The organism is Gordonia sp. LMA167 (assembly GCF_058130025.1).
Window position 1 is genome coordinate 630,810 of record NZ_CM176708.1, and the last position, 57,671, is coordinate 688,480.

Sequence of the window (57,671 nt, forward strand, 5' to 3'; positions counted from 1 at the left end):
GCCGCCGCAATCTGAACCTGCGAGCGCCCGGCATGCCAATGCCGGAACAACTCCAACAACTGCATCATCGTCCACGTCCTCCGTGCCACCTCGGGCCCCTTCCCAAGACCCCAGGAGGAGGCCTTGGCAGGAGCGAACCTGTAGCAGCACCCCAACCCCCGCAGACACGCCCCAGGGTGGGGAATTACGTGACAGCAGGGTGGGGAATTACGTGACGGACAACCCCATCAACCTGGGGAATTTCATGACCGCTGACAGCCGAGCTGGAGGCTCGCCGACTTCACGAAGCCGGTGCGAAGTCGCTCAGCGAACGCGTGGAGCATGTCGCTGCCACACAGGGCGATGGATTGGGCTTCGACGTTCTGTCATTCGAGGCATCCGGCCGGGAGAAACTCATCGAGGTCAAGACGACCACGTTTGACAAGTTCACTCCCTTCTACGTGACGCGAAACGAGTTGGCGCGGTCCGAGAGAGATTCACCGATCTACCATCTGTATCGCGTCTTCGATTTTCGCCAGAGTCCTCGACTGTTCGAACTCTCTGGCACGATCAGCCAGAACTGCCATCTCGATGTCGCGACTTACATGGCCCGAGTCAATTGACAGGCCGCAAGCACTTGCAGAGACGACTCAGTTGCTCGACTGAAATCTCACATGAGCGTGCAACGCCGCGTTGAAGTCCGGACGGCGTCGTAGCGTGCTCGCTTCTAGTCGTCGGGTGAAGCCCGCCGTCGCGGCCAGGCTCAAAGGCTCAGCTCCGTACCGATCGAGGACCCCTTCGAGCGTGAGCTCGCACGGCTTCGACAATGGCCTTTCGGACAGCTCCCAGGCCTCAGCTTCTCCCCCGACGCAGGCCGCGGCCGTAGGCCAACGCGAGCCGACAACAATCGCTCGTCGGGGGACGTCGACGGTATCCGCCGGATCGACTAGCCGTTGGCCTAACCAGCTGGCCACCGGAACCGTCACCGCGTTGCCGACGAGTTTCCACCGCACACCCTGCTTTGCGACGCTGCTCGTCCAGCCGGCGCGGAATCCCTGCAATCTCTCCCCCGCCTCGATCGACGGCCTCGCGATAGCTTGGCCGACTTGCCCGCCAGGCCGCCAGACGGCCGGAGGAGAGGCGATCCCCAACTTCGATCCGCCCTTGAGTGTTGGAGTGACCCCCTCTCCCCAGCCCAGGCCGCGATTGCCCTCGGTCCAGTAAAAACCGTAGGCCCCATGGGTGCGCTTGACATCCTTGACGCCTGCCTCATCCGCAAAGAGGACAGTCCGTGGATCGTCGGTCTTCGACGCAACGAGGATCACACGTCGCCGACGTTGACGCACTCCGAAGTGCCTGGAATCGACCACACGGTAGGCCCAATTCCACTCGTACTCTTGAAGCCAATCAGTGACTGCACGGATAGGTGCTCCACCATGGAGCGTGAGCATGTTCGGAACGTTCTCCAGCACGAGCCAGGTCGGAGCACTCTTCGCTATCAACCGAAAAACGTGGCGAATGAGGCCTGACTCGTCCCCGTCGATCCCGGCCGTCCGACCCACCTGACTGAGGTCAGTGCACGGGAAACCAGCAGTCACTACGTCGACGGCTGGCAGGCCACTGAGCTGCGTGATGTCGCCGACTTGCTCAGCGTCGAACCGAGCCGACAGAACGCCGATAGCGGGGTCCCAGTTCTCGCACAGTAGATCCGTACTGATTCCTGCTCTACTCAACCCGAGTTCGAACCCACCGATCCCAGAGAACAACCCCACCGCACGCATGTATCCATCCTCGAGGATTTCGACAGGTTTGGCCAGCTCGACGCTTCGACAAGGCCAAACGTCTGCACGCTCAATCGCCAGTCGGCCCCATAGTTCCTTCCCGCTACGACACTCCGGATGCGGGACAATCAAGACGGCCACGTTTCGGCCGACCATGTCGGGGCAGATGACTACAGTTTGCTCCGTGGGTCATGCGCAGACGACGATCGAGACGAACAACCCCGCGAGTGTTCCGGAGGTGGGTCAGCTCGTATCTGTACGAGGCGCTAACTGGGCGGTAGCCGATGTGCAGCAACAAGGTCTTGGTCGAAGCGCAGCAGATGACGCGACTGCTCAACTTCAGCACGCAGTCACACTGCAATGCGTCGACGAGGACCGTCTCGGACATGAAATGCGCGTCGTCTGGGAAATCGAGCTCGGACACAGCGCCCACGCTCATCGAGGGCTACCCGAGCAGGTAGACCCGGAGCGATTCGACGACCCGAACAAACTGGCGGCATGTGTCGACGCACTCCGGTGGGGCGCGATCACCAGCGCCGACGACGGCACGGTCCAGGCTCCGTTCCGTAGCGGAGCCAACGTCGAGCCGTACCAGCTCACTCCCCTCAAGCGAGCCCTCGCGAGCCCGCGAGCCAATCTCCTCCTCGCGGACGACGTCGGACTCGGGAAGACGATCGAAGCCGGCCTGGTCATTCAGGAACTACTCCTGCGTCATCGCGCACGCACTGTGGTCGTGGTCTGCCCGGCGGGTCTCGTCTTCAAGTGGCAGGACGAGATGCAGGAGAAGTTCGGCCTCGACTTCACGGTCGTCAATTCCGACACGATGAAGGACGTCCGGCGTTCCCACGGCGTGCACGCGAACCCATTCACACTGTTCCCCCGGATCATCGTGTCGATGGCGTGGCTACCTGGGCAGCGGGCACAACGCCAATTGCGGGACGCATTCGGCTCCAGCACGCGCTTTGCCTTCGACATTCTTGTTGTTGACGAAGCCCACCATGTCGCGCCGAGCAGCCCGGTCCGGACGAACAAGGTCGGACTCGAGCGTCGCGGCTACGCCGTCGATTCACATAGAACACGTGCCGTCCGCGAACTCGCGGAACGCTCCGAGCATCGCCTCTTCCTTAGTGCGACGCCGCACAACGGATACACAGAGTCTTTCACCGCGTTGTTGGAGATGATCGACCCCCAGCGGTTCGTCCGTGGGAACAAGATCGATCCGGTTGCGCTCGATGAGGTGGCAGTTCGACGCCTGAAGCGCGATCTGAAAGAAGCGAAGGGCTTTCTCGATCGTCAAGTCACTCCTATGGCGTACACGCCGAGCGACGGGGAGTCCGAGGCTTACGACCGGTTACTCGCCTTCACCAAACGACGCGACGCGTCGGTGTCTACGTCGGGTTCGGGTCGTTCGGCGAAAGACATGGCAACGCTGCTGCTGAAGAAGCGCTTCTTTTCCTCCCCCGTCGCCTTCGCGCAGACCGTTGACGTCTACATCGACACCAGAACCAGAGGACTCGACGTCGACTTCGACCTCGACTACGACGAGATCTTCGGCCCGGACGCCGACGAACTCGAGGAGGGCAAGGTCGATCAGCCCGAGCTCGAGGCACTGCGCGACGCCAAGAGCTCACTTCCCGCGCTGGCGGCCGAGGACATCGACGATCTTGGGTGGTTGAGCAGTTGGGGGCACGGTTACGCGGGTAGATCCGACTCCCGACTCAGCGTCCTCGTCAACTACATCGAGGGTGTCCTGCGCTCTCACGGTGACTGGAACAACGAACGTCTGGTGATCTTCACCGAGTATGTCGACACCCTGCGGTGGATTCGAGAGATCCTGCGGCAGCAAGGCTACGACGACGACCGTATCGACGTCATCGAAGGATCTACCGATGCACATGAGCGCGAACTCATCCGCGCCCGGTTCAATGAAAGCCCCACCAAGGCACCGATTCGGATTCTGCTCGCCACCGACGCCGCAGGCGAGGGCATCGATCTCCAGAACCATTGTCATCGCCTGGTCAATTTCGATATACCGTTCAACCCCAACCGGCTGGAGCAGCGCATCGGCCGCGTCGATCGGTATGGCCAGCAGCATTCACCGGACATCCGGCACTTCGTGCCAGTCGAGGGCAGCGGAACGGCATTGGGTAAGGACGTCGACCTTCTCGCCCGAGTCGCGAACAAGATCAACCAGATCATGCAGGATCTCGGCTCCGCCAACGAGATCATCGCCCCCGACATTCAACGACAGTTCGGTGGGCAGGTCATCGAGCGCCCCAAGGCCAAGGCCGAAAAGGACCCGATCGCCGGCATGATGCGCGGCGAGAAGGTCCTCAACGCCGAACTGGCGCAGCTCGAAACGGACCTCGCCAACAGCCGGGAGCGACTGCACCTCCGCCCCGAGAACCTGCAGCGCGTCGTCGAGACCGCCTTCGAGCTCAACCAGCTCCCGCCGCTGAAGCTCGTCGGTTCCCAGGACACCGATGCGCCGGTGTTCGTACTGCCGAATCTCGATTCCTCCTGGGAGCAGGTCACCCGCGGGCTCTACACGCGCTTGGACCCGGACAATGCCCGCCCGATCGCCTTCGATCCCACGGTTCTCAAGCCCAGGGAGCAGGGCGGCGACCCCGACGTCGTGTACATGCATCTGGGGTCACCGCTGCTTCAGCGCTCGACCCGACGGCTGCGGGCAGCGCTGTGGGGCGGCGATCGGTCACTTCAGCGTGTGACCGCGACAGTCGTCCCGGGTCTCGACGAGTCGTACGCCGTCGCGGTGACGCGCCTTGTTCTGGTCGGCCGCGCCGGACTTCGGCTCCACGAGGAAGTCTTCCTCGCCGGCACCCGCCTCGGCCGTCGCCAGGCCGTCGGCGAGCAGCGTGCCGAGGAGATACTCGAATCGACGCTCGACCGCACCGACCTCGACCTGGTTCCGTCAGACATCGCGAACCAGCTTGCCGCCGCGTGGAACTCCTCCGACGAGAGCGGTGTGCGTGCGCGGGTCGAGCAGGCGATCGCCGACCGTGCCGAGCGACGCAGGCGAGCCGTCGATGGGCAGCTCGCCGAACGAAAGCAGGCCGATCGAGCTCGGGTCGATGAGATCTTCGGTCGATTCGGCCAGACGCTTCGTGATGCTCTCGCCGAGGCGGAGGCGATGGACGATTCCCAGTTAGCGTTGTTCGACGACGAGCGTCGTCAATCCGAACGCGACCTGCGCGAGATCAGGCGCAGGATCGACGCGCTGGAGGACGAACGTGATCGTGAGCTTGAGGCTGTTGACACCCGCTACGACGAGATCCGCGCCTGGGAGTTCCCGGCAGCGGTGATTTTCGCAATCGCTCCCAAGGACATCGAGAATGGATTGGCACTGCGATGAAGAAGGCGATCTCACGCAAGCAGGACTTCCACTCCGACTGGCTCAACCAGGTCGATATCGAGGGACCGTTCCTCGCACTGCCCGTCCTGAAAGACATTTGGAAGGACGGCGTCGACCGTCTCGGCGACGCTGACGACCGACTTCTCACCTTCAAGCAGGCGTTCACTCGATGGCAGCGCGCTCTCGACAAGTTCGCCGCCGAGCCGCGTTCCCCGGAGTCCAAGGCCGCCTATGCCGAGGTGAACCACGCGTGGATCTACACAGTCCTTGATCAGATCGCCGAATGGGACGAACTCCGAACGGATGTCGACGTCAGCATCCAGTCACCGGGCGAACAAGTCACCGTCGCTGCAACCGCAGGCCTCGAGGGCCGTGACGGCAATGCCGCAGCGCTGCTGCTGATCTGCGATCCGACGACGGGTGGTTTGCGTGAAACGGGGCTGGACGGCTGGCCGGCAACAGAAGTCGACCGACTGGCAATGCTGCTCCGCAAAGCCAAGGTCGAGGTCGGCATCGTCACCGACGGCCAATGGTGGTCACTGGTTTCAGCCAGGGACGAAAAGCCCACCGGCTCAGGTATGTTCAATGCCCTTACTTGGGCAGAGGAACCGCTCCTCCGGGACGCGTTCTTCGCCCTCATCAACCAGCGTCGGTTCCGCACACACGACATCGAGCAGCGCCTCACCAGGCTGTTCGAGCGGAGCGAGCTCGAAGCCGAGGCGATCACCGAAGCCCTCGGCACCCAGGTCCGCAGGTCCGTCGAGCTCCTCGTTCAGGCGTTCTCCGAGGAACGATTGAAGGCCGCTAAGAACGGCGAGCCCGATCCGCTCACCGAGAACCCCGATGACGTCTACCAGGCAGCTGTCACTGTCATGATGCGGATCGTGTTCCTCCTCTTCGCGGAGGAACGCGACATGCTGCCCACCGAGAAGCTCTACTGGGACTCGTACGCGATCAAGGATCTCCTCACCGATCTCCAGGCGCAGGCCGCTGGCGGCGAGGAGCATCTCGACGAGACCTACGATGCCTGGCATCGACTTCTCGCGGTCAGCAAGGCCCTGCACGGCGGCGTCAACTACGACGAGATGCGGATGCCTGCCTACGGTGGCTCCCTTCTCGACCCTGACCGATTCCCCTGGCTGCACGGCATGGACGACCACGGGCTGCGCCTGAAGGTGTCCGACAGGGTCATGATGCACGCGCTCGAGTCGGTGCAGACTGTGGTCACCGGAGGTGAGCGTCGCCGAATCTCATTCCAGGAGATCGATGTCGAGCAGATCGGCTACATCTACGAGGGTCTGCTCGGCTACTCCTGCGGCAATGTCACAGACGACATCGTCGTCGGCCTGGTAGGTAAGGACGGTGACGAGCCGGAGATCCCGCTCGGCACTCTCAACGACCTGTGGAACGACAATGGCTGCGATCCGAAGAAGGTCGCCGCGGCCCTCGTTGCGTGGACTAAGGAAAACCAGCCAGCCGCCACGAGCAAGACTGCAGCCGCGCTCACCAGACTGATCGCGAAGGAACCCACGCCGGACGAACGGGCAGAGTTAGTCCGGCTCCTGACTCCGATCGCGGGCAGCGATACCAACCTCCTGGAGACACTCGTCGGTTGGGGCAACCTGATCCGCCGAGACCTGCGGAACATCCCCCTCGTCTTCCCTGTCGGCGGTCTCGTCGTCGTCGAAACACCGTCACGGAAGAATGCCGGCGCCCACTACACGCCGCGGTCGCTCGCGGAAGAGGTTGTGCTGTACGCGCTCCAGCCACTCGTCTACGAACCAGGTCCGCTGCAGACCAAAGACGAAAAGGAGTGGAAGCTCAAGTCTGCGAAGGCGATCCTTGACCTCAAAGTCGCGGACATCGCTGCCGGGTCCGGGGCATTCTTGGTTGCCGCGGCACGCTACCTCTCCGAGCGCGTCGTCGAGGCGTGGACACGCGAGCACTATTTGAGCGATGCGGACCTCGCTGACCCAGATGACGTCAAACGTCGCGCGCTGCGCGAGGTGATCGCCCGCTGCCTATACGGCGCTGACATCAACCCGATGGCAGTCGAGATGTGCAAGCTCTCCCTGTGGCTGGTGTCTATGGACAAGACCAAGCCCTTCTCGTTCGTCGACGACAAGATCTTCTGCGGGAACTCACTGCTCGGCCTCACAGATTTGAATCAGCTTCGCTACCTCCATATTTATCCGCGATCGGCGCAGACTCAGCTGTCAATGCTCCTTGACGTCGATTCCAAGATTCAGACAGCCATCAGACTGCGTCGCGAACTCGCCAACACAGTCATAGAGCACGACCCGATGCGGTCCACGCGCGGGAAGAATCGATTGCTAGAACAGGCCCATAAGACCACTTGCGAGCTTCGGTTGATAGCAGATGGAGTCGTCGCGACTGCACTTCACCTAGGCGCAAAACCTGGGCGCAACCTCAATGCTGCCTTCGATACATTGTCGCGGGAGGTTGGTGACGCCTTTCCCCCAGACGGCACCAAGGAAAACAGTGACAATTTGACTAGTCGGATCCAGTCAGGGTTGACCCCTACAGTCGATACAGATTATGAACGGTGGGTCCCGCTTCACTGGGCCATTGAGGCACCAGACGTAATCCTCGATCACGGGGGCTTCGACGCCGTCATCGGCAATCCTCCCTTCCTGGGCGGCAAGAAGATCACTGGCGCACTGGGAACCAATATCCGGGACTGGTTCCTACATGTGCTAGCGGCGAGCCGGCGTGGAAATGCAGACCTAGTCGCATATTTCTTTCTCAGATCGCTTTCGCTGGCGAACCCCAACGGCGGACTCGGCCTAATCGCCACCAACACGGTTGCGCAGGGTGACACACGTGAAGTAGGACTAGATGCGATGGTTGGTGACGGCTTCACCCTCACTCGATCAATTCGTTCACGTCGTTGGCCAGCCTCTGGCGCCAATCTTGAATACGCAGCCATCTGGGGAACAAAGAGGGCAGTTTCCAATACAGTCAAGCGCATTTGCGATGGCTGGCCCGTCTCGCAAATCTCCACCCTTCTTGAGCCCGCAGGACGGGTAAATGGAGCCCCCATGCAGCTCCAATGTAATTCAGGGGTGACGTTCATCGGCTGCTATGTTTTAGGAAAGGGATTCCTAGTAGATGCCGAGGACGCAAGTTCATGGATCGCGGAGAGTCCAGCGAACGCGGATGTTCTCTACCCATTCCTCAACGGGGAAGATCTGAATCGACGCCCTGATAGTTCAGCCAGCCGGTGGGCAATCGACTTTAACGACCGAAGCGAGGACGAATCAGCGACTTATTCCGAACCATTTGCACGGGTGGAGCGGGATGTCAAACCCGAACGGCAACGACGCGCAGAGAATGGCGATTACGCGCTTCGCAGGCCACTACCTCAGCGCTGGTGGCAATACGCAGACAAACGGCCCGCTCTGCGACGCGCAAAAAAACTCTTTGATGAGGTAATCGTCATTGCACAAACAAGCAGTGCATTGATTCCCGTGCGGGTTTCAAGTCGCCAGGTTCTTAGTCATATGCTTGTCGTCTTCGCGACCGACGACTTCGCAGATCAAGCAGTGCTGTCCTCATCTCTTCACCAATTGTGGGCAATAATGTACGGTTCAACGTTGGAGACACGACTTCGATACATACCTTCGGATGTATTTGAGACCTTCCCCAGGCCAAGTCGAACAGATCAATTACATGCGGCAGGTCATTTACTCGACGAGCAGCGCCGAGAGATCATGCTGCGCCGACAGATTGGTTTAACTTCCCTGTACAATCTCGTCAACGACCACACTATTTTAGATGATGACGACGTTAGTCGATTACGCGAGATCCATACTGTGGTCGATGAGGCGACAATGATGGCGTACGGGTGGAATGACGTTCCGCTCGGGCACGGATTCCACACTTATCGCCAGATGGAGCGTTGGACGGTGTCGCCCGCTGCCCGAGTCGAGATCCTCGACCGACTCCTGGAACTGAACCACGAACGTGCTCGGGCTGAAGGGCAGGACGTGCCGGAGCAGCGTACGTCAGACCGAGAGGACACAGTCTTCTCATGACCGCCAGCGAATCCACCGCCGTCCGGGCCGATCTCCTCGGCCTGATCGAGAAGGAACTCCTCGGACCACGCAACGGCCCCGAGGAGGAGATCAAGGGCTCCCCGCGAGCGGCATACATGGTTGGTGCCCTCGCGCCGGTGACGATCGACCCCTCAGTCGGCGGAGTCACCGATGCCGATTTGGGCGCCGACCCCGCGGAGACCGGTCAGGCGATCAGCGACCTCGACCCGACAACGAACGGGCAGTCTGGCGTCCCGGTCCCGACCGACGAAGACATGGCTTCCTCCGACGACGGTGAAGACCGAGACGACGGCGCGAAAGGTGCGCTCACGCACCCGTCGTCGATGGGTTTGCGGTTCCAGGTTCCCAGCGACTGCGGGATTCTGACCGTCACCTCCTTGTGGGGTCGGTACGAGACCTTCCGTCGTGAGAACGAAGACGGCCGCAAGGTCCAGTGGGCGCGTCGCACCCCAGTATCGAAGTCTGCGGAGTTCGACGTCCGCGGTCAACGTGGTCACACCACCCTCGCGCCAATCACACTCGATGCCGACGTGACACTGCGAGTCGAGCTGTTCCCCAACGGTGATCGCACGATCGTCGAGCTCGCCTTGTCCAACGATCGAGTCACCGGGATGGACGCACCGCCCGGAGACTGGCTGTTCCAGACCAAAATTCAGGTCGAAGCCAACAGTGGAGCGCCGGTGTTCCTGCCGTCGCGCGATGTGCTCGACGCGGATTACTCCGAAACCGACGACGAACGACGACGGCTCGACCTGCACTACCGGCACCGTTTAGAGTTCGCCATCGGGCGGACGGCGTCCGTCACCTGGACCGAAACCGACGACGAGTCCCGCCGCGCGACCTCGGTGGAGACGACGTGGCTCCCCACTGCCGAGGTGCCGCAAACCGTTGCAGGTGAAGCCGGCGCTGCAATCACCTCGATGCGCCTCCTGATGGATCTCACCCCCGAAGGGGTGGACGAGGCGTTCCTTCCGCTTGTCGACGGCTACCGGACGTGGCTCGACGAGCAAGTGACGCTGGCCGCCAAGCTGCCCGCGCACCTCAAAGAGGTGGCCGACGAGGCTATCGCCGAAGCGGGGCTCGTCGTCACTCGACTCGAAAATGGACTACGACTGCTGAAGACCAGTCCCGACGCGCTAGACGCGTTCCGCTTCATGAACCGCGCAATGCGGGATCAGCGAATGCGGTCGCAGGTCGCCGCGGCACGGTCGGAACGCAGCGATCTTTCCATCAAAGACGCTCTCGGCGAAGTCGAGGCTAAGGGTGATGGTGCCGCGTCCTGGAGGCCGTTCCAGCTGGCTTTCATCCTCCTCCAACTCCCCGCACTGACCGATCCGACAAGCGAATCCCGCAGCGGCGCAGCCGCAAACGTCGAACTCCTCTTCTTCCCCACCGGTGGTGGCAAGACTGAGGCGTACCTCGGCCTCGCCGCGTTCACGTTCGCGATTCGCCGTTTACAAGGCGTCATCGACACCGACGACGGTCCGCTCGACGGCGGTGATGGGGTCGCCGTACTGATGCGCTACACACTTCGACTGCTTACCTCGCAGCAGTTCCAGCGCGCTGCCGCCCTCGTCTGCGCCGCCGAGCTCATCCGCCAGTCGGACGTGGCGAAGTGGGGAGGCCGACCGTTCAGTATCGGGCTCTGGGTCGGGTCAGCGGTCAGCCCCAAGCGTTACACCGAAGCCAAGGAACAGGTCAGGACAGCTCGCGAGGACACCGGCAAGACCCACGGTTTGACGGTGTTGCAGCTCCAGCGCTGCCCGTGGTGCGGGTCGGTGATCGACCCCAAACGGGACCTCCAGACGGTGGGGGCCACCGAGCGGATCGAGGTTCACTGCGGCGACCGCAAAGGCATCTGCCCGTTCTCGATCGACGGCGGCTCCGGCGCCCTACCGATCACCACCGTCGACGACGAGCTGTACCGCAATCCGCCCACCTTCCTGCTCGCGACCGTCGACAAGTTCGCCCGGCTCGCCCGCGAAGGCGAGGCCGCAAGCCTCTTCGGATACGTGTCAGCTCGTTGCCCTCGGCACGGGTACCGGCACCCCGACTCCCGGGGCAGCTGCAACGGAAAGTCCCACAACCGCAAGAACGAAGGTGGCGTCACCTACCCTGCCGTCCAGATCGCGACGGTGCCTCGCCTGCGGCCACCAGATCTGATCATTCAGGACGAGTTGCACCTGATCACCGGTGCCCTGGGGACCGCGGTCGGTGTGTTCGAGAACGCCGTCGACGTGCTCTCGTCGTACGACCAGAACGGAACGACGGTCCGCCCGCTGGTCGTCGCCTCCACCGCTACGGTTCGCAACGCACTGAACCAGGTGACCGCCCTCTACGGACGCGGTGTGGCGGTCTTCCCGCCTCAGGTCCTCGACGTTCGCGACACCTTCTTCTCACGCGAAAAGAAGCTGTCCGACGGAGACCCCGGCCGCAAGTACATCGGCGTCTGCGCCCACGGAATCCGGCTCACCCTTGCGGAAATTCGGATGTCCGAGGTCCTACTCCTCGCCGGACAGAAGCTCCTCGATGAGCACCACGACGCCGCGGACCCCTACATGACGACAGTCGGGTACTTCTCCGCTACTCGCGAGCTTGCCGGCATGCGGCGTTACCTCGACGACGACGTGACCACCCGCGTGGCCGGCAACACCGAACCGTTCCCGCGCCGCACCACCGACTGGACCCGGCTCGAGATCGGCGAACTGACGGCACGCATATCCTCCGAGGAGATTGCTCGCACCCTCGATCGGCTCGCATTACCGTTCACGTCGACCTGGACCCCCGCCGCGGGTGGGTCGGCGCTGCCGCGCTGGACCACTCGCGGGAAGGCGGCGTACGGCAAGGCGCTTGCCGAAGCCCACAACGCGAAAAAGGAACCGCCCAAGCCGGTTCCCCGCCCCTACGACGTCGTGCTCGCGACGTCGATGCTGCAGGTCGGTGTCGACGTCCCCCGGCTCGGCTTGATGCTCGTTGTTGGCCAACCGAAGAACACGGCGGAGTACATCCAGGCCTCGTCCCGCGTGGGCCGCGATGCTCGCAAGCCGGGTTTGGTTGTGTCACTGGCAAATTGGTCCCGGCCCCGCGACATGTCACACTTCGAGTCGTTCCGCCATTATCACGAGACCTTCTACGCACAGGTCGAAGCGCTCAGCGTCACGCCCTACTCTGACACTGCCCTCGAACGCGGCCTTACCGGCATGCTCGTCAGCGCCATCCGCGTCATCGACGAACGAGATGCAGACTCGCTATCGCCCGAGCCAGGCGCCAGAGAAATCCTCAGCAAACTACCGACGGCTCATGCTCTGGTCGATCGGATCATCGCACGTGCGACCCCCGCTGCTCCTGACTCAGGGACTGTAACCCACATGCGTCAGAAGCTCCTCCATCGCATCGACCGCTGGTACGCCAAAGCGCAAGAGAACTCCGGTGCACTCGTCTACGAGCGGAAACGTCAGGACCACATCGAGTTTCCACTTCTCATCAGCCCTGAAACCACAGTTACCTCGACTGCGGACCGCATCTTTGTGGTGGCTAACTCAATGCGCGAGGTGCAACCCGAGTTCAACCTGCTGGTGAGTCCTGGCCGCGACAACCTCGCCTTCAAAGAGCGGACCGGCGCCCCGTCATGGCAGTTCCCCGAGGAAGGCAGCGAATGACCGAGACCACGCCCGCAGAACTCGACGGCGGCGATATCCAACCGGTCAGTGTCGGTGCGACGGAACTCAATCCGATTGCCGACATCGAAGCCAAGATCACGAAGAACCGCAGCAAGGTCGGATCACTCCGGCCGTCCGCGCTGCTCTACACATCCGGTATCGGTGCAACCGTCGACCTCCCGCGCCTGTCCGTCATGCCCAGCGGCCTCGACAGCTGGCAGCGCTACTACGACCGACGGGCCGGCGGGGCGGACGTCATCATCGAACCGCGACTCCTCGAGCTCGTCCGGGCTTACCTGGGTAACCAGGTCGACCAACTTCGGAAGGCTCCGTGGGCACCGGAGTTGCCGGGTGGAGCCGGCGATGACGCCATCGACCTCGGAATCCCAGCACGGGTGTTCCCCCAATGGCTTCGCTGCACCGGCTGCAACCAGCTCGCGCCCGTGAACCACCAGGTGTTCGAGTTCAAGAATGTACTGAGATACCGACCGGATCAGGCGCAGTTCGTCCACAAGAACTGCAAAGGGTGGGATTCCGGTTCCAGGGGCACCACGGGACGGAAGGGTAAGGAACAGGCAGCGGTGCCTGCCCGATACCTGATCGCGTGTGTCAACGGTCACCTCGACGAGTTTCCTTATGCTGCTTGGGTTCACCGAGGACAGTCGTGCCCGAATGCGCCGATCCCATCGCTTCGTATGCGGGAATGGAAGAGCAACATCGGTCCGGATGTCCAGATCGTCTGCCTCTCGTGCGACGCGCAACGCGGCATGCTCGAGGCGACCGGCCTCAAGGCCGCGGAGAAGCTCCCCCGGTGCCGCGGCCGGCATCCTCACCTGGACGCCTTCTACAAGTGCGACCAGCCGGGCAAGCTGATGATGCTCGGTGCCGCCAACCAATGGTTCGCATCCACAGTCGGTCTCCTGGCATTGCCTCGCGAAGAGTCCGCCTCCTCAGAGGACCTGCTTCCGCACCTGGAGGGCCTGCCCCCCAACATCATCGCGACGGCCACGAGCAGGGACTCACTCACCGCTTTCCGCATGCTGGTCACGACTCTCGCGCAGACCGACGTCTTCGAGAAGACCACCGACGACGCCCTCTGGGACGCCCTGCAACTGCTGAAGTCCGGGAAGTCGTCTAGCTCCTCCAGTTCGTCTGCCAGCACGGACCCGACCGACATCCTCCTGCCGGAGTGGCTTGTGCTGACCGACGAGGCGAAGTACACAAAGCACAGCGGTGCGGCTGATTTCCGCGCCATTCGACAGGACGTCCCCGACACGCTGCGGCCGCTCGTCACAGAGGTCGTTGCGGTCGAGAAGCTCAAGAAGGTCAATGCCTTCGTCGGCTTCACCCGCATCGACGCCCTCGACCGCATCGACGACAGCAAGAGCCGCGTCGCCCCGCTGGTTCAAAAGGGTCGACCATCCTGGGTGCCCGCCACAGAGGATCGTGGCGAGGGCTTCTTCCTACAGTTCGACGAGACAGCCGTTCTGGCGTGGGAGGAGAAGGTCCTCGACCTGCCGATCTGGGAGACGTTCCGCAACGCGCACGCGCTGAACTTTCGGCGCCGGACCAGTAAGACCTCCGACAGCACCATCGATCCCGACACCCGATTCCCCGCGCCTCGATACTGGGCAATCCACACGCTGTCGCACCTCCTCATCCGTGAGGCAGCAATGTCGAGCGGATACGGGTCTGCGAGCCTGACCGAGCGGATCTACGCCTGGCGGGAGGACGGCGGCCGGCCGGCCGCGGCGGGCCTGCTCATCACCACGACAGCGTCCGACAGCGAGGGAACCCTCGGCGGGCTCGTCGACCTCTCCCGGCCGGAACGGCTGGGGCCGTTGGTACATGGAGCAGTCCGCCGGAGCGACCGCTGTTCCAGCGATCCGGTCTGCTCCCATCGCCGACCGCGCGGCAAGGAGGACTTCCTCCACGGGGCAGCCTGCCACTTCTGCCTCTTCGTCAGCGAGACGAGCTGTGAGCGGACCAATCGATTCCTCGACCGACGCATCCTCCTCGGTCTCCTGGTCGACAAGGACATCTCGACGCCCGGTCTGCTGACCCCGATCCTCGGTAGGTGACGCCGTGACGACGGCCGCCCGCCTGGGTGCCTTGTTGGCACCCGAGGAGGCAGGCGCGGTGGCCGCGACGCTACGTCAGTGTGGACTGCCGCACCTCGCGGCGCGGCGTGCGTTTCCCGCCAACCGCATCGAGGTAAAGGCCCTGCTGTCCGAGCTAGTCGCAGCGATGGGCGGGGCCGAGTTGGCCGCAGCTGTCCTCGACGGGATCGCCGCCGTACCGCGCAGCGTCGGCCCCGAGCCGGTGTGGACCGCCCCGAACGTCCCCGGATTGGAGGGACGCACGACTCTGGCCGTCGCCGACCTGATCAATAAGGCAACGACGACCGTCTACGCGGCCACGTACTCTGCCGGACCGGGTGCCGAGTACATCCAGGCTCTCGCGAACGCGATCGAGAGGGGCGTCACCGTCACTGTGATCCTCGATCGCGGCATGCAGGCCACGAGTGCCGGTGCCGTACCCAAGGCGCTGACAGGTGCACGGGTGTGGACGTACGCGCCTGATCCGGTCGACGAATGGACCCCGCTACAACACGCCAAACTCGTCGTCGTCGACCGCAATTCTGCCCTGGTGACGAGCGCAAACTTCTCGAACGCCGCAGCGCGCTCGAACCTCGAGTGCGGACTCCTTTGCCGCGATCCCGTACTCGCCGGAGCTCTCGTCAGGCAGCTGGAGAAGCTCTATCAGTACGGCGCATTGGTGGATCTTTGATGGCTCAGCAGCCAGCGCACCCGGTCGAATTCATGGTCAGCGCATGAGTTCGCCGAAACCGCTCAACTCTGTCGTTCGACGCCGAATGCAAAACCAACGGCGGCGGGACGCTTCGGTCGAGCTGTCGGTCCGGCGTCTACTCCACGCTGACGGGTTCCGCTATCGGGTTGATTTTCGTCCCAGCGCGACGTTGCGGTGTCGAGGTGACATTGTCTTCACCCGCGCAAAAGTGGTGGTCTTCATCGACGGCTGCTTCTGGCACGGATGCCCTCGGCACGCAACTCAGCCGAAGAACAACGCCCAGTGGTGGCGCGAAAAGCTCGACGCCAACATCGCTCGTGACAGTCGCAACACGGCGGCACTGACCGATCTGGGCTGGCGGGTGTTGAGATTCTGGGAGCATGAGTCTCCCATCGACATAGTCGACCGCATCCGAAAAACTGTCCATGGCCGACCATCCGCGCACCGAGTCCTCGCGCAGGACGTCTGACTCGGCTACGTGAAGATCGCTGGGTACGTCTGGGTGTTCAAATCTAATTTCCGAATGCGAATTACTCGGATATCAACCCTCGGCATACTCCCTCAGCAACGCGATCATCTGCCTCATCCGGTTGATCGTGTGCGGCGGAACTGCATCCCGATTGAAGTGCATCACGTCGTTGCGGACCTCACGCATATCGGACAGGCTCTTGAGGAAGATCCGGCGGTCGAACGGCCATCCCAACGTTGCCCACACGTCTTCGTTCTGGAGGATGGTTTCGTAGTCACCCATTGTCAGCCGCGTGAAGTCGTCGATCTGCCGTTCCTCATGACGATGACAAAGCGGTTTCACTGTGTCGATGTCTACAGTGTTCGCCAACACCCGCCGCAGAATCTGATCGAGCTCGCCTATCAGCAGAAATGGCGTGGCAAGAGCGCCGTAGGCGTCGACCACATCCGCAGCCGTAACAATGCCCGCGATCTCATTCTTGGGGCCACGCACCAACACGAAGTCGCTCTTGTAAAGATCGGGGAGCACCTCAATTAATTCGGTGTCGTATTGATGTTCTTTGGCATCCACAATTGCATCCCGTAGAGTCGCGCCGATATTCCGGTGGCGAGCACGCGCGATTGACTTCCACGTTACGGCTCCCTCGACTTTTCGCTTCCCAGCGATTACCGGCAACTGCGAGAAATCGTGCAAGTACATCTCAGTTATCGCCTCCTCCAGCGTGGAGGTCGGATTGACTGATACCACAACAGCACTGGCAGAACTGATGTTGCCCAGGGTCACCCCGATCTCGTCGAGCCCTAGAACATCGACTTCTCGGTCATCAGGTTTCAGCTCGTCGCCTGCTCGGCGCTTGCGCAGACGTATCCGGTCGCCTGTGCCCACTTTCAGATAGTTGGGTGTTGTGAGAAGGTCATGGTTCGCCAGATCGGCATGGATCTCATCGGTAACGGCCTGGGACCTCGACGTAGCACCCCACAGTTTCAGGAGCTCCTGCACCGCCATGTCCCTGCCGTTCTCGTCAACCGTCGCAAGGAACTCTTGTCTTCTTCGCAGCCCCTGCTCCTCCTTCGTGTCGGCGAGGTCGCGAGTTTGCTGTTCCAAAAGCTGTTCCCTCAGGTTGTGAAGGTAGGGTCCGTCTTCCCCGACCTGCCATGCATGCCATCCGTCCAGGGAAATGTCCGCTACCGCTCGTGCTGCGCTGGACGGACTCGTGTATCGATGCCCGTCGATCAACAGTGTCCCGTCTTTCTCGACGGTCGCTTCAAACCGGTGCCCCAAGCGGCGCCGCGAGAACACCAGCAACTGACCAGGTTTCAGTAGCTCAGATCCGATGAGGTCGGCGACCCGTATACGCCGACCGCCAATGAGCAAGTTCCTCTTTCGTTTCGACTCAGCCATCAGTCTCCCTCGACGTCTGTCGACCGCCATTACGTCTCGGCGCCACCCGTTTCGCGGCCTTCTTCGGCCTCACCATCCGAGTCGAGCCGATCACCTGCTTGGCAGCGTCCATCCACGCTGGTTCATCAACACCGCCTCGGTCGTCCGTGGTGAACAACACTCCTGACGGACCTCCTTCGGGTGTGATTCCTTGTGCCGCATACCAGGCGCGTTTTCGTTTCCAGTTCGCAGCGTAGTCCGGGTCGTCGAGCATTCCGAGGTGCTCCCAGTACACAGTGCGGCCATCTGCCGTGGTCACCGTGAAGTCAGGAACCTTGCTGGACCCATCCGTTGCGACCACGCGTCGCTCGTACAGCCAGGCGCCGGGGGCGATCTCGTCCAGAATTCCGGCGATGATCACTTCGTTCTTGCTGCGCACGAGAACGCCACTTCTCGTTACATGGACGAGTCCCGAATCGAGAAAGGTCTCGTTGCCTCCGTCGACCGCTACGGCGACGGGGTCCGGTGGAAGTGTCAAGTCCGTCATGCGCCGACCTGTATCGGAGCCCGAAGCACGGGTGAGATTCAACAGTTCGTCGATCGGCCCTTCATGGCAGATGACCACACGATCCGTTTGGCGAGTGAGCGCCGTGTACAAGAGTTCACGAGACACCCGACGTGCGGCGCCCGGGAGCATGATGATGACGAGGCCGAACTCGGACCCCTGGGATTTGTGCACAGTAAGCGCCCAGGCGAGTTCCACCGGCGTATCCCCGTCGTCGCCGCCTCCGTAGCAATCGAATCGACGGCCTATCTGGCTCGAATACTCCACCTGGGTCTTCCATGGGGCTTTGGCCATTCTGGCGGACTTCACCTGGCCGACCACGACGCCGATCTCACCGTTGGCCAAGTACCCAGAGGACGCTCCCTCATCACGCGACCAGAAGCGCGCGTTACGTTGGTTGGCGGTATTGACCACCTTGTCGCCCAGCACGATCCGTTCCGGCCCCAACGGCCTGGGTACCTTCCGATCCCACTGCTGAACCAACGCTTTGCGCAACTCGAACTCGCGATAGCGCTCCTTCAGGTGGCGGTTGAGCCTGGTCGTGCCGTAGGCGTGGGTGCGGAACGGAGACAGCACCTGCCACTTCTCGATGGCATTGGCCGCATCACCATAGTTGACGTACGGCTCCACAGCGGCACCGTACGAGGCTGCGAACGAGCGTCCATCGTCGTCAGTTCGCACCGAGAGCTCGTCCGCCAAAACGTCCTCCAGTACACGTTCAGGCGCCCGCCCATCCCACGCCACTGCTCGCAGCGACCCCATCCGCGTTCCTGCACGCAAGCGTTCCCAGATGTCGTCGAATCCTGGTGGAACTTCGTCGCCAGAGAACCATTTCGCGAGCATGAGGTCATCTCGCACCCGACCCTTCTGTCGGCGCAGGACAGTCAGGGCCGCCCATCCAGGTGCGACTTGCGGCCAGCTCCCATTGTGCTGCTGACGGGCTGCACGTTCGAGATCCACGAATGGACGGCCGGCTCCGATCGGCGGAAGCTGGCGCGGATCTCCGACGAGAATCAGTCGTTGCGGTAGGAGTAGCGCGTCGAACAACGCGGCGAGCATTCCCTCTGTCAGCATTGACGCCTCATCGACAACGACCAGGCCGAACTGCTCACGATTCGATGCATCCCCGGTGACCATGTAGCGACCGGCCTCACCGTCGTATCGCTTGGATCTGGTGAGGAATTGTGCGAGTGTCACGGCGTCGTATCCGGCCTTCTTGGCGAGCTGAACGCGCGCCTTCCCGGTCGGTGCTATTAGGAGCACGCCTCCAGCCTGGATCTCGGGACGACTCACCAGGGCCTTCACCAAGGTCGTCTTGCCAGTGCCCGCGGCTCCGTTCAGCACGGTGAATCTTGCTGCATACATCTCGGCCAACGATGCGCTCTTCTCTAGCCTCGCGCGCTCTTCTTGCAACCGGTCGTCGGCGGCGAGAGATGACAATGGTTCGAAGTCGTCGAACAGGTGCGCATCGAGCCCTCCGGGAACTGAGTGCCGGGGCTGTCCGCCCAGCGATTCGGTCATCTCGCGTATGACGTCCCGGACGAAGGCGAGCGTGCGCAGCTTGTACGCGGCGGCACCGTCAGCGAGCTCGGTCCGGGCGATCACCGGCCAGTTCGTGCCAGTGTCGTCATCGAAAGTGTCCGCGTCGAGATCCAATCCACGCAAAACTTGTGTCGTCAATGTCATCGGGCGGACAAGAGGCCGGGTCTCGACACGCTTCAGCATCTGCTCGACGGACACCACAGTGTGACCTTCAAGCGCCGCATCTGCGAGTTCCGAGGCCAGCATCGCCTCGACGCGGCGAGCGTCGACCGAATCATCGAAAGGGTCGGTCACCGGGAGTGGATGTGCGGCCAGGAGCTCAGGTGATCCAAAGCACCCTCGGTCGACGACATCGAACAGGATGGGTTCACCGTCATCCAACGTGCATGTGACCAGGTGATACGGATTCTGAAGAAGTTCGTCGATCTCGATCTCGACCGCAGTTCCACCGTCTAGAACGGAGTCCACTTGATCCGGCAGAAGATCGAACCGTGACAGCAGGTGCAGTGCGTCTCGCTCCGCCGCGGGAGTCTTGCCCCAGATCTTCTGCCTGGTCTTCGTGAACAGAGGTGCTGCCGACGCGGCGGATGGATGACCCTCCAGACCCGCCGTGACGGCACGCCAAGGATCGTCGTCATCGGCGGTTGTGGCAGTGATGAGCCGCGCAGCATAAGTGGGATAGTCGAAACCGAGCCTGCCCAGTACTGCAGGAAGACCGGGTGCGACCCCGCGTCTCAGCCAGGCCGTATGCAGCTGCGCATCGAGCCAGTCAGTGGATGTATTCGACACCGCGCACCCCAGGTCGACCGCGGCGTCCGCTGCGCGGCGCAACTCCATCAACGCTGCGACGGCGACGTCAGCCGGAACATGCTCGGTCACGTAGGAGAACTCGCACACACGTTCCGGCGCGGCGGCAAGCGCGGCCGAGACGTCTGTACCGTCTTCCGCCAGACTTGCCAGCTGTTGCAGGGGTAGGAGGATCCCACCGCTGCCGTCGGCACGTAGCGTGTGGCGCAATGTGGTCTCCCACATATGATTTGGAAACGCAGTTGATCCTTCAGTGGACCAACGACCGGGCAGGCTCACAGATTCCACCAATGCGGCGCCGGCGAGGATCTTTCCCGCGTCCTCGAATGGAGAGCTCCGCAGATAGAAGAAGATCAACGACTGGTCATCACAAACGTTCTGGAAGAAGGCCTCGATCAGGGCCTTTTGGTTGTCGCCGTGCAGCACCCACGAGTTCTTCTTGGCGTCGAAGTTCAGCGCTTTGGTGGCAATCTCTTCCAGCTCGTAATCGAACTCCAACGGTTCCTGTTGAGCAATCTCCGCAACGTGCTCGACCCGCATCCAGTAGTACGGCGTCGCATGCACCGACCATGCGGGGAGACCTAGCGCACTGCTGCGAATGTTCTTGAGGGCCGTGGTCCAGGCGTATGGGTGCTTCTTGGGAACAACCAAATCGTGTGGACTCATGAAAGTGGCGCGCTCCGCGACACATGGCGGCAGCGCGCCATGTAGCTCTCCGAACAGTTCGCCCGCGTGCGCTCGCTCGAAGTCGTCGTCGCGGTTCGCTCCGATGTTCGGGCAGCATCACACACGAGGAGTTTCGCTCCGGGGATCGGCACACGGTTCCGTTCCACTCGTTGTCGTGCCATGGCACGCGAACTGACAGGTGCTGGACGAATCCCGGCAACAGATTCTCCCTCCTCGCTGTTGACCGCTAATGTAGGCCGTTCGAACGGTCGCCGCCTGCGGTTTCCTACGCTGAGTTTCAGCAGCCGCCGGGATTCAAGAGCCAGTTCCCCTCTCCGGTCAGCTACCTGAAGATAGACTCGCATCCACTGCACATACCGCAAGTGAGACGCTGAGTATTCGAGATGAGAGATATCGCTGTACACGCCGGTTTCCTGAAGGATTTCGCGGCACTCGAGCCATCTCTCCAGAAGCAGGTCGGTCACTCGCTCATCAAGTTCCGACACGATTCGCTCCCGGGGTCGCACTTGGAGAAGATCAATGCCGCGGCGAATCCTCGCTTCAGGTCGCTGAGGGTCACGAGATCTGTTCGGGCAGTTGTGCTTGCTCCACGGAATGGGCGGCGATACGCGCTACTAAAGGTCTTACCCCACGACGACGCGTACGAATGGGCCCGACGAACCCGATTGAACATCTCGGCGTCCGGAAAGTTGGAGCTCTTCGATCCAATCAAGCTACTTGACGTGAAGTCACCGACTCACGACCTAAAGGCTGACCAACCACGGCTCTTCGAGAGTGTGGGTGACACTGAGCTCGAAGCCCTGGGCATCTCTTCGGAAGTCATAACCTTTGCCCGCCAGGTGCGATCTGTTGAGGAGATTGATTCCGCCCGCAGTTCCATCCCGGATGAGCAATGGGATGCCCTCTTCGGCCTCGCGGTGGGGATGACACCAGAGGAGATTGCTGCCGACCTGGGGCTCGTCGCCGAGACACCACCATCCTCAGCAGACGAGTTGCCCCTCGATATCGAGGAGGATGATCTTCTCGACCTTGCGATGACCAGATCGTCAGAACAGCTTCACGACGTTGTTGATGACGCTGATCTCGAGCGTATTCTCGAGCGGCCATTCGATGCCTGGCGGATATACCTTCACCCTTCCCAACGTGAAGTGGTGAACAGCGATTTCGCCGGACCAGCTCGGATCACGGGTGGCCCAGGAACCGGCAAGACTGTGGTCTGCGTGCACCGAGCAAAGCGCCTCGCGGCACGCAATAACGGGCGAGTCTTGTTGACGACCTACACCAACTCGCTGAAGATCGCGACCGAACGCGCACTTGACCTCCTCATCACCGATCCAGACGTTCGCAACCGCATCGATGTCGTGACGATCGACAAGCTTGCCCGGGACATCTTTGAGGACGACCATGGGGCCTTCAGGGATGGCCCACACAGGATGCCAGATCACCCGGAAAATTTATGGCGCATCACCATTCGTGATCAGGCGCTTCCGTTCAACGATAGATTCCTGGAAGACGAGCTCGTCTACGTCGTTTTCGCTCAAGACATCAGATCTGAGGCCGAGTACCTCTCCGCTAGACGCGTCGGCAGAGGACGGCGTCTGGGACCAGACCAACGAAAGCAGGTCTGGGCGGCAATGCAGAGTTACACAGAGACAATGCGCACCAAGAATCAGTGGACCTTCGCCACAATATTACGGGAAGCCGCACGCTTGGCCGCCCATATCCCTGACGCCGACAAGTCCTACCGATACGCGATAGTGGATGAAGCACAAGATCTCAGCCCTGACCATTGGCGACTCCTCCGCAACGTGATTCCATTGAAAACAGAGAACAGTCTGTTCATCGCGGGCGATGCTCGTCAGCGCATCTATAAGAATGTCGTCAGCCTCCGACAGCTGGGCATCACCGTCGCGGGACGCTCGCGCAACCTGAGCCTCAACCACCGCACCTCCGCCGAAGTCCTGTCGTGGGCTACGCAGATTCTGGCGCCTCCCGTGGCGGATGACATCGATCCAGGCGATTCGTCGCTGAGGACCTATCGATCATCCCTCCATTCGCGGGAACCACTGCTGAAGCAGATTGCGAATGCCGCGGAAGAACTCGACTACGTTGCGGAGACGATCGAGCTGTGGAACGAAACTGGTGTGCCTCTTGGGGAAATCGGTGTGGCGGTCAGAGAACGGAAGTATGTTCCCGGAATAGTGGCTGCGCTCAAGCGACACGGCATCGTGTCAAGAACTCTGAAAGAGCCGCCCGGCGATGTGGTGTCGGTGGGGCCGATGCACAGCATGAAAGGTTTGGAGTTCAGATGCGTCGCCGTCACGGGCGCCAGCGCTGATCGCCTTCCGCGTCCGGGATTTGTCACGTCTGCCGATGTCGATCGTTCGACCCACGACCTCGACATGGAGCGTGAGCGCCAACTCCTGTTCGTCGCGTGCACGCGAGCTAGGGATGAACTGATCATCACCTGGGTGGGGGAACCAAGTGAACTCCTGCCCATCAGGCAGCCGGACTGACAGCACGGAGCCGTCGCGTGGTGGGAACGCCAGCGGCTCGTCGTCGCGAGCCGGAAGTTCATTCCGCGCCGAGCCCGCGAAGAGTCAACCGCATTGGCGCAACCAACGGCGATGACCTCTTCACCGCAACCGCAAGCCGGCGAGCCTGCTCGACAACAGTCATGTCCTGCTCACTCAGCGATCCCTCGAACCGCTCATCCAGCAACCACGGAGCATCACTCGCGGCCAAAGCAGCCACAGCGTCGAGGAAGACCTCCATCCGTCGGACCCGCTCCGACGTCGTCGGACCGCCGCAAACGAACCAGTTGAACTGCCTGGTCCACAGGTGCTTTCGCTCCTCACTCCGGACATGTGTCAGCGGACATGAAAAACTGCCCATGGGCGGTCACGAAAGTGCCCGCTGACGGCCAATAAGGACTGCCCACTGGCGGTCACGAAATTGCCCGTTGGCGGACACGATTTTGCCCGCACCTGTCTCATCCGACGGCGCGTCTGCGCTGTGCGGGCCTCTCCCGTTGGTTTCGATGGCGATGCCTAGTCGTATCGAACTCACGCACGGGAGAGACCCTTCTTGAAGTCTGACGGAGAACTCATGGACATACTCAATGCCTACGACCTGACGGGGTCGTATCGGGCTGCTGCGCAGTTGTGCGGGTGCAGCCATCACACGGTCAAGCGGGCGGTGGACGATCGTGCTGCTGGGCTGGCGCCGGCGGTGCGTCGCGCCCGGTTGATCGACGATTTCCTGCCGCATATCGAGGGGTGGGTGCAGGACACGAACGGAAAGATCCGCGCCGACAAGGCGCACGAAAAGCTTGTCACTCTGGGCTATAGCGGCACTGAACGTACCACACGTCGTGCGGTGGCAGAAGTGAAAGCTTCATGGCGACTGGGTAATACGCGGGTACACCGTCCGTGGATCACCGAACCCGGGTTGTGGCTGCAGTACGACTTCGGTGACGGGCCGGTTGTTGATGGCCGCAAGGTCGTGTTGTTGGTGGCGTGGCTGGCGTGGTGCCGCTACCGGGTGGTCATCGCGCTGCGAGACCGCACCGCGCCGAGTGTGTTCGCCGGCCTGGACCGGGCGTTCCGCATCATCGGTGGCGCACCGACCTATGTGTTGACCGACAACGAGAAGACCGTCACCACCGGCCATATCGCCGGGGTCCCGGTCCGCAACCGCGACGCGGTGTCGTTCAGCCGCTACTACGGCACCACCGTGCTCACCTGCGAGCCGGCGGACCCGGCGACCAAGGGCGGGGTGGAAAACGCGGTCAAGCTGGCCAAGGCCGATATCGTGCCGACCGACACCAATCTGCTCGAGGCCTACGACTCGTTCGCCCAGGTCGTGGCGGCGTGTGAGCAGTTCATGGTCGAGGTCAACGACCGCGAGCACCGCACCACCGGTCGGCGGCCGGTGGAGATGCTCGCCGCCGAACGGATGCGGTTGCATCCGATTCCGCAACTGCCGCATACCGCCGGGTTGGGGGTGACCCGTCAGGTTCCCAAGAACACGCCGATAATCGCCTTCGAACATTGCCAATACTCTGTTCCGGCAACACTGTTGGGTCAATCGGTGTGGGTGCGTCATCATCCGACCACCGACGAGGTGATCGTGTGTGCTCTCGATGCCGGCGGCCCGGTCGAGGTCGCCCGGCATGCCCGCGCCACTCGCGGGACCCCCGCGATCGACGACGCACATTTCCCCGGACATCAGCCGAAAACACCAGGCGACTATCGGATTCGGGCCCGCACCGCCGAAGAACAGGCATTCCTGGCGATCGGCGAGGGCGCCGGGTTGTGGCTGAAAGAAGCCGCCTCCGTCGGTACCGAACGGATGCGGGAGAAGATGCGCCACGCCGTCTCCCTGGCCGCGCTGCACGGGGCGGCAGATGTGGACTGGGCACTGGGCAATGCCGCGGTGCATGGCCGCTTCGCCACCGGTGACCTCGACTCGGTCCTCGCCGCCAAAGGGCTCGACCAGACGCGGCATCACGCCTCAGAAACCACGTCCCTGGCCCAGGGAACGAAGGGATGGAACATGTTGGGCACCAACACTATCGATGAGAATGAGGCCACCGAGGAGGAAACACGATGACCGCCGCCACAACCGCACCCCACACCGTGCTGCCCCCAGAGGTCGAGGCATTGATGCGGCAACTGCGGCTCCCGCACGCCCGCGCCATCGCCGGCGATGTGCTCGCCACCGCCCGCTCTCAGCGCTGGGACCCCGCCGAAGTCGTCAAAGCATTGCTCGCCGAGGAATCGGCCGGCCGGGCCCGCTCCATGCTCGCCTCACGGCGCAAATCGGCGAACTTCCCCACCGGCAAGACCTTCGACGTGTGGGACGAGACCGCCTCATCGATCCCGGTACCCACCCAGCACGCCCTGCAAACCCTCGAATGGGTCCAGCGACGGGAGAACCTCGTCGTCTGCGGGCCCGCCGGCACCGGCAAAACATTTTTCCTCGAAGCGCTCGGGCAGAAAGTGATCGAAGCCGGCATGCCCGTGGCGTGGTTCAGCCTCGAGCAACTCGGCACCCTGGTGCGCGCGCACCGCGCCGACGACACCCTGGGCAAGGCCATCGCCAAGATCGTGCGTGCCGAGCTCGTCGTAATTGATGACGTTGGCCTGCTCCCCGTGGGTAGCGATGCTGCCGAGGGCCTGTATCGGGTCGTAGAAGCCGCCTACGAACGTAAATCCGTGGCGGTGTCCTCCAACCTGCACCCGTCGGGTTTTGACGAGCTGATGCCCAAAACCCTGGCGACCGCCACAGTGGATCGGCTGCTGCACCATGCTCACTTGTGCCAGACCAGTGGTGACTCCGTGCGCCTGGCCCAAGCACTCGCCGGGCAGGGGGTCACCGCCCTGAACTGACCATCCCCGGTGGCGGATCTGTGGGCAGATTCGTGTCCGCCACCGGGCACCCCTTCATGACCGTCTACGGGCAGTTTCCATGTCCACCTATGGGCACTTCCCGATGTCCCTTGACAGACATGTCGTTGAAGGTTCCCTGTTCGGCCTGGACGTCGCTCTGTTGGAGATACTCGTCGACCTCCATCGCCAATCTGACTACATTGTCGTCGGCAAGCGAGGCTCCGACGATCAGCACGTGTTTGGTCAGCAGCAACGCCTGAAGCAGCGAACCCGCGGGACGAGACTGGGCGTCGAAGAGCACGCAGTCGCGGCGGATGAGCACGATGCTGGGCGACCGGTCGATGTCGCCGTGGAGCTTGAGTCGCCACGGTCGACGTTCGTCGATGACTTGCCACGGCAAAATCGTCGGCCGCGGCCGACGCGCCGCTTCGACGGCAAGTTCGTAGAGGTCGTCGTAGTTGGTGGTCACCGCCTCCCGGCAACCCGGCCAGCAAAGCATGCGCAAGCGAGACCCTCTGTCGCTTCCCGATGATCTCGCTGACCGCGTCGTTGAGCCGCTCGGGGCCAAACGTGGCCGCCAGGTACTGCGCCTGATCGAGGCTGCCGAGATCGCCGAAGTGATCGGGCAGGTTCGCCCACCTCGGCACCCAGTTGATCGAGAAGTTGACTCGAACTCGGCAGCACCCGCGGCAGGACTCGCGTGTTCGGTGCTGGAAGATCGGCCGCGGCGATGTCGCGCAACGTGTCGTGCACTCGGCCCACGCGGTCCTCGTCGGCCAGGAGTTGCCCGTCAGCAACGCTGATGAACCACACCGCATCCCTCGTCCCGCTGCTGGCGAAGTCCATAGGCCAGTCCGCCGGACGTGCGCACTTGAGGTCTCCAGTTGCGGAGTCGAGCCAGGACGACGTCACATCGAAGCGGTGATCGGTCGGCACGATGACCGCGTCGTAGTCGAAGTTCTCGATCCGGCCGTGCAGAACAAAGAGATCACCGGCGGGCGTCAGGTACCGGCACGACAGAACAGTAGAATGCGACCGCCAATCTGCAGGCTACGGGACACCGGCATCCATCCGAATTGTCGGACACTCCTCGTACGGTTGGGCCAGCTCAAGGCCGGACGCACTTCTGGACGGTCGGGATACCGAAGGAACAGACATGGCGAAGAAGAAGCAAGGCGACGACACCGCGATCGTCGTGTGCGGGCTCATCATCATGGGGTTGATCTGGTTCGTCGTGACGTTCTGGTACGTCTTCGCCACCATCGGTGCGGTCGCGCTGCTCGTCGTCATCGTGGCCAAGCTGGTCAATGCCCGTGACGCCAAGCAGGCACGCTTGCAGGCGCAGCGCGAGGCACTCCTCGCTCGGTGCGAGAAACAGAACCGGGCGTACAACGCCGACCCGATTGCATACCTCGCACAGCTCGAACGCGCGTACCGCGACGTCGGCAACGAGGCTGCAGGTGTGTGAAACATCCACGTGAAACACCGTGCACCGACCAATCGATACGATCCACGACGAGACGGCCGCGATGACCACCGCGGGACAGATCCGCAGGATGCAGGGGAAGATACATTCATGACAACAGAGCAGGACAATGTCGTGCCGATTTGGACGCTGGCCACCCAGGAGGTTGACGTCCCGCAGATCTCGAACGAAACAGTCCTCACCCCGCAGCGGGTGACCGAGTTGCGGTCGGTTCTGGCGGCGCTGGCCGATGCCCCGATCGCCACCCTGGAAGCGCATCCGTTGCCGAGCAAGGTCGACAAATCGCGCGGGATATCACTGGAGAGTGCCAGCCCGCTGGCTCAGCAGTTGTCGCAGCTCATCAGCCAGACGACCAAGTCCGCGTCGTCCAACGTTGCCGTGAGCTCGGGTGAGGCGCTCTACCGCATGGTGGTGCCGGCGAAGGTCGCCGCCCAGGTCGGTAGCGGTCTGGTGTCACCGATGAGCTCAAAAGCCGCGGCGAACGGAATCCATAGCGCCCTGATGGGATCGGGTGGAATTGCCGCCCACGCCACCTTCGTCCCGGTGGCCGGCAAGGCGGCCGCCGCGGGCGCAGCCGGTGGATCGGCCGCAACCGCCGGCGTCGCCGCGGCCGGCGCGACTGCGTTGACGGTCGCTGCACCTCTCGTGCTCATGGCGGTTGCGGTGGGCGTCAGCGCGCACGCCGATCAGAAGCGGCAGGCGGCCATAGAACGGATCACCAAACTCCTCGAACAGCTGCACGAGGACAAGCTAGACGAAGAGCGCAACCAGCTCGACGCGTGCCGTAACGCCATCGACAAGGCGACCGCCATCCTGCTTGATCAGGGCCGCATCGGGGCCTCCCTCGGTCTGGACACCGCGGTGCACACGATCGACAAAGCGATGGCTGCCGCCAACCGCCGCCTGACCAAGTGGCAGAAGGAACTCGAGAAGTTCCCCGATGGCCGGGTGGAGTTGGCCGTCGTCCGACAAGCATTCCCCGGCATCGACGAACCGTCCGGGACCTTCGCGGCACATCTGGAGTTGGCCGAGTTGGCGATCGCACTCAAACGCCGCGTCGTGGTCCTTCAGGCCGTCGAGCACGCCCAGTTGAACAAGGGTAATCCGTTCGAGAGCTTCGTCCGGACGTTGCAGGCAGATCAGAAGAACGTCGACAAACTCGACAACGACATCGCCCATGTTCTCCGCCGACTCTCCACGCTGGAGATCGACCGTTCACACGGAGTGCGGGACTTCGCATTCCGGGCATCTGAGGTCGACAAGCTCCTACAGACCTCCTACCGGCTCCGGAACTTCGGTGGCCGGGTCGTTGACGCGGGTCACGCGTCCGATGTCGCCATCGAGATTGCGCGGGAGTCCGACGGGTCGATCGTGGTGTTTCCCGCAATCGCGTCGTAGGCCAGTATGGCGCACTCAGCTTCTGACCCCCTCGAACTGGGCCAGAAGCTCGTCGCCCTCCTCGAGGGCGGACGCCGCACCGCCACCTACAAACTCGCGGTCCTCATGGCGTTGCTCGATCTCAGCGTCGAGTCCGTCCCCGGCGATCCCTACGCTGCCGTCGACATCGACCTCGATCAGCTGACCACCCGGATCATTGAGCTGTATTGGCGTCAGCTCCGACCACTCGACGGCCATCGGCTGCGGCAATCCACCGACGGTCGAGGCGTCATCTTCACCACCGTCGCCGACCTGCGTGACGAACTCACCCGCACTCATCGCACCCCGACAATCGACCTGGTGGTCGCCGAGGGGTCCGTTGCATACGTCGCCGCGCACACGACTGTGAAGCGCACGCTCGTCCGGTATCCGCTCAAGCTCCTGCAGAACGTCACCACCGGCACCGAATCCGAGCGCTTCCTCTACGACGACTCCTGGATGGGCACCGCGTCGGAGCGAGCCATCGCCGATCACGGCAACAAGCTGCAGCTGTTCCCCGGTGTCTGCACGGCCCTGGCTCGGCTCGCGCCATTGTTGAAGCCCGCTTTCCAGCTGGCCTGGGTCGACGACGTGCGCCGCATGAACAAGACGCTGCTGGCCGAGGGTCCCGACATCGCCGACCATCTCTTCGGTGCCGACCGCGTCTCGCTACTCAAGGCCGGCGACATCCTGGCGAGCGCGTTCGGACCGCACTGCTTCTACTGTGCCGCGCGACTGACCACCGCCCGACACGTCGATCACGTGCTGCCGTGGTCGCGGGTCGGCATCGACGAACTGGCCAACCTCGTGCTGGCCTGCCAGTCCTGCAACTCCAACAAGTCCGACCTGCTGCCCTCCCCCGCGCATGTCGACCGGGCGCTCGATCGTGGCCGGTCGGTCCTCGACGCGCTTGCCGCCGATATCGACTGGCCCAGCCAGTTCGACCGGGTGGTCTCCGCGACGCACGGGCTCTTTGCGACCCAACCGGAAGGCACGCCAGTCTGGTTGGGTCGCAGAGACATCGGCGTGCTGGGACGTGTCGACTTCGATTGGCATACACGCTGACAGCTTTCCCGCCGGGTTCGCAGCCCGCTGGCAACAAGCCGTAGCTGTCAGTCGCCGCACGACGGACATGTGCCGCGAGCCGAGTGTTCGACGCTCGGTTACCGTGCGACACTGACTGACGACGGGACTCATCCGCTTCTCGATCGTCCGCTGGAGCCGAGTTCTGAGCTAAGCGGCCGCGCGCTGACACGTTCACGGTGACGACACCTGGGCCCGCTCAAGCCGGGATGGGAATCGGCGCCGGCGGATCAATCCAGCAGTCGATCGCCACACCCATCGACCGCCACACAACGCTGATGAGTATCAGACGCATGGGTTTCCGTGGCTCGAGTGGTCCGACTCCATGGCCGGTGCCCAGGTGAGAGCGCCCAACGCGGTGGAGACTGTCCACCAGGTCAGCACCGGAACCTTCACCGACCCGCTGCCCGACAACACGACCTTCACCCGCCCCACCCCACGTCGTTGGCGGTGTCTGAATGGCCGTAGCTTCTGCCGATATAGCCCCGCCGCCGACGGAACCCTGAACTCCGCAGATCAATCGGTCCGCCTCCCAGCGCCTCCCTGATGGACTCCAGCGGCGCCAACAACCCGTTCGCGTCGCTGGGAACTTCGTCCAGGGCATCCCTCACCCGCTCGACAATGCGCCGCTCATCCCGACTAAGCAGCCCCGCGAAGCGGTCGTCGAGCGACAACGATGCGTCGGTGGCTGCGTAGGCCGCAACCACATCGAGGAAGATCTCCATCTGCCGAACCCGGTCCTTGGTCTCGGCCCCGGCACAGATGAACCAGTCGAATTGCCGGGTCCACAACTGTTGTCTGGCTGCGTATCCCGACACATCGATGAACGTCCCCTGCAGAGCCTCGGTCCCGTTGGAGCGCAGGTAGTCGTCGACCTCCATCGCCAGGCGGATGACGTTGGCGTCGGCCAAGGAGGGCCCGACGATCAGCAGGTGCTTGGTCATCAACGTGGCCTGCAGGAGCGATCCGGCCGGCCGGGACCGGGCGTCGAAGAGCACGAAGTCGCGTCGGGTGAGCACGATGCTCTCGGGCTTGCGAAGGTCGCCGTGCAGTTTGAGGAGCCACGGCCGTCCCACTTCGACGGGTTCCCACGGCAACACCGACAGGGCTCAACGGCCCGTCTGCGCCACCGCACGCTCGAACAGCCCGCCGTAAATGGCGGTAATCGCCTCCTACGCACCCAGTCCCGCCAGAAGACCATGTGCAAGAGCGATTTTCGTCGGTGTTCCGCTATCTCGGCGACCACCTCGCCGAGTACCTGCGGCTCGACTGCGTGCTTGAGGAGTTCTGCAGTGTCGAGGCTCCCGAGCTTCTTCATCGGTTCGAGGTGCACGCCGGCGCGGTCCGTGATCATCGCCAGCAGCCGATCCCACGACGGCAACCCTGCGGCCATGCTGACGCCGGCGCCGAGGAACAGCGCCAGATGTCCGTCACGGGCGAGCCGGCCGAGTCGTCTGGTTTCGTCGAGCGCGTCGTCGGGCAGCACCCACGGCAGCGGCATGCCACCCGTATCCGCCATCGACCGCCCCGATCACTGACATCAGTGATGCCATCACTTCTATCACTGATCCCGTCACTCATATGAGTGATGCCGTCAGTGATATACACTGATCGATCAGTGACAGGCGTCAGAAGGAGTCGGCGTATGCGACCAGCGGATCTGCAGGACATTGTCGACGCCGTACGGACCGCGGGGACCGATACCGCGACGGTCGAGGTCAAGTCCGGCGGTGGTGGCGCCGGAAAGAGTCTCTGGCCGACGATCAGCGCATTCAGCAACACGCACGGTGGGGTTGCGATTCTGGGGCTCGACGAGGCGACCGGGTTCACACCCGCCCCCGGTTTCGATGCACGAAAAGTTATGAATCAGATGGCCGATGTGGCACGGCCCCGAAATGGAAGCGAACCGGCGGGCCCGCTGACACCCACCCCTGCGATGAGTGTCGATCAGATGGAGGTCGACGGAGTGTCGGTTGTGGTAGCCGAGGTCGAAGAGCTTCCCGCGGTCGAGAAGCCTTGCTTTGTCACCGCGCAGGGCAAAGAACGCGGCACCTACATGCGCGTCGGGGATGGCGACCACAGGCTCGACACTTACTCGGTCTTCCAATTGTCGGTGCTGACTGTCCCCAGCAACGCCGACCGTGAGCCCGTGGTGCAGGCACGGATCGACGATCTGGACTCGAGCCTCATCGCCAGAACCGTCGCACGGTTGCGGGCCAGCCGACCCAGGGCACTGGACGGAACCTCCTCGGAACGAGATGTATTGGAGCGGGTGGGCGTTGTCGACCGGGACACGGGGGTACCGACCCTGGGAGGGCTCCTTGCACTCGGGCGTTTCCCCCAACAGTTCTTTCCCCAACTAATGATCAGCTTCGCCTCCTACCCGGGCGGCAGTAAGGACGTGATCGTCGGTGACGAACGAATGGACGACCGCGCGGTCCTCGAGGGATCGATACCGGACATGATCGACGACGCGGTTTCCGTGGTCGTGCGCAATCTGCGTGTTCGACGTGTGTCCAAAGGCGCTGGTGCCCAGAATGTCCCAGAGATTCCCATCGATGCGATTCGAGAGGCGATTGCCAACGCAGTCATGCATCGCGACTACAGCGAGATGGCGCGCGGCGATCAAGTCCGCGTGGAGTTGTATCCGGATCGTCTGGAGGTTCACAGTCCTGGCGGACTGTGGGGAGGTCGTGACGTCGAGTCGATCTTCGACGGACAATCGCGCTCGCGGAATCAATTGCTGGCGAGGCTGCTGACCGAGGTCCCGTTCGCCGACCGTGACGAAACTGTCGGTGAGAACGCGGGCTCCGGCATTCCCCGAATGCTGGGAGAGATGACGCAAAATGGTTTGCCTGCACCGCGTTTCCAGAGCACGCCGGCATCGTTTGTGACAGTGCTCGACAGGTTCGGACTCCTCAACCCGGAAACCCGTGAGTGGCTCGATTCGATCGGCGGCCGCCAACGCACCACTATCGGCGACAGCGCGCTTGCACTGATCCACCACCTGGGATCGGTGACGGTGGACGACCTCAGACGCCAGCTTGCGATCGACACGACGGTGGCGCAGGCGGCATTGGCCGATCTCGTCAGCGAAGGAATCGTCCGCAACGAGCGCGGCATGTTCGAATTGACTCCCGAAGCGGAATCGGGAACCGGACTCACCCCGACCCAGCGCAGGATCGTCGATGCACTGTCGCACGGCGGCACCATGACCGTGCATGAGTTGGCCGAGTCCCTCCACACACCCGTGAGCACTCTCAGACCCGCACTTCGAACACTGGTCAGCGCTGGCAAAGTCCACGCCACCGCGCCACCGACGAGCAAGAATCGCGCGTACCGAATCTGAGGATTCACGTTCCCCCGCTCGACTCCCAGCGATGTCACTGCCCCGGCGTAGCGTGCCCTCCATCAGTGTTGCCCGGACCGTCCTCAGTCCGGGCAAGGAGCATCAGGGGGACACACCAATGCCATTCGACCACTTCGACGATGACGACGAGCCGGAGCCCTGGCTCGACTTCACCGAGGACCTCGCGGCCCGACTCGGCGACCTGAAGACCGGCGTGTTCGAGTTCATCGAGTTGGAGGTTCCCGAGCGGGGCTGGCACGGGCACTTGCTCACCTACACCGCCACCAGTTCCGGTCGGGTGCGGTGCGTCGTCCCCAATAGCGCACTGTCACACCGCAGCCGGGAGGAGTGGACGCCGTTCCACCAGCAGTTCGTCGCCGCCGGGTGGCGCTATCAGCCCCGAAAACACCAGCACATCCGAGACGTCGGACGGCGCGCTCACCACGAGGTGGCACGGCAAAGTGTCGCTTTCCTGCGTGAGTGGTGGAGTGTGCCGTATCCGTGGTCGCTGACGTTGCGGGACCCGCACGGGTCGGTCCATCCGCTGGAACCTCCCGCCAGAACAGTGCCGACCATTCCCTCGGCGAACCCCGGTCCCCTGCCGGCCCGACCGCGACGACACCTGACCATCGTGCCCGGTCTGCCCGACGCGGACTGATGGCCACCGGGTCGGGTCCCCTTATCCTCGACCCATGACCGACACCCCGTCCGACGGTGCGCGCCCCCGGTTCGAGTGATCCTCGGTGGCCTCCACCCGTCCCAGGCCGGCGTGGATGCGGTTCCGGAACCACCGCAGCGAGGACATTTCCGGAAGCCACAGCTGCCTGACCCCGCGGTGTTCCGGGTCCGCATCGACCTCGACGACTCGGTACCGCCGATCTGGCGCACCATCGAGCTGCGATCGGAGATGACGCTGGACCTCGTGCACCGCGCGATCCAGGGTGCATTCGGCTGGTTGGACTATCACCTCTACCGCTTCGCGTTGGGCGGCGACCCATTCGCTGCGACGAGCGAGCTGTTTCTGTGCGACCACGACTACGTCGAAGGGGACGACGGCGAACCGGCGGCCCGATGGCACGGAAGTGACACGCGAAGAGCTGCACGCGATTGCGGCAGCTCACGGACTGCGACCGGTTGATTCGGTCACGGCGAAGGGATGCCAGTTGCTGGTGGCCGTGGATGCAGCCACGTTGTCCGGTAAAGCCAAGTCGGCGGACAAGTTTCGTATCCCCATCGCCACGGTCGACGACTTCCTCGCCGCGACGGCCACCGGCCGGTCACTGCCGGTCGGGGTACTTGACCATCACGGTGTGGCATGCGTGTGCGAGCGGTGTGGGGATTCGTGGACTGCGAGTCGTCGGGGACGTGTCTGCCGGGAATGTCGGCGCAGCCCTGCAGGTGCTGCGACACAGCGCGCGAAGTCAACGCCGGTCCCCACGTCAGAGTCCAGCGTCGACACGTTGGTCTGCACGGAATGCGCTCGGATGTGGCACCGCGAACGGACCCGCGGCCGTCGGCCGCACCGCTGTCCGGAGTGCGTGGGTGCCGCCTGATAGGCGCTCACGATTGCAGGCCCGAACCGATCTCCTCAGGACCGCGACACATCGCCAGTCCGACAGCCGAACTCACGATCACGTCGATCAGGCGCCACCCGATCGCGCAACCGCGAGGCAAACCGGGCCGCGAAGGTTTGCAGCGAGCGACGGCTACGAGGCAGGAACCGGCACAGTGATCTGAATGTTGTGACCCGTCTCGACTCCGTCAGGCGCGGCCACAGTCAGCATGGCCGCGATCTCGGCCGGCGCTGTGTAGAAGCCGTCGGTGTGCCACGCCTGAAGCTGTTCGATTGTCGACATGAGGCTGTTGAAATCGAGGTGATACGGCCGGGCCAGCAACCGGCTCTCTTGCCGTGCCTCTTGGTGGATGGTCGTAAAAATCGCTGCCGGGATGACTGTTCGATGAAGCGAAGTCGTCGCGGTTGCAGCTGGCGTTCGGTCATCACGAATCGTCTCTCAACATTTCCTGTAGCTGGCCAGGTCGTCCATCGAGTACGGCCCGATCGGCGCTTTCCGCCCAGTCTTGAACCGGGGTGACCGCCAGTTGAATCACCACAGCCTTCCCCTCACCCACGGGATAGGCGATGGTGTGCGCGTTCGACACCAGCGGCCGAAAGCCGAACACGGTCGCTCGATCCGGTGCCCCACCGGTCGATGTCCGCCATGCATAGTTTGCGCATTTACCCCCCGTAACAGGCCTTTTCCTCGCAAACATGCTGCCATGGCCGCCTGCCCGAGCACGCCTCAGGACGTTCATGGGGCATGTGCTGAGCGGTACACGCCGCACCGGAAGCAGTACGCTGACGCCGCACCACTGGGGGTCGACAAGGAGCTAACCCATGGGGGATCACGTCGAAGTTGACATCACCGAACTGCATCGCGCCGGGCATCAGATCGCCAACTGGCATGTCGTCACCGAACGCGCATTCACCAACGACCACGACCACCAGGCCATCGAACAGTCGGTGGCCTCCGGCCGGGTCGGCAGATCGCCGACGCGATGAACCAGCGACTGCAGTCGATGCGTGCGGACGGCACGGCGATCGCGGCGGGCCTCAACGGACACTCCGCGCACATGTCGTCGGCCGCCATTCGGTACTCCCAGAGCGAGCAGACGTCCGCCCGAACACTACAGCACCTCACACGGTCCGACGACGATAAACCGATGGCCGACCTCTGACAGAGCTGCGCCGAGCGGCTGTCGCCAGTTGAGTTGACGTACCGGTGCCTCAGCTGTGACGGATCACCGCTTGCGGCCCCGTCATTCACTCGGAAGGTGCGCGAAGAAATCGTCGACGTCGAAGACGTAGCGCCAGGCCGCATCGGTGTCGACATCGCTGATCCAGTTGCAGATCTCGTGACCGTTGCCCCCTCGCCCGAGCAGCAGGCGCGGCACCCCGTCCATACCGGGCGCGCCGATCGCGAAATTGTGGCGTCGGTTGTACTGATAGAGAGCTTCCGAAGCCAGGTCGATGACGTCCATGGGCAGGTCGTCCGAGACCACGTTGTAGGCGCGTGCCAACGTCTGTCCGATGGTTTCACCGACAAGTTGCGCGATGGGTGGAATCTGCTCACGTATGGCAGACTCCGACTCTTCTAGCCACTCCAGAACGGGGCCCAATTCCCAATTCCCAATTCCCTTTGAACAAAACGATTTCTGGTCCATCGAGCAACTGCGCCGCAAGTGTCAGGTCCTCGTACCAGTCCGGGCGACTGCCCTCGCCCGTGCGTCGCGGACCACGCGGCTCAAGTCGCAACGCAGCCTGAGCTGGCTTACCCGTCACTCGCCCTTCTTCCATGTGTCGCAATCAGAATTGTTGATGTCCGACCACTCTCGCAACCTTCGAATCGCCGCTGGTTGGCGCGCATCCGCTGCCGGGCGCGATCCTGCCCGGCGCCTTCAGCCCTCATTCTGCATCGGCGCCGAGAGCACACTGCTCCCGATGGCTCCGTCACAGGGCAGGTAGGTGTGCAAAGAAATCATCAACATCCACAACGTGGCGCCACGGATGGTCCTCCGCAGCATTGTCGATCCAGTTGCAGACCTCGACACCGTGCTCACCGCGACCAATCAGGACTCGCGGAATATCCATCCCGGGTGCACCGAAACCAAAGTTGTGATGGGAGTTGTAATGATAGAGCGACTTATATACCAACAACGCAACATCGACGTCCATGTTGTCGTCGATCAGGTCGTACGCACGAGCCAGAGTCACTCCCACCGTCTCCCCTGATTGCTGGGTGATCGCCGGAGGATCATCACGTATCGCCGCTTCACTATCCCGGAGCCACTCAAGCATCGGTTCAAGGAGAAGATCGGCCTGAAACAAGACCTCGCGCGGGTGTTCAGAGGTTTCCAGGAGAACCAAAGCGAGCTCCGGACACATCGTTCCGAATCGTGAATCCTGCCGCCGGGATGACTCTTCGACGAAGCGCAGGTGTCGCGGGCGCAGGTCATTCTCAGTGGTCATCAATAGTCGCCTCTCAACATCTTCTTGAGTTGTGCGGTCGTGATGTCGCCGTGATCTCAAAGCCGCTGCAACGCCTCGCCAGGCACGTCTCGGGGGCTCGTCGCGGGATAACCGTGATAGCCACCGGAGCCATCTGGCTGAAACACATACACTTTCCCATCCCGCACCCCATATCGTTGCTTACCCGACGCTACCGAGTTGTCGAGGACCTCCTGCGCCTCTTCGTCGCTGAGGTCCATCGGAGTACCTTGCCGGCCATGATGGGGCATGCTGGTGTCGTGCTTGGGACTCGGCACGTACTTGGGGGCATCGTCTGACTCGTCTATCGTCTCAGCGGTCAGCATCGCGAGGTGCTCCAAGGCGCCTGTTGCCGTGAGACCGTGAGCTCCGGCAAACGCTCCCGCCCCGGCAGCACCCGCGCCGGCGAGCACGACGAGCACGACGAGCAGGCGACTGCCGGTGATCATCCCCCGCAGCGCGGTTGCCGCTTCGGCGATCATCGCGGCCCCCGACGCTGTTCCGGCGGCTGCGCCGGCTTCGTCTGCGCCGGCGAGAGCCAACCCGCCGGAGAAACACGGTGAGCAGGACCAGCCCGACCACCACCGTCGCGGCCAGCGCACCAAGTGCCATCAGCAGTTCGTGCGAACGACCACTCATCGAAGTCCGCAGGTCGCCGAGCGCGCTGCGATGGCTGCTCATCGGAGCGGCCATCGCCGATGCATACTCGGCGACGCCGCCCGCCGCAGACTTCAGGTTCTGCAGATGCTCCTGGACGCTGCGCGCATCATCGGACTCGATCGCGTCGAAGGAATCGTGCAGGCGCTGGAGAGAGTCTCCAGCACTGCTGATGTGCTCATGCGCGGCGAAATCGCTCCACGCGGCGGAGGCCTTGTCCAGCTTGCCGGTGTCGCCGTTGGGCACCGGGATGCCGATCTTCTCCAGGAGACCTGGCACGTCGGTGTCGAGTCCGTCGCCGTTGGCTCCGACCGAGGTTGGCGGAAGTGCGGTGGCGCCGGTGTACAGCGGCCCGTGCGACCGTGCGGGAGCAATCGGCGGCGCACCCTTGTGCGGGTCGCGATTGGCTTGGTAGTTGGCGACGGCCCAGTTGTGGCCCGCCCTGTTGACGACATCTCCGAAGTTCTCCAGTGCGTTCACCAGGAGTTGGGCTGAATTCAGGAAATCCTTCGTCTTGGTGTCATAGTTGCCACCCCAGGTGTGGGCCTCTGGGTAGTCGCCGGCCATGCCGCCGCACTGGTTCAGCGATACACGCAGCAGGCCGAGTTGCGCACTCACGTCACCGGCCATCTGCCGACAGGCACTGCCTGCTGTGAAGTAGGTCTGCGGGTCGACGTTGACCATGTCGACTACCGCAGCATCCGTGAGTTGATCTGGTGCGCTTTCGTGTAGCGCTCATGCGCATGCTTTGCGGCGGTTCTCATCTCGTCGACGCCGCGTGCGAACTCCTCCGCTCCGGCTACCCACTGTCGATGGGCGTCGATGTATGCCTGCGTCGCCTCGCTGGACCAGGATGTTGAGACCAAGTTGCCGGCTTGATGATCGATCAGGGCGAGCTGATCGGCCAGCAACTTCGTGTAGTTCGCCATGCGCGCGACGACTGCGTCCAATTGGTCCAGGTCGACCTGGAATTCGTCGCTCACAGGTCGAGCCGGACGTCGACGGATGCCGCTTCATGATCGGCGTTCTCATAGTCGCCCGCCGCCGCACGCAGACGCGCGGACAACGTCGCAAGGGCGTGAAGGATCTGCCGTCCTCCGTCGGCACAGTCGGACCACCCGTGCCCAAACGCTCTGGCCGCGTCACCGGTCCACCCCGAGCCCAGAAGTGACTCGACATCGCGGCCGGTCGCCGCCAACGCTCTGCTCAACTGATCTGCAGCCTGCCCGATGGACTGGCCCACCTTGGCGACTTCTTCCGGCACCACATCCACGTGTGGACCTGCCGACCCCCCGACCGTCATGCGCGTATCGTACGCGTAGGTGTATTGCCATGGTCATCAGGACAATTCGGACAACGCCTGGTATCCGAGGATGTGGTGTCATTCAACGAGTAGACCCGCGGCCACCTCACCTCACCCGCCTCATCTCCGACGCAACGTTGAGTTCCGCCGCCCCGATCGCCTCCAGCAGCACCGACACAAACCTCCGCACATCACGGGGTTCCGGCATCAGCGGCTCATCGCAACCGGCGGCCGGTTCCCCGTCGGGCAATTCTTTGAGCCATTCGCCGCAGATACGTGCATACCGGCGCAGCATCGGCGTGTTTGCCTTGGTGTCACAGGCGATTCGGGAAGGGGTGACGCCGCACGGGTCGGCGACCCAGCGTTTGATCAGGTCGACCAACCCCGCGGGCATCTGGCCGTGCGGCGGGCCGTACTCACCGGCCATCTCGGGGTGGAGTTGTTCGACGATGTCGATGGCGCCAGACGCACAGAAGTCACGCCAGCCGTCCATCGCGGCCAGCAGATTGGCGGGATAGAAGGTGGTGCATTCCAGCGCTCGGACCGCGAACACATGATCTTTGGCCACCACGATGGCGACGTCGGGCCACCGCGACGAGTGCTCGGCAACGACGGCGCCAAGCAGCTCCATGTCGGGCATGCAGTGGCCCACGACCGTGCAGAACTCCAATCGCATGGCGTGCGGGGACACCAGCAACTTCGTGTAAATACAGTCGACGTCCGTGAAGCGGATGGCGCCATCGTCGACCGGACAGCGGTGTCCCCAGGTGGCGGTCAGCGTCTGCGCGGCCATGGCCAGCAGATGTTGGGCGTCGTGGGGACTCACGCCCGGCGATGCCTTGCCGCTGAGGGTCAGCACTCGTTCCTTGGGTCGGTTCTCTGCGCGGAGGCTCTTGGCCTCCGGGCTGAACGGGTCGTGCACGTTCAGCACCGACGGATTCTCGATCTGCCAGACCTCACGCAAAGCGGTCTCCGCGTCGCGCACCAACCTGTCGACCGTCCGTTTTCCTGACTCACGAATAGTCCTGCCCGATCGTAGCTTTCGCCATTCGATCCTGGCGAGAGCCGTTCGCTGCGCTCGGGCCTCCGGCGCTTGATGAGATGGCCAGAAGCTGGTGAGCGCCATGCCGCCGACCGTGCATCGCATCCTCCCCGCTCCGGTCACTGTGAAGATGAGCAGGGGCCGTCCGGTACTTTCTGTACGACTGAGTTCGATGAACTCGTCGCGTTGCAGCAACCTGGTCGTCGGACATGCATCCCCCTACGCCGTCGGTCATCGGCGATGACCGCATGCCCTGCACGGTAGGAACCAGCTCTGACAGGCCGCGGCGGCTGCGGATCAGCTGTCCACAGGGGCGGTGCAGACCACGCAGCACCTCGAGCGTTGCGCTCCGGCGGTGAGAGTCGGCGCCAAGCACGAGCACCGCCGGTCAGCCCGGCAACGCAGCCGCCACCCGGTTCCGCAATGCATACGCTAACGCCGGATCATCACGGAGTCCCCAGTCCGGCCCGACGAATTCGGCTCCGGCGGCCGGGTCCTGCTTGAGAGTGTGGTCGAACCAGCTGAGCAGGATCGGCGCGAACGGGTAGTGCGCCGGGTCGTCGACGGGGGTGAAGTGTCCGACGCCGTTGGCACACAGCAGGTATGACGGGACGCGACCGGCGAGTTCGTATTGCGTCCAGCGCGCCCACAGGTAGTGCGGCACCACCACGTCGTTGTAGCCGGTCAGATACAGGGTCGGGACGGTCAGCGTCGCACCGATGGCCACCGGTCCCGGCTCGACGGCCGCAGCACTGCGCACGGTGATCCGCGGGTCGACCAAGCGCCAGACGTCCGACGGCAGGCTGGCGGCCTGCTGAGTGGCGGCGCCGCCGGCCGAGTGACCCGCAACGGCGATCCGACTCAGGTCGACCCGGTCGTGCAGCGCCGACCGACGATCGTCGTCGGCCCTGGCCACCGCGGATGCCGCGATCAGGGGCAGATAGGCGAAGGAGTTCACGAAGTCGTAAGGGATCGCGACCACATATCCGTTGCTGGCCAACATCTTCGCGGTGAGGTCGTAGTTGCCGGGTTCAGACAGGATGCCCCCGGTCCACAGCACCACCGGGAGCCGACGATCGGGTGGGGTGTTGGTCGGGTAGTACAACGCCACACCGATCGGACTTGCCAATCCGTTCGGGAATGTCTGCGAGCACTTCAGATCCGAGTGATTGTTCCCGAACGCGTGCACCAAGCCGTTCGAGATCACACCGTACAACGACGTGCATGCACCCGCGTCGAGAGTCTGCGCGGTGCGGTACGGGCCGGTCAGCGGGCGTTGCGTCGCGGTGTTTGTCGTCGAGGGTGCGGCAGACGCGACGGGGTGGGCGAAAGCCGTGACCGCGACCGCGAGTGAGACCACGGCAACGCAGAGCCGGATGGCGAGAACAGACATGAGAATGATTTCCTTCGCGTGAGGATCACAGAGGCAGGACGGGTGCGCCGATCTGGGCGCTCGACCTTCGTTCCAATGTACGAAGGGCTTTCGAGAACGTCTCGATCTGCCCGGCCATCAGGTGTTTGTCGAGCTTGTCGATCGCCCCGTTGGCGGGCGCGGCAGTCAGATACGTCTGCGACGGAATCAGCGACATCGTGGCGATACCGCTCTTGTAGAACGGTGCGCCTTCACCGAAATACAAGGCGGGCAGCGGATCACACGTGACGGTCCGCTCATTCGCGGTCCCGTGGGCGCTGGCCAGATAGATCGACCGCATCGCGGGTGTGGTGGTGTAGCACCAGCCGACTTCGGGCCGCCCGGTCGGGCCGTAGTGACGGTGCTGCGGGTCGTCGAGCCATTCGCGACACCCCAGGTGTTCCAGGGTCAGTGCCGCAACAGCTTTCCGATGTGCGCCCTGCCCGTCCCACCATTCGGGGTGCATGCGCATCCATCGGCTCGACGCCTGCATCGTGCCGACCCCGCTGCCGACCTCGGTTTCGAATTGCGGCAACTGGAAGTGCCCGGTGACGAACACGAACACCAGGGTTCGTCGGCGTCGGTGGGCCGGTACCTGAGCGAACTGTCGGGCCAGAGAGATCAGCCCGATGCCGCCGTTCTCCTCGGCGACGTTGGGTCCATCGGTGTGGGTGTTGACGATGACGGTCTCGGTCGGGTCGGTGCCGGGCAGGACGGCGAACAGGGTATCCGTGGCCGCGCCGAGCGCACGACGCGCGTGCATCACCAGCCGCGCCGACGCACCGCGGCGTGCCGACGCTCTGACCCGTTCCGCCTCTCGGGGACCCACCCACACCGCGGGACATCCCTGATAGCCGGTGGTGAACGGTGCATACTGGTCGTCGGCCAACGCCTCACTGATGCCGGTGCGGATGCAGATCACGCCGCGCACACCCGCTCGCACAGCATTTTCCAGCGTCGGGGCGCCGACCGTGTCCGACACGCTCGGCAGGTAGGCGATCGGATCCGGCGGCGCCGCGTCGACCGGGTACTGCCCGGAAGGCCGGTAGCCCACGGTGATCGGCAGCGGCATCACCGGCACCTCGACCACGGCGATCTTGCCTCGGGCCGGCTCCCACGCGCCGATCTGGCCGAGCACACCCAGGTATTGCAGCGGCGCGGTGATGCCGTCCGGCCCGGTGACCCCCGAGTACGGGAAGTAGAAGGCGACCGGTACGGGTATGCCGTCGATCGCGAGTTCCCAGCGCAGCGGGTCCCATCGGTGGAAGGTCAGCCGGTCGCGGTGCACATCGAGGCCGATGCGGTCGAGGTCTGCTTCGAGCGAGTCGATGAATCGGCGATGGGCGGGATTGCCGGTGAGCCGAGGTCCGTGATCGGCGAGTTCCAGATTGCGATCCCAGAGCTCGTCGGTGCTCAGTCCGCGGGGAAATCCACCCGGTGCGGCTTCTGCGGCGCCCTGCCGTGCGGCGAGCATCGCGCCGGCGACGCCGACTCCTGCCGCCTGCAACAACCGGCGACGGCTCAGCGCATGACCTCTCAACCCAGACGAATCGGGTTCCCCAACCATTTCATCTCCCCTGACGACGACGGCCCGTGAACGTGATGTGGCTCACGGCGGTGGCATGAATGTAGCCCCGTTCGTGAAAGAAAAACAAGAGCGTACTTTTATCGGGTGGCGGCGGACAGTTCTATCCCGCTGCTGCTCGAGTGACTGTCTGCGCAGGTCAGGCGGCCAGACCGTCATCGTGATAGCTTCACGTGGTCATCGACGTCCCGTACCGCTAGAGGAAGACCCCGATCATGGCGACCAGTGGCGGCGAGCCGGGAGGTGCGCCTGCGGATCCCCGCGGCATCGTCGTCGCCATCGTGCCGGGGGTGTTCTTCACTCCCCCTGCGCCGCTCCCCCGAGGTCGGCACAGCATCCCTCGCGTCCAGATCGATGCCGCCCAGCAGGAACGGCTCCTCATCGCGCTCACCGAACTCGTCGCAGCCCGGGGCTATGCCGCGGTCAGCGTCGCCGACATCGTCGAGCGAGCGCAGGTGTCGCGGGCCGCGTTCTACCGGGTGTTCGCCGACAAGCAGGCGTGCGCGCTGTCCGCCTACGACAGATTCATCGAGGTGTTGCTCACCGGCGTCGCGGCACGCCTGAATCCCGAGCAGAGTCTGGCCGACTTCGTGGACGCATGTCTGCGCGGCTATCTGGAACCGATGCAACGCGATCCCGTGGTGGGCCGCGCTTTTCAGGTCGAGATCGACGCGATGGGTGCGCCCGCACGGCAGCGGCGGCGGCACTCGCTGCAGCTGTTCGCCGACACGCTGGCCAACCATCACCGCCACATCGTCGACACCCGGCACGAGAGCGACATCCTTCCCCCATCGGCGTATCTCGGCGTCGTCTACGCGGTTCGCCAGATCACGTCCGACGCGCTCGAGACCTCCGACCCGGTCGATCTGCTCGCCTCGATCCCCGAACTCTCCCGCTGGTTGCTCCGGCTGCTCGACCCGGCTGCGTCGTAAGCACTCACGGTCGACGGCGAGAAGCGGGCCGGGGTGACCGGATATCCAATCGACCGACGCGTCTGACCTGGTGGCGGCTCGGGTTACTCCCGGGTTACTCCTTCGAGGTGCTGTCCCCCCGTGGCCGGACGGGTTCCGGGTCGAGCGACCACCCCGCTGCCGCAACCCGCATTTCAGCTCGCCCTGGTCGGCGACGTGCGCCGCATGAACAAGACCCTGCTCGCCGAGGCCCCAAGATCGCCGACCACCTTTTCGGTGCCAACCGTGTCTCACTCCTCAAGGCCGCGACAATCTGGCGAGCGCGGATCGCACTGCTTCTACTGTGGCCCGCACGATTGACCGCCACCTGACACGTCGAGCACGTGCTGCCGTGGTCAAGGATCGGCATCGACGGCCTGACCAGGCAGACGTCGGCCTGCCTAACCTGCAACTCCAACAAGTCCGACCTACTCCCCTTCCCACCCATATCGACTGCGCGCTCGATCACGCCCGGGCGCAGCTCGATGCGCCCTGCCGCGGACATCATCTACCCCGGCCAGTCCGATCGGGTGGTGTCCCCCGCGCACGGGCTCTCCGTGATGCAAAACCACGGTTCCCCCGGGAGACCGATTCAGTCCTCGAGCGAGTCCGCAGCGATCAACGGATCGTGCGCACGACCCCCGATGAAGACCACGGTTCCAACCGCCGCCGCCAGTGCACAGATTCCGACCACCAGATAACCGATTGAGTATCCACTGCCCAGAGCTTCGAACGCAGTGTGCTGCAGCGGATTGAATGGCACTGTGCTGCCATCCGGCAGCTGTATCTGCGACGGCACCGCATTGGCTCCGAGTGGACCGGAGTTGACCGCATCGATTGCGGCATGCACCGACGCCTGCTGATCAGGCGGAGCGGAGGCCGCGGAGTTGTTGAATGCGTCCAACGATTGGCTCAACGCCGGGTCCGAGCTGACCTCGGTGGAGATTTGGTTGGCTGCATGTCCGAGAGCCACTGCACCGATCACCGCGGGGCCGAGAGTGAAGCCGAAGTCCCGCAACAGGCTTGCCCAGCCGGCCGCCATTCCCGCGAGGTGGTTCGGCACGGTGTTGATGACGACGGCAGTGACCGCGGTGAGCGCGAACGCCATGCCGGCACCGGAGACCGCCAGCGGCGGCAGGAGCACCGCAATCGATTCATGACTGATCGGTATCTGCCACATCCAGAACGCACCTGCGGCGATGAGGAACAGACCACCACCGAGGACCCACTTCGGGTTGTATCGGACGATCAGCCGAGATGCGATGGGCACCTGGATGAGCGCGGAAACACCGTTGAACACAACGAATGCCACCGATGCCGCCAGGGGAGTGAAACCTTGGATCGCAGTCAGCCGGATACTGGTGATGTAGCCGGTCGCGAGGTAGGTAAACATGCCGATCACCGTGACGATGGCGGCGGTGCTGAAGTTCCGGTTGGCGAACAGATCGAGGTCCAGCAGCGGCGACGCTTGGCGCCGCTCGACGAGGATGAACGCTGCAGTGAAGACGACACAGACCACAAACCCGCCGATGACTTCCCGACTGCCCCATCCGCTCGAGGGCGCCTGGATGACGGCGAACAAAAATCCGAGCACCGCGAACGCGATGGTGATCTGTCCGGGCCAGTCGAACGAGCGGCCTTCCGGCGACGACGATTCCTGCGCGATCCGAGCGGCAAGTGCGCCCACTGCGGCCGCCAGGATCGCCACGACGACGAAGGCCCACTTCCATCCGGCGTAAGGATTGGAGCCGAAGTGCAACTGTGCGACCAGACCGCAGATGACCGGCGAGACCACGCTACCCATCGACAACGAGGCCGCCCACGTCGACAATCCTCGTGCTCGTGACCGTGCGGTGTGGGTTCCGGCGGCCACCATCGACAGCGTGGTCGGAATGACCGCTGCAGCACCGACTCCCGCCACGAACTGTCCGGTCCACATAACGGCGAGACGCAGCGTCTGGCTCGTCTCCGGCCCCGGGGTGAGGACGCAGATCGTGAACCCCACCGCCAGGATTCCGCAACCCGCCACCAGGAGACGCCGACGACCGAACATGTCACCGAGCAGGCCGAAGCTCAACTCCAGGATGGTCACCGGGATCAGGAATGCGTCCGTGATCCAGGTCAGTTGCGCAGCGGTGGTGCCGAAATCCTGTTGGAAGAGTCCGTTCAGACCAGCCGGGACGGTGAGCCCGAACTGCGCGACGAATATGCAGAGTGCGGCCGCCACAAGGGTGCCGCGGGTGAGGGGAACTGGTTGGTGGTGAGTGCTTGGCGACAGAGCCGACCTGGCGCTACCTACCCCATTGGCGATGTCGGACATGATGATTCCTTCGGAATTGGACAATGAACCGAACTCGGGCATGCCGCCCACAAACGAGCCACCACCTGATGCGGTGACAACATACGAGACGTGATCGGGCGCGCGATGGGCACAGAGGCGATCGTGCGGTACGACTCAGGGGTTTGGTGACGCCGTCAGCGTCGATCGGGCTATTCGGCCGAGACCCTTGGTCCGCGAACCTCGACGACCAGGTTGTTCACCAGCGCGCAGCAGTCGGCGACCGAGCCGGCGGTGGCGAACACCGTGTGGTCAGGCCGAGCGATGACGAAGGTCTGCCCGAGGTCGGCCAGCCAGGCGGACAACACACCGTCCGTCTCGATGAGCGACCGCAGCTGCGACGGCGAATCTGTTCCCGACGCAAGCCGCGTGACGTTACCTCTCAGTGGTGCAATGGATTCCCTGAGCAGATCGACCTCATCGGATTCGAGATCGGATGTGCAGACGATCCGGAAGCCGCTCCCGGTGAGATCGTCGAGAAGCACGACGGTTCCGTCGGAGGTCGTGATGTGCGGCTGCGGAAGGATCTGTCCCGCGCCGGGAGTCCGGCCTGCGACGAGTCCGTCGTCGATCGGGGGTAGGAACGTGGATCGGTACGTGACGGGCACTTCACCGGCCGGACCGCGCAGCCCACGGTCGCGTTCACGCGCCTTCGCGTGGTCGCGCTCGCAGATGACACGTCCGAGATCGATGGCGTGGCCGGTTGTTTCGACGACGTGTGGGCGTCGTTCGCGTTGGTAGCTGTCCAGCAGGGATGCGGCGATCGTCGTTGAATCGAGCGCATACCGCAGTTTCCAGGCCAGGTTCTGGGCGTCGCGTATTCCTTGGGCCATACCCTGCGCCATGAACGGTGGCGTCATGTGCGCCGCATCGCCCGCGAGCAGAATGCGGCCGTCTCGCCAGCGATCGGCGACCAGACCATGGAAGGTGTATGCGGCAGATCGCCACAATGTCGCTTCGCCCGGCTGAATCCATCGATCGACGAACGGCCACGCATCGTCGTCGGCAACGCTGCCCCCGGCCAGTTCGCCGGGTTCGAGCATGATCTCCCAACGCCGGTGACGGCCGGCGAGGACGACATAAGTCGATGGTCGATCCGGTTCGCAATACTGCACTTGCGTGGCCGGCAGACGATCCAGCGCCTCGTCACCGACGATGGCGTCGACAACCAGGAAGTTCTCGTGGAAGCCCAAGTCGGTCATCGTGATTCCGAGGCGACGGCGGATCGGACTGGCACCCCCGTCGCACGCGACGAGGTAGCGCCCCGTGACGTGTTCGACGGTCGCGGACTCGGCCCGCCGCACGTCGACCCAGGCATGGTCGTCGTCCTGGCCGACATCGGTGATCGTGCTCTCCAACGATACGGTGACCGATGGCAGATCGCCCACGCGTTCCCGCAGGAGGGTCTCGAATGCCGGCTGGTCGAACGCGAACATCGGGGCCCATCCGAGTCGGTGCGGTGGGGGTGGTGAATCGAATCGCTTGATCACACCACCGTCGACACCCCGGTATTCGCTTGCGCGGTAAGGCACGACGTGGGGCTGCAGCGCGCCGGCGATCGTCAACTCCTGGGCGACCCGCATGACCTCGTGATCCATACCCGCCGCGCGAGGCAGCGGATAGAGCCCGGGAAGCTGATCGAAGACGGCGGTACGGATGCCGTGCTGGCCGAGCAGTCCTGCCAGAGTGGCGCCGGTCGGTCCCATCCCCACGATGAGAACGTCGACGTCGTAATCTCCCGCGGTGCTCATCGGTCGCCGAACTGTTGACGCTGCCAGTCCTCGACTGTCATGAATGTGGGGTCCGCTCGGCATACCTGTTCTGTTCTGGCCCAGATGTTTTCGTCGGACTCGCTGAGGTCGAGCGGATCACCATGCGGCTGCTCCACATACCAGGGGGTGTCGAGATACACCTCGACGGTGTTGTCCTCGATATCGAGAAAGTAGATGGACAACGCGTTTCCGTGATTGAGCCCCCGCAGCTTGGTGGCCTGTGCGGCCTCCGCCCGCGACCAGGCTTCGCGGAGTTCGTCGATCGTGGCCACCTTGAACGACAACTGCATGACCGTGCTCGGCGCATCTTCGCCACGTCCCGATGCGAGGGCGAGCTGGTGATGCTGGGCCGGATTGCCGGACAGGAATGCGATGGTGAAGGGCATGGTCTTGCCCTCGCCCCGGTCGGTTTGCACCATGTTGAAGACCGACGTATAGAAATCGACCATGGCGTCGAGGTCGCGACAGAAGACACCAAAATGGGAAAGCGTGGGCCGAAAAGTCGTCTCTGTTGTGGATGTCATGGGAGTCTCCTCGTTGAGGGCATGGCGGTGAATCAGCGTTGGCCGTCGTGGACGGTGACGTCGGCAATACTCAGTCCGCCCAAGCGGGAATGAATGCGGCCGCCGTCGGACATTGCCAAGGCGAACAGGATCTCGTTCGGGCGAGGTGCATCCTGGATACCCACCTCGACCACGTTGTAGTGACTGCGCACATAGGCTGCGTGGACGTAGTGCACCGGCATCATCAGGCGATATCCGGTGGCCGCAACCGCTTTGGCCGATGGGACGATTGCCTTGGGCTCCCCGAGGCTTTCCCGCATCGCCCAGCCACCCGCCTCATGCCACACGGCACCGTGTTCGAGCTCTCCGTTGACCCCGACAATGCTCGCCTTGCCGTACGCTTCGACGTGCTCGACGCCGCCCAGCGCCTCGATCAGGTCGGCAGCCAACGACGCACCGAGCGGCCGTAGTGCGCTCATGAACTCGGAGAGATCCTCCTCATAGCGGCCGGCGAACGGGTTGGCGACCACCGCGGACGCGGTGGCGATCCGAACCGGCTGGTCGGGTGTGGGGCCGAACTCGTGAAACACGGTCTCCACCACCAGTTGCCGTTTGCGGACCCGCACCAACCCGTCGATGCTTGCGACGGTCACTTCTGGGCTTCGATCGGGTTGCGGAGGGTACCGATGGCCTCGATCTCGACCTCAACGACGTCGCCCGGCTTCATATAACGGGGAGGCTTCCGGGAGAAGCCGACTCCCGACGGTGTGCCGGTGATGATGACATCGCCCGGCGTCAGGGTGAAGATGGTCGATGCGTAGTTGATGAGCTGCGGAATGTCGAAGATCATCTGCCCGGTGTTGCCGGACTGCACCACTTCGTCGTTGAGACGGGTCTCGAGTTTCAGCTCCTGCCCGGGGGTGATCTCGTCGGCGGTCACCATCCACGGGCCGAAACCGCCGGTGGACTCGAAGTTCTTGCCCGCGGCGATCTGTTTGGCGTGGAACTGGAACTCGCGGACCGAGCCGTCGTTGTAGCAGCTGTACCCGGCGACATGCTCCCAGGCGTCCTCGACGGAAATGTCACGCCCACCGCGGCCGATGATCACCGCGAGCTCGCCCTCCCAGTCGAGCGTCTCCGAGGCGTCGGGGCGAACGATCGCGCCCTCGTGCGCCACCTGTGAGCGCCACACCCGCAGGAAGATCGGCGGGTAGTCCGACAGGTCTCGTTTGAGCCCGGCGGCGAGCGCCTCCTGGTGATGGTCCATGTAGTTCCGGACCGAGGCCACGATCTTCTCCGGCCGCGGGATGACCGGCAGGTAGGTGACCTCGCCCAGTGGAATCGGTGTCCCCTGCGCGACGAGCTCCTCGCGGCGGGCGTAGTCCTCACCCGCGATGAAGTCGGCCAGAGTGTCGACACCGGCGGCGCTCGCCAGGTCGACGACGGTGTCGTCGACCACCGCGCCGAAGGATTCGCGACCGGAATGCAGGAAGGACATGAGTTTCATTTGACACCTCAGCGGATTCGGGGGTTGCACCGTGTGCTCGTGTGAGCTCGAACACTGTGTTCCCAAGCTACGACACTTTCATGCACAAAACAATAGAACCTGCATTTTTTCTTGCGCGCCTGCGAGGTCTGTGATTCGCTCCAGATGGCGCCACGATCGACGGCGTCTCCGGCGATGCCGGGGCCCTCGAGACGCTCTCGAACATCCCGGCGCCGGCCCGCCTACCGCCTCAGGAGTGACCAATGTTCGGTGCAAATCATGTTGATGGCCAATGGGTCGACGGAGCGTCGACATCCGGTGATATAAATCCCTCCGACCTCGGAGACGTTGTCGGCGAGTTCGCCCGTGCCGACAAGGCCCAGGCCGAGAGCGCGATCGCCGCAGCAACCGCGGCGCAACCCCGCTGGGCGGCATCACCTGGCGCTGCGCGCGCCGAGATCCTCGATCGGGCGGCCGACGAGCTCCTCGCGCGGGCCGACGAACTCGGCGATCTGCTGTCGCGCGAGGAGGGCAAGACGCTGGCCGAAGGCATGGCCGAAGTGCGCCGGGCCGGACAGATCTTCAAGTTCCACGCGGGAGAGGCTGTCCGGAATCCAGGTGAGTTCCTCGGTTCCGTACGCCGCGACGTCGACGTCATCGTGGCGCGCGAACCGGTCGGCGTGGTCACCGTCATCACGCCGTGGAACTTCCCGATCGCCATCCCCGCGTGGAAGATCGCACCCGCATTGGCGCACGGCAACGCAGTCGTCTTCAAACCTGCCGACCTCGTCCCCGCCTCGGCATGGCACCTGGTGGACATCCTGGTTCGGGCAGGACTCCCAGCCGGCGTGTTGAACCTCGTGATGGGCTCCGGACGCGAGATCGGTGACACCCTCACCGGCGACGCATCTGTAAATGCGGTGTCATTCACGGGTTCCACCACCACCGGACATCGTGTCCGTGAGTCTGCGCAATCGCACGACGCCCGAGTGCAATTGGAGATGGGTGGAAAGAATCCGCTGATCATTCTCGACGACGCTGATCTCGATGCGGCGGTGGCCGGTGCGATCGAGGGGTCGTTCGGCTCGACCGGACAGCGATGCACCGCGTCCTCCCGCCTCATCGTCGCCGGTAGGGTTCATGACGAGTTCGTCGAGAAGTTGGCCGCCGCTCGTGGCCGGCTCGTCGTCGGCGATGCCCGACACGAGGGAACGACGATGGGCCCGGTTGTCGACGCGGATCAACTCGAGCAGGACCGGCGATACATCGAGGTGGCCCGATCGGAGGGCGCCGACGTTATCGGCGGTGAGCTACTCGACCGTGCCACTCCAGGCCACTACCTCTCGCCGGCCCTGTTGGTCGGCACACGCAACGACGACACCGTCAACCGAGAGGAGGTGTTCGGGCCCGTCGCAGCGGTTGTGCGGGTCGCCGATCTCGACGAGGCCATCAGTATCGCGAATGACACCGAATTCGGTTTGACAGCAGGGATTTACACCACGTCGTTGGCCGCTTCTACCCGGTTCCGGAAGCAATCCACGGCAGGCATGGTGATGGTCAACCTGCCGACCGCCGGGGTGGACTACCACGTGCCGTTCGGCGGGCGCCGAGGGTCGTCGTACGGGCCGCGTGAGCAGGGCCGGGACGCGCGCGACTTCTACACCAGCACCAAGACGTGCTACGTCCTCGGCGACCAGAGGTCATAAAACATCGCTGTCGCCCGCGCAAGATTGCGGGGGCGACAGCTTCTCGCAGGTTCTCAGATGTTCAGCGCCGGCAGGATGAGCGAGATGTCGTGCTGTGTCCGTGTGATGTGTCGGGTGAGCAGTGCGACGGCGTCGTCCTTCTTCCGCGCCACGGTCGCGTTGAGGATGGCCTCGTGCTCACCGGATTTCGACCGTGTCTGCGTCCGGTGCGCGGCGGAGAACCGCCGGTACCGCTCGGCCTGATCGAACAGGTTGGAGCACGACTGCAACAGCCGCGGTGAGGTCGTCGCCGACAGCAGGGTCATGTGGAAGTTCTTGTGGAGCATCGACCATTCGCTGTTGAGCACCAACGGCCCCTCGGGCAACCGGTCCTCCACCTTCTGCAGTCGGTAGAAGGACGCGATCGCCTGGGCTTCCCATTCGTCGCCACCGCGCTCGATGGACTCCTCGAGCGCCTGCATGTCGAGAATCAACCGGAGGCGCGTGATGTCGTTGAAGTCATCGACAGACATCTCCGCGACCCGGAACCCCCGCCGCTCGTCGGCGACGACCAAACCTTCATACGTCAATCGGTTGAGCGCTTCGCGCAGCGGACTGCTTGAGCAGCCATACTGCTCGCGGAGATGATCAACCTTCAGCTTGTCGCCCGCCTTGTGGACGTTCGACAGCAGATCCTGACGTAGCCGGGCGACCGTCTGCGCGACGAGGGGCGGAGGTAAGGTCGCGGTGCTCATTCGGCAATTCTATGCACAAAGGTGCCGCTGTGCACTGGTAACGAGGCGACCATGCCTCGGCCGGTCACCACGTCACTGAGACGCGGACAACGGGGACACAATGTAATTACTGAAACCCCCGTTGCGATCGGCGATCCCGTTGATGGCGTCGTTCACTTCCTGCAGCGGGAACACGTGATGCTCCAGCGGCGATAGATCGAGTGTTCCGGCCGCGACCATGTCCGCCATCTCCTGGCACTCGCGGGCCGTCGACCACGCCGAACCGAGGAGGCTGAGCTGCTGATCCATCAGGTGATGGATGTCGATGGCCAAGTCGCCCATCATCGCACCGATGTCGACGCACACTCCGCCCCGCCGGAGGGATCGCATCCCCTCGCGGAAGGTCTCGTGTTCCGCGCCCGGACCGAGCGCATCGACGTAGATGTCGACTCCCCGACCGTTGGTCTGCTCCTTGATCCACGTGTCGACGGGGCCGTCGAGCAGGGAGTGCGTGTGGATCCTCCCGGGCACCAGGTCGGCGACGGTCTTGAGCAGTTCGCGGTTCCGCGCGGTCCCATAGAGGGTGGTCAGACCCATCGCCGGCGCCAGCAGCGCGGCGGACAGGCCGAGCGTGCCACTGATCCCGTTGACGAGAATCGACCTGCCCGGACGTGCGCCTGCCTTCTTCAGCGCCGAGTACATGGTGCCCAGGTAGCCGAAGCGCGCGGCGGTGTTGAAGTCGAGGTTGTCCGGCAGCCGCACCAGCGCATAGGCGGGCGCAAGCATGTGCTCGGCGAGGCCACCGGGATAGCGGTCGAGCAGATCGATCGAGGTCGGTGTGAATCCGAAGTACCCGGCGAAGGCATAGCTCGAGCAGTTGATCAGATCGCCGTCGCGGCATGCCTCGCAAGCCAGGCAATAGCGGCCCGGGTTGACGTAGACGCGGTCGCCGACCTCCCATCCGATGACGCCCTCACCGACCTCTTCGACCACTCCGGCCGGATCGAGACCAAATGTTGCCGGCAGCGTCGGGAGCGGGTCCTCGGGAAACCAGGTGGTCCAGTTCTGCAGGATGTTGCTGAGATTCGGGACGATGTTGACGGCGTGTACGCGGACGCGCACTTCGCCGAGGCCCGGCACTGGTCGAGGCACCTGTTCGAGTCGCATCTTCTCAGCGACGTTGTGCATACGTGCGGCCAGCATGGTGTCGGTCATTCCTGGGAACCTTTCGTGAACGAGTCGGACTCAGCCGGCCCGGCCGATGAGGACGACGAAAATGGTTGCGGGCTCGTCTCCGGGTACGCGCCATGCGTGGCGCGTACCGTTCTGGACGACGATGTCGCCTGGATGGAGTTCGGCGCTCTCGTTGTGGTCGAGTTCGAGAACGACTGTGCCACTGAGGACTACGGCGTAGTCGATGGTCGGGGTGGTGTGCATGCCCGGGGCATCGGGCTCGAGGAGGTCGGCAAGTCCCGGGGTGTTGGCGAGATTCTCTGCGACCGCAGCCGCCGGGTCGAAATCAGCCGCACCGAACACGCTGTCGGGCGGGAAGGTCACCGTCAGCGCGATGGTCTCGCCGGGGCCGGGAACGAAGTTCGACGGCGGAGCGGCCGCTTCCATGCCGCGTGCCGTCGGCGGTGCGGCCGTGGTCCACACCACGGAGCTCTCGAAACCGGGTGTGTGCTTGTAGACGGTGGCCGCGGTGGGCCCGTCCTCTTTGATGACCGACGATCCCGCGCTGTCCGCGCCCGTCACGACTCGACGAACCATAATGTGTGCTCTCCTTCAACTCGGCCGCTGTAGTGGCCTCCATCACATCGCACAGTTTATGCATAACTTTGGCCTTTTGCATAGAGTCGCGTTTCGGACGATCCGCGGACCAGCCGGTTCACGCGCCGAGTTCTCCAATTTTCGAGACCACGTCCGAGATGAGCGCGGCATGTGGGTCACCTACGGCTGGAAGTGCTTCCTTTGTAATCTGCGTTGAAACCTCGGCGATGATCGCGACGTAACTGCCCCAAGCGGTTTCCTGCCGACCCCTGACGCGGCAAGATGAATACAGATCCATCGCCTCAGTCATGTCAAAGGACACGCCATGAACATCGCAGTTCTCGGCACCGGCATGGTCGGCCGTGCGATCGCGGGTCGACTCGCGGAGTTGGGCCACTCCGTCGCCATCGGCACCCGAGACCCGTCGGCCACGCTCGCCCGCACCGAGCCCGACCGCATGGAGAATCCGCCGTTCGTGGCCTGGCACACTGACCATCCGTCGGTGACCCTGGTGCCATTCGCCGACGCGGCCGCCGGCGCGGAGCTGGTGGTGTTCGCCGGTAATGGTGCCGCCGCGCTCGACATGCTGGGTGAGGCCGGTGCCGACAACCTCGCCGGCAAGGTCCTGCTCGACATCTCCAACCCTCTCGATCCTTCTTCCGGCTTCCCACCCACGTTGTTCGTCGACAACACCGATTCGCTGGGCGAACAGATCCAGCGCGCGTTCCCCGACGCCAGGGTGGTCAAGGGCCTCAACACCCTCAGTGCGCCGGTGATGGTCAACCCGTCGGCCCTGGGCGCCAGCACCACCGTCTTCGTCTCCGGCAATGACTCGGCGGCCAAGGCGATCGTGGTCGGGCTGATCGAGTCGCTCGGCCACGACGATGTGCTCGATCTCGGCGGCATCGAGACCGCCCGCGGCCCCGAGATGTATCTACCGCTGTGGCTGCGCGCTATGGGCGCGCTCGGCACGCCGATGTTCAACCTCAAGCTCGTGCGTTAAGCCGTCTCAGGGTGGTACATGCGGCGATCACACCGGTGACTCGGTGGGCACTCCCTTGGGACCGCGCCGCATGAATCAGGCCCGCTCGCTTCGCTCCCGGCGCCGTAAGAATCAGGCCCGCTCGCTCCGCTCCCGGCGCTGTAAGAATCAGGCCCGCTCGCTCCGCTCCCGGCGCCGCGGGATGAAGTGCATGATCGCCACGATGATCGCACCGATCACCAATCCCACGAGCGCCGAGACGACCGTCCCCGCGGTCCAGGACAGCACGCCGCCGAACCCGTGGGACAACTCGTCGAACCAATGCTCGAGGTCGTGCAGACGGTCGGCGGGCCAATGGAATCCGGCCTCACCGACGTTGACGATCAGAATGTGGCCGCCGACCCACAGCATGGCGGCGATGCCGACCACGGTAAGAGTGGACATGACCTTCGGCATAGCCGTGACCAGGCCGCGTCCGATTCGCTGACTCGCCGACGACTTGCGTTGCGCCAGCGACAATCCCACATCGTCCATCTTGACGATCACCGCGACCACACCATAGACGAGCGCGGTGATGAGGAAGGCCACCACGATGAGTACCAGCAATCGGGTGAGGAACGGCTCGGATTCGACCGACGACAGGGAGATCACCATGATCTCCGCCGACAGGATGAGGTCGGTGCGGATCGCGCCGTTGACCATCGACTTCTCGAACTCCGGACCCTTGGCCGCCACGGGCACCTCGTCGGCGTGCCCGTGTGCATGTCCTCCGCCAAAGGCCTCGTACACCTTCTCGGCGCCTTCGTAGCACAGGAACAGTCCGCCGGCGATCAGCAGATACGGCAGCGCGCGTGGGAGGAACTGACTGAGGATCATCGCGACCGGCAGGATGATCAGCAGCTTGTTGCGAATCGACCCGATGGCGATCTTGCGGACGATCGGCAGTTCACGGTCGGGGGTGAACCCATGGACATACCGCGGCGTCACGGCGGTGTCGTCGACGACGACGCCGGCCGCCTTGACACTGGCCTTACCGGCTGCCGCACCGATGTCGTCGACCGACGCCGCGGCCACCTTGGTCAGGGTCACGATGTCGTCGAGCAGAGCGACGAGGCCACCAGCCACAACAACCTCCAGGAAGCGAAGCACGAGTCATCGACAAGTATGCCCACACTGCTGGTGGACCGGCCGACCTCAGAGACTCTCGGGGTGGATAGCGATGGCGGTGCGCTGCGGCCGCCATCGCCATCGCGATCAGTGACGAGTGTCAGAAGGGCCGCGGACAGCGACCGGAACAACCGTTTCGACGTGGCCGTCGTGGTCGGCGCCCGGCATCCGGAAACCCCTGACAATCATGTAGATGCCGACGGACAACTCCCACACCGCGATGGGCACGGCCGCGAGCATTCCGACGCTCGACACCTGATCCCAGACGCCGAAGAGAGAACCCGTCGCGAACATGAGCAGCAGCGGGGCGCCGATCAGGCCGAGCGTTGGAATCCAGCGCGGCACCAAGCGGAACTGGTACACGATGGTGGCGAAGCACAGC

General features: G+C 63.6%; 47 protein-coding genes and 1 pseudogene (2 of these 48 cut by a window edge). 23 read left to right on the forward strand and 25 right to left on the reverse strand.

Going from position 1 to position 57,671, the window contains the following annotated elements; all coding sequences use genetic code 11:
• Positions 1-68 carry the start of an IS21 family transposase gene (istA, locus tag ACVT6V_RS02885; protein ID WP_489898306.1) on the reverse strand. It extends 1,483 nt beyond the left edge of the window, so 68 of the gene's 1,551 nt are visible here — the first part of the coding sequence; the start codon lies at positions 66-68; the stop codon falls past the left edge of the window.
• A 195-nt stretch (positions 69-263) separates the two neighbouring features.
• On the opposite strand from istA (ACVT6V_RS02885), the gene ACVT6V_RS02890 reads away from it, so the two are divergent.
• Complete coding sequence (locus ACVT6V_RS02890; protein WP_489900691.1) at positions 264-602, forward strand: protein NO VEIN domain-containing protein; 339 nt, start codon at positions 264-266, stop codon at positions 600-602.
• Between the two features lie 27 nt (positions 603-629).
• Here the strand turns inward: ACVT6V_RS02890 and ACVT6V_RS02895 are convergent, their stop codons facing one another.
• The gene (locus ACVT6V_RS02895; protein ID WP_489898307.1) at positions 630-1,760 is read right to left on the reverse strand and encodes a DNA cytosine methyltransferase; all 1,131 of its coding nucleotides are present in this window, start codon (positions 1,758-1,760) and stop codon (positions 630-632) included.
• A gap of 166 nt (positions 1,761-1,926) precedes the next feature.
• Between ACVT6V_RS02895 and drmD the strand changes: the two genes are divergently transcribed.
• From drmD to ACVT6V_RS02925, 6 genes are all read left to right on the forward strand, one after another.
• Entirely contained in the window at positions 1,927-5,133 is a 3,207-nt protein-coding gene (gene drmD / locus ACVT6V_RS02900; RefSeq protein ID WP_489898308.1) for a DISARM system SNF2-like helicase DrmD, read from the forward strand.
• Positions 5,130-9,191, forward strand: a complete 4,062-nt coding sequence (locus ACVT6V_RS02905; RefSeq protein WP_489898309.1) for an Eco57I restriction-modification methylase domain-containing protein — start codon at positions 5,130-5,132, stop codon at positions 9,189-9,191. The genes drmD and ACVT6V_RS02905 overlap by 4 nt, the downstream gene beginning before the upstream one ends.
• Positions 9,188-12,871 carry a DISARM system helicase DrmA gene (gene drmA / locus ACVT6V_RS02910; protein ID WP_489898310.1) on the forward strand — a complete coding sequence of 1,228 codons (3,684 nt, stop codon included), beginning with the start codon at positions 9,188-9,190 and terminating at the stop codon, positions 12,869-12,871. The genes ACVT6V_RS02905 and drmA overlap by 4 nt, the downstream gene beginning before the upstream one ends.
• Positions 12,868-14,952: a DrmB family protein gene (gene drmB, locus ACVT6V_RS02915; protein WP_489898311.1), complete on the forward strand. Its 2,085-nt coding sequence runs from the start codon at positions 12,868-12,870 to the stop codon at positions 14,950-14,952. Before drmA ends, drmB begins: the two co-directional genes overlap by 4 nt.
• Before the next feature lie 4 nt (positions 14,953-14,956).
• Positions 14,957-15,661, forward strand: a complete 705-nt coding sequence (drmC, locus tag ACVT6V_RS02920; RefSeq protein WP_489898312.1) for a DISARM system phospholipase D-like protein DrmC — start codon at positions 14,957-14,959, stop codon at positions 15,659-15,661.
• Between the two features lie 85 nt (positions 15,662-15,746).
• On the forward strand, positions 15,747-16,151 hold the full coding sequence (locus ACVT6V_RS02925) for a very short patch repair endonuclease (protein WP_489900692.1): 405 nt from the start codon (positions 15,747-15,749) through the stop codon (positions 16,149-16,151).
• 72 nt (positions 16,152-16,223) lie between these two features.
• Here ACVT6V_RS02925 and ACVT6V_RS02930 read toward each other — a convergent pair whose 3' ends face one another.
• Together ACVT6V_RS02930 and ACVT6V_RS02935 are read right to left on the reverse strand one after the other, a co-directional pair.
• The gene (locus tag ACVT6V_RS02930; protein ID WP_489898313.1) at positions 16,224-17,552 is read right to left on the reverse strand and encodes a CBS domain-containing anti-phage protein; all 1,329 of its coding nucleotides are present in this window, start codon (positions 17,550-17,552) and stop codon (positions 16,224-16,226) included.
• On the reverse strand, positions 17,545-21,111 hold the full coding sequence (locus ACVT6V_RS02935) for an AAA family ATPase (RefSeq protein ID WP_489898315.1): 3,567 nt from the start codon (positions 21,109-21,111) through the stop codon (positions 17,545-17,547). Before ACVT6V_RS02935 ends, ACVT6V_RS02930 begins: the two co-directional genes overlap by 8 nt.
• 743 nt (positions 21,112-21,854) lie before the next feature.
• On the opposite strand from ACVT6V_RS02935, the gene ACVT6V_RS02940 reads away from it, so the two are divergent.
• The 3 genes from ACVT6V_RS02940 to istB all read left to right on the forward strand — a co-directional run bounded on the left by ACVT6V_RS02940 (position 21,855) and on the right by istB (position 26,525).
• Positions 21,855-23,648, forward strand: coding sequence for a UvrD-helicase domain-containing protein (locus tag ACVT6V_RS02940; protein ID WP_489898316.1), 1,794 nt, complete (start codon positions 21,855-21,857; stop codon positions 23,646-23,648).
• A 571-nt stretch (positions 23,649-24,219) separates the two neighbouring features.
• A complete protein-coding gene (istA, locus tag ACVT6V_RS02945; protein ID WP_308191738.1) occupies positions 24,220-25,746 on the forward strand; it encodes an IS21 family transposase in 1,527 nt (508 codons plus the stop codon).
• A complete protein-coding gene (gene istB / locus ACVT6V_RS02950; protein ID WP_489896328.1) occupies positions 25,743-26,525 on the forward strand; it encodes an IS21-like element helper ATPase IstB in 783 nt (260 codons plus the stop codon). The genes istA (ACVT6V_RS02945) and istB overlap by 4 nt, the downstream gene beginning before the upstream one ends.
• Positions 26,526-26,589: 64 nt before the next feature.
• Here istB and ACVT6V_RS02955 read toward each other — a convergent pair whose 3' ends face one another.
• On the reverse strand, positions 26,590-26,994 hold the full coding sequence (locus ACVT6V_RS02955) for an SIR2 family NAD-dependent protein deacylase (protein WP_489898317.1): 405 nt from the start codon (positions 26,992-26,994) through the stop codon (positions 26,590-26,592).
• A gap of 687 nt (positions 26,995-27,681) precedes the next feature.
• Between ACVT6V_RS02955 and ACVT6V_RS02960 the strand changes: the two genes are divergently transcribed.
• The 3 genes from ACVT6V_RS02960 to ACVT6V_RS02970 all read left to right on the forward strand — a co-directional run bounded on the left by ACVT6V_RS02960 (position 27,682) and on the right by ACVT6V_RS02970 (position 30,492).
• Positions 27,682-27,993 (forward strand): hypothetical protein, encoded by a 312-nt coding sequence (locus tag ACVT6V_RS02960; RefSeq protein ID WP_489898318.1) that lies wholly within the window; start codon positions 27,682-27,684, stop codon positions 27,991-27,993.
• A gap of 108 nt (positions 27,994-28,101) precedes the next feature.
• Entirely contained in the window at positions 28,102-29,409 is a 1,308-nt protein-coding gene (locus tag ACVT6V_RS02965) for a hypothetical protein (protein WP_489898319.1), read from the forward strand.
• A gap of 6 nt (positions 29,410-29,415) precedes the next feature.
• Positions 29,416-30,492 carry an HNH endonuclease gene (locus ACVT6V_RS02970; RefSeq protein ID WP_489898320.1) on the forward strand — a complete coding sequence of 359 codons (1,077 nt, stop codon included), beginning with the start codon at positions 29,416-29,418 and terminating at the stop codon, positions 30,490-30,492.
• 440 nt (positions 30,493-30,932) lie between these two features.
• On the opposite strand, the gene ACVT6V_RS02975 is transcribed toward ACVT6V_RS02970, so the two are convergent.
• Positions 30,933-31,610, reverse strand: a complete 678-nt coding sequence (locus ACVT6V_RS02975) for an SIR2 family NAD-dependent protein deacylase (protein ID WP_489898322.1) — start codon at positions 31,608-31,610, stop codon at positions 30,933-30,935.
• 101 nt (positions 31,611-31,711) lie between these two features.
• On the opposite strand from ACVT6V_RS02975, the gene ACVT6V_RS02980 reads away from it, so the two are divergent.
• The 5 genes and pseudogenes from ACVT6V_RS02980 (at position 31,712) to ACVT6V_RS03000 (ending at position 34,997) form a co-directional block, all read left to right on the forward strand.
• Entirely contained in the window at positions 31,712-32,095 is a 384-nt protein-coding gene (locus ACVT6V_RS02980; RefSeq protein WP_489898323.1) for a hypothetical protein, read from the forward strand.
• Between the two features lie 60 nt (positions 32,096-32,155).
• A pseudogene (locus ACVT6V_RS02985) lies at positions 32,156-32,536 on the forward strand (AlbA family DNA-binding domain-containing protein); the annotation flags it as partial.
• Between the two features lie 246 nt (positions 32,537-32,782).
• Positions 32,783-33,859: an ATP-binding protein gene (locus ACVT6V_RS02990; protein ID WP_489900693.1), complete on the forward strand. Its 1,077-nt coding sequence runs from the start codon at positions 32,783-32,785 to the stop codon at positions 33,857-33,859.
• A gap of 118 nt (positions 33,860-33,977) precedes the next feature.
• Positions 33,978-34,517, forward strand: coding sequence for a TY-Chap domain-containing protein (locus tag ACVT6V_RS02995; RefSeq protein WP_489898324.1), 540 nt, complete (start codon positions 33,978-33,980; stop codon positions 34,515-34,517).
• Positions 34,518-34,628: 111 nt separating this feature from the next.
• Positions 34,629-34,997, forward strand: a complete 369-nt coding sequence (locus tag ACVT6V_RS03000; RefSeq protein WP_489898325.1) for an IS1096 element passenger TnpR family protein — start codon at positions 34,629-34,631, stop codon at positions 34,995-34,997.
• A gap of 568 nt (positions 34,998-35,565) precedes the next feature.
• Here the strand turns inward: ACVT6V_RS03000 and ACVT6V_RS03005 are convergent.
• A complete protein-coding gene (locus ACVT6V_RS03005; RefSeq protein ID WP_489898326.1) occupies positions 35,566-35,715 on the reverse strand; it encodes a hypothetical protein in 150 nt (49 codons plus the stop codon).
• Between the two features lie 539 nt (positions 35,716-36,254).
• Here ACVT6V_RS03005 and ACVT6V_RS03010 point away from each other — a divergent pair.
• Positions 36,255-36,419, forward strand: coding sequence for a hypothetical protein (locus ACVT6V_RS03010; RefSeq protein ID WP_489898327.1), 165 nt, complete (start codon positions 36,255-36,257; stop codon positions 36,417-36,419).
• The gene (locus ACVT6V_RS03015; RefSeq protein WP_489898328.1) at positions 36,416-36,595 is read left to right on the forward strand and encodes a hypothetical protein; all 180 of its coding nucleotides are present in this window, start codon (positions 36,416-36,418) and stop codon (positions 36,593-36,595) included. The genes ACVT6V_RS03010 and ACVT6V_RS03015 overlap by 4 nt, the downstream gene beginning before the upstream one ends.
• An 81-nt stretch (positions 36,596-36,676) precedes the next feature.
• On the opposite strand, the gene ACVT6V_RS03020 is transcribed toward ACVT6V_RS03015, so the two are convergent.
• The 8 genes from ACVT6V_RS03020 to ACVT6V_RS03055 form a co-directional block, all read right to left on the reverse strand.
• Positions 36,677-37,081 (reverse strand): hypothetical protein, encoded by a 405-nt coding sequence (locus tag ACVT6V_RS03020; protein ID WP_489898329.1) that lies wholly within the window; start codon positions 37,079-37,081, stop codon positions 36,677-36,679.
• 286 nt (positions 37,082-37,367) lie between these two features.
• Complete coding sequence (locus ACVT6V_RS03025) at positions 37,368-37,886, reverse strand: hypothetical protein (RefSeq protein WP_489898330.1); 519 nt, start codon at positions 37,884-37,886, stop codon at positions 37,368-37,370.
• A gap of 330 nt (positions 37,887-38,216) precedes the next feature.
• Positions 38,217-39,245, reverse strand: a complete 1,029-nt coding sequence (locus ACVT6V_RS03030) for a hypothetical protein (RefSeq protein ID WP_489898331.1) — start codon at positions 39,243-39,245, stop codon at positions 38,217-38,219.
• 5 nt (positions 39,246-39,250) lie between these two features.
• Positions 39,251-39,544: a WXG100 family type VII secretion target gene (locus ACVT6V_RS03035; RefSeq protein ID WP_489898332.1), complete on the reverse strand. Its 294-nt coding sequence runs from the start codon at positions 39,542-39,544 to the stop codon at positions 39,251-39,253.
• Positions 39,541-39,864, reverse strand: a complete 324-nt coding sequence (locus tag ACVT6V_RS03040; protein ID WP_489898333.1) for a WXG100 family type VII secretion target — start codon at positions 39,862-39,864, stop codon at positions 39,541-39,543. The genes ACVT6V_RS03035 and ACVT6V_RS03040 overlap by 4 nt, the downstream gene beginning before the upstream one ends.
• 106 nt (positions 39,865-39,970) lie before the next feature.
• A complete protein-coding gene (locus tag ACVT6V_RS03045) occupies positions 39,971-41,101 on the reverse strand; it encodes a TY-Chap domain-containing protein (protein WP_489898334.1) in 1,131 nt (376 codons plus the stop codon).
• 193 nt (positions 41,102-41,294) lie between these two features.
• Positions 41,295-42,299: a poly(ethylene terephthalate) hydrolase family protein gene (locus ACVT6V_RS03050; RefSeq protein ID WP_489898335.1), complete on the reverse strand. Its 1,005-nt coding sequence runs from the start codon at positions 42,297-42,299 to the stop codon at positions 41,295-41,297.
• A gap of 25 nt (positions 42,300-42,324) precedes the next feature.
• Positions 42,325-43,884 (reverse strand): hypothetical protein, encoded by a 1,560-nt coding sequence (locus ACVT6V_RS03055; protein WP_489898336.1) that lies wholly within the window; start codon positions 43,882-43,884, stop codon positions 42,325-42,327.
• Between the two features lie 233 nt (positions 43,885-44,117).
• On the opposite strand from ACVT6V_RS03055, the gene ACVT6V_RS03060 reads away from it, so the two are divergent.
• Positions 44,118-44,834 (forward strand): TetR/AcrR family transcriptional regulator, encoded by a 717-nt coding sequence (locus ACVT6V_RS03060; protein WP_489898337.1) that lies wholly within the window; start codon positions 44,118-44,120, stop codon positions 44,832-44,834.
• A 610-nt stretch (positions 44,835-45,444) separates the two neighbouring features.
• Here the strand turns inward: ACVT6V_RS03060 and ACVT6V_RS03065 are convergent.
• From ACVT6V_RS03065 to ACVT6V_RS03085, 5 genes are all read right to left on the reverse strand, one after another.
• The gene (locus tag ACVT6V_RS03065) at positions 45,445-47,172 is read right to left on the reverse strand and encodes an MFS transporter (protein WP_489898338.1); all 1,728 of its coding nucleotides are present in this window, start codon (positions 47,170-47,172) and stop codon (positions 45,445-45,447) included.
• Between the two features lie 170 nt (positions 47,173-47,342).
• Complete coding sequence (locus tag ACVT6V_RS03070; protein ID WP_489898339.1) at positions 47,343-48,941, reverse strand: bifunctional 3-(3-hydroxy-phenyl)propionate/3-hydroxycinnamic acid hydroxylase; 1,599 nt, start codon at positions 48,939-48,941, stop codon at positions 47,343-47,345.
• Positions 48,938-49,486 (reverse strand): VOC family protein, encoded by a 549-nt coding sequence (locus ACVT6V_RS03075; protein WP_489898340.1) that lies wholly within the window; start codon positions 49,484-49,486, stop codon positions 48,938-48,940. Before ACVT6V_RS03075 ends, ACVT6V_RS03070 begins: the two co-directional genes overlap by 4 nt.
• A 32-nt stretch (positions 49,487-49,518) precedes the next feature.
• A complete protein-coding gene (locus tag ACVT6V_RS03080) occupies positions 49,519-50,118 on the reverse strand; it encodes an amino acid synthesis family protein (RefSeq protein ID WP_489898341.1) in 600 nt (199 codons plus the stop codon).
• The gene (locus tag ACVT6V_RS03085; protein ID WP_489898342.1) at positions 50,115-50,972 is read right to left on the reverse strand and encodes a fumarylacetoacetate hydrolase family protein; all 858 of its coding nucleotides are present in this window, start codon (positions 50,970-50,972) and stop codon (positions 50,115-50,117) included. The genes ACVT6V_RS03080 and ACVT6V_RS03085 overlap by 4 nt, the downstream gene beginning before the upstream one ends.
• A 242-nt stretch (positions 50,973-51,214) precedes the next feature.
• Between ACVT6V_RS03085 and ACVT6V_RS03090 the strand changes: the two genes are divergently transcribed.
• Positions 51,215-52,657 carry an aldehyde dehydrogenase family protein gene (locus tag ACVT6V_RS03090; protein ID WP_489898343.1) on the forward strand — a complete coding sequence of 481 codons (1,443 nt, stop codon included), beginning with the start codon at positions 51,215-51,217 and terminating at the stop codon, positions 52,655-52,657.
• A 53-nt stretch (positions 52,658-52,710) separates the two neighbouring features.
• Here the strand turns inward: ACVT6V_RS03090 and ACVT6V_RS03095 are convergent, their stop codons facing one another.
• The 3 genes from ACVT6V_RS03095 to ACVT6V_RS03105 form a co-directional block, all read right to left on the reverse strand.
• Positions 52,711-53,391, reverse strand: a complete 681-nt coding sequence (locus ACVT6V_RS03095; protein ID WP_489898344.1) for a GntR family transcriptional regulator — start codon at positions 53,389-53,391, stop codon at positions 52,711-52,713.
• A 72-nt stretch (positions 53,392-53,463) separates the two neighbouring features.
• On the reverse strand, positions 53,464-54,585 hold the full coding sequence (locus tag ACVT6V_RS03100) for an alcohol dehydrogenase catalytic domain-containing protein (RefSeq protein WP_489898345.1): 1,122 nt from the start codon (positions 54,583-54,585) through the stop codon (positions 53,464-53,466).
• Between the two features lie 30 nt (positions 54,586-54,615).
• On the reverse strand, positions 54,616-55,140 hold the full coding sequence (locus ACVT6V_RS03105; RefSeq protein WP_489898346.1) for a cupin domain-containing protein: 525 nt from the start codon (positions 55,138-55,140) through the stop codon (positions 54,616-54,618).
• A 325-nt stretch (positions 55,141-55,465) separates the two neighbouring features.
• Between ACVT6V_RS03105 and ACVT6V_RS03110 the strand changes: the two genes are divergently transcribed.
• A complete protein-coding gene (locus ACVT6V_RS03110; protein WP_489898347.1) occupies positions 55,466-56,143 on the forward strand; it encodes an NADPH-dependent F420 reductase in 678 nt (225 codons plus the stop codon).
• Positions 56,144-56,290: 147 nt separating this feature from the next.
• On the opposite strand, the gene ACVT6V_RS03115 is transcribed toward ACVT6V_RS03110, so the two are convergent.
• Both ACVT6V_RS03115 and ACVT6V_RS03120 read right to left on the reverse strand, forming a co-directional pair.
• Positions 56,291-57,247: a DUF808 domain-containing protein gene (locus ACVT6V_RS03115; RefSeq protein WP_489898348.1), complete on the reverse strand. Its 957-nt coding sequence runs from the start codon at positions 57,245-57,247 to the stop codon at positions 56,291-56,293.
• Positions 57,248-57,376: 129 nt separating this feature from the next.
• Positions 57,377-57,671, reverse strand: the final stretch of a protein-coding gene (locus tag ACVT6V_RS03120) for a DUF4386 domain-containing protein (protein ID WP_489898349.1). It continues 476 nt past the right edge of the window; only the last 295 of its 771 coding nucleotides appear in the window; its start codon lies beyond the right edge, outside the window — the gene reads right to left on this strand; the stop codon is at positions 57,377-57,379.

Coding starts and splice junctions, on each gene's coding strand:
- ACVT6V_RS03010 (WP_489898327.1), top strand. CDS start 36,255: ATGGGGGATCACGTCGAAGTTGACATCACCGAACTGCATCGCGCCGGG.
- ACVT6V_RS03040 (WP_489898333.1), bottom strand. CDS start 39,864: ATGACGGTCGGGGGGTCGGCAGGTCCACACGTGGATGTGGTGCCGGAA.
- ACVT6V_RS03020 (WP_489898329.1), bottom strand. CDS start 37,081: ATGGACCAGAAATCGTTTTGTTCAAAGGGAATTGGGAATTGGGAATTG.
- ACVT6V_RS03065 (WP_489898338.1), bottom strand. CDS start 47,172: ATGTCCGACATCGCCAATGGGGTAGGTAGCGCCAGGTCGGCTCTGTCG.
- ACVT6V_RS02905 (WP_489898309.1), top strand. CDS start 5,130: ATGAAGAAGGCGATCTCACGCAAGCAGGACTTCCACTCCGACTGGCTC.
- ACVT6V_RS03090 (WP_489898343.1), top strand. CDS start 51,215: ATGTTCGGTGCAAATCATGTTGATGGCCAATGGGTCGACGGAGCGTCG.
- ACVT6V_RS03050 (WP_489898335.1), bottom strand. CDS start 42,299: ATGTCTGTTCTCGCCATCCGGCTCTGCGTTGCCGTGGTCTCACTCGCG.
- ACVT6V_RS02970 (WP_489898320.1), top strand. CDS start 29,416: ATGGCGCACTCAGCTTCTGACCCCCTCGAACTGGGCCAGAAGCTCGTC.
- ACVT6V_RS03085 (WP_489898342.1), bottom strand. CDS start 50,972: ATGAAACTCATGTCCTTCCTGCATTCCGGTCGCGAATCCTTCGGCGCG.
- ACVT6V_RS02935 (WP_489898315.1), bottom strand. CDS start 21,111: ATGAGTCCACACGATTTGGTTGTTCCCAAGAAGCACCCATACGCCTGG.
- istB (WP_489896328.1), top strand. CDS start 25,743: ATGACCGCCGCCACAACCGCACCCCACACCGTGCTGCCCCCAGAGGTC.
- drmD (WP_489898308.1), top strand. CDS start 1,927: ATGACTACAGTTTGCTCCGTGGGTCATGCGCAGACGACGATCGAGACG.
- ACVT6V_RS02895 (WP_489898307.1), bottom strand. CDS start 1,760: ATGCGTGCGGTGGGGTTGTTCTCTGGGATCGGTGGGTTCGAACTCGGG.
- ACVT6V_RS02995 (WP_489898324.1), top strand. CDS start 33,978: ATGCCATTCGACCACTTCGACGATGACGACGAGCCGGAGCCCTGGCTC.
- ACVT6V_RS03060 (WP_489898337.1), top strand. CDS start 44,118: ATGGCGACCAGTGGCGGCGAGCCGGGAGGTGCGCCTGCGGATCCCCGC.
- ACVT6V_RS03070 (WP_489898339.1), bottom strand. CDS start 48,941: ATGAGCACCGCGGGAGATTACGACGTCGACGTTCTCATCGTGGGGATG.
- ACVT6V_RS02965 (WP_489898319.1), top strand. CDS start 28,102: ATGACAACAGAGCAGGACAATGTCGTGCCGATTTGGACGCTGGCCACC.
- ACVT6V_RS03005 (WP_489898326.1), bottom strand. CDS start 35,715: ATGTCGACAATCGAACAGCTTCAGGCGTGGCACACCGACGGCTTCTAC.
- ACVT6V_RS03105 (WP_489898346.1), bottom strand. CDS start 55,140: ATGGTTCGTCGAGTCGTGACGGGCGCGGACAGCGCGGGATCGTCGGTC.
- ACVT6V_RS03015 (WP_489898328.1), top strand. CDS start 36,416: ATGAACCAGCGACTGCAGTCGATGCGTGCGGACGGCACGGCGATCGCG.
- ACVT6V_RS02930 (WP_489898313.1), bottom strand. CDS start 17,552: ATGGCTGAGTCGAAACGAAAGAGGAACTTGCTCATTGGCGGTCGGCGT.
- ACVT6V_RS03110 (WP_489898347.1), top strand. CDS start 55,466: ATGAACATCGCAGTTCTCGGCACCGGCATGGTCGGCCGTGCGATCGCG.
- drmB (WP_489898311.1), top strand. CDS start 12,868: ATGACCGAGACCACGCCCGCAGAACTCGACGGCGGCGATATCCAACCG.
- ACVT6V_RS03030 (WP_489898331.1), bottom strand. CDS start 39,245: ATGGTCAACGTCGACCCGCAGACCTACTTCACAGCAGGCAGTGCCTGT.
- ACVT6V_RS02925 (WP_489900692.1), top strand. CDS start 15,747: ATGCAAAACCAACGGCGGCGGGACGCTTCGGTCGAGCTGTCGGTCCGG.
- ACVT6V_RS03055 (WP_489898336.1), bottom strand. CDS start 43,884: ATGGTTGGGGAACCCGATTCGTCTGGGTTGAGAGGTCATGCGCTGAGC.
- drmA (WP_489898310.1), top strand. CDS start 9,188: ATGACCGCCAGCGAATCCACCGCCGTCCGGGCCGATCTCCTCGGCCTG.
- ACVT6V_RS03025 (WP_489898330.1), bottom strand. CDS start 37,886: ATGACCACTGAGAATGACCTGCGCCCGCGACACCTGCGCTTCGTCGAA.
- ACVT6V_RS03100 (WP_489898345.1), bottom strand. CDS start 54,585: ATGACCGACACCATGCTGGCCGCACGTATGCACAACGTCGCTGAGAAG.
- ACVT6V_RS03095 (WP_489898344.1), bottom strand. CDS start 53,391: ATGAGCACCGCGACCTTACCTCCGCCCCTCGTCGCGCAGACGGTCGCC.
- ACVT6V_RS03075 (WP_489898340.1), bottom strand. CDS start 49,486: ATGACATCCACAACAGAGACGACTTTTCGGCCCACGCTTTCCCATTTT.
- ACVT6V_RS02960 (WP_489898318.1), top strand. CDS start 27,682: ATGGCGAAGAAGAAGCAAGGCGACGACACCGCGATCGTCGTGTGCGGG.